Source organism: Psychrobacillus sp. NPDC096623 (genome assembly GCF_044762655.1).
In the GTDB taxonomy this organism is placed as follows: domain Bacteria; phylum Bacillota; class Bacilli; order Bacillales_A; family Planococcaceae; genus Psychrobacillus.
The window spans coordinates 1-56,682 of sequence record NZ_JBIWER010000010.1 but is presented as its reverse complement, the minus strand read 5'-3'; the positions used below and the strand labels follow the sequence as shown (position 1 = coordinate 56,682).

The window sequence follows — 56,682 nt, the reverse complement described above, 5'->3', positions numbered from 1 at the left end:
ACTTAAAAAGCTCATTTTGTTTTGCTGGCATCATCATTAAATGATGTCAAATTTGTTTGCTATCAGACTAACTAAGTTAATCTTTCAAGCTATATGTCTTAACGTTTTGCATGTTCAGTTTTCAATGTTCAATTCGTTATGTCGTTTTGGCGACTTTAATATCATATCAAATCCTGATATCGTTGTCAACAACTTTTTTTAATTTGTTTTTTGTGTAAGTCACTAATGAAAATGACAACTTGATAACTATACCACCTGCAAATCGTTATGGCAAGTGCTTTTCTCAACTTTTTCTAAAAAAACTTGAAAGAACAATACACATACAATATATAGTAGGAATATAAAAAGCGAGCTACTACAAATAGTAATAACTCGCCATCTACATTCGCCTATCTTAATCTTTATGACGCATTGTTGGGAATAATAGTACATCGCGAATAGATGCAGCATTAGTTAATAACATTACTAAGCGGTCTATTCCTATACCAAGACCACCTGTTGGCGGCATTCCATATTCCAACGCTTCTAAGAAGTCTTCGTCCATTTCATGAGCTTCATCGTTACCAGCTTCTTTTTCCGCCATTTGCGCTTCGAAGCGCTGACGTTGATCAATAGGATCATTTAACTCAGTAAATGCATTTGCATGTTCACGACGAACTATGAATAATTCAAAACGATCAGTAAAGCGACCGTCTTCTGGATTTTTCTTCGCAAGTGGTGAAACTTCTACTGGATGACCGAAGATGAATGTTGGTTGAACTAATGTTTCTTCTACTTTTTGTTCGAAGAATTCATTTAATACATGCCCTACTTCCATAGAAGGTTTAACTTCTACTCCATGTTCCTTAGCTAATGCGTGTGCCTCTTCCTTCGTTAGCTCTTTCCAGAAGTCCACACCGGTAGTTTCTTTCACTGCATCCGCCATATGCCAGCGTCTCCAACCTGGAGCAAGATTAATCTGATCTTCGCCATAAGTTACAGTGGTAGACCCTAATACATCTTGCGCTACATGAGCAACTAAATTCTCGGTTAAATTCATAATATCATTGTAATCAGCATACGCTTCATACAGTTCAATCATTGTAAATTCAGGATTATGACGTGTTGAAACTCCCTCATTACGGAATACGCGACCAATTTCATATACTTTCTCTAATCCACCTACTATAAGGCGTTTTAAATGTAATTCAATTGCGATACGCATATATAATTCCATATCCAATGCATTGTGATGAGTAATGAAAGGACGTGCTGCTGCTCCGCCCGCTATTGTATGTAGCATTGGCGTTTCCACCTCTAGATATCCTTCGCCATCCAAATAGCGACGGATAGCACGGATTATACGACTTCTAGTAATAAACGTATTTTTACTTTCTTCACTTGTCATTAAATCTAAGTAACGTTGACGGTAACGTTGCTCTACATCTTTTAAGCCATGGAATTTCTCAGGCATCGGGCGTAGAGATTTTGTTAGGAACGTAAACTCAAGAGCTTTAACAGATAACTCACCAACTTGTGTACGGAAGACATTACCACGGACACCAACGATATCTCCAAGGTCAGCAGTATTAAATAACTCATATGCTTCTTCACCGATTGCATCTTTACGAACGTAAATTTGAATTTGTCCACCAAGATCTTGTATATGAGCAAATCCCGCTTTACCTTTTCCACGTTTAGTCATAATGCGGCCGGCAATAGTCACTTCATGTAATGTTTCTTCTAATTGTTCTTTTGTAAATTGTTCATATTCATTAACTACTTCATTACTTAAATGCGATCGATCGAATTTACTTCCAAAAGGGTCTAATCCTTTTTCCTGTATTGCAGTCATCTTTTGTCTTCTCACCAAAAGTTGATCGTTTAATTCTTCTAAGTTAGACATGTTCGTCACTCCTCCACTACCTATTATCCGTAGTTACTTTTTTCACGTTGCATTTATTGTACACAATTTCTGCATTCTAATCATCTTTTTCTAACAGAAGATATTTTTTATATTATTCTGATTGTTTTTCGAAACGGAAAAAGCTGCCACGTATAGTGACAGCTCTTTGTTTCATCGATGATTAAATGACAATAGATTTTACCTCTTCATACTCATAAGTAGATTCTTTCCCAAAGTCACGTAAATAATCTCTTAAATCTTTTGCCGTTTCTGTTTGGTTAATCACGTTTCTTGCTATACCATTTCCACGAATCCCTTTTAAATACCAAGATGCGTGTTTTCGCATTTCTCTAACTGCTATTTTTTCGCCCTTTAAAGCTACTAAGCGATCAAAGTGTAGTAAGCATACATCCATCTTTTCCTGGACAGTTGGCTCTGGTTTTAAAAGTCCAGTTTCCAGATACTCTACTGTACGGTAAATCATCCATGGATCGCCTAGGGCTGCGCGACCGATCATAACACCATCTACACCAGTTTCATCTAGCATGCGTTTCGCGTCCTCTGGTGTATTGACATCTCCATTTCCGATAACAGGAATATTTACTGCCTCTTTCACTTGACGTATCAAATCCCAGTTTGCATGTCCTTCATACATTTGAACGCGTGTACGACCATGTACAGCTACTGCTGATCCACCAGCACGTTCGATTGCTCGGGCATTTTCCACCATATAAAGATGTTCTTCATCCCAACCAGTGCGCATTTTAACACTCACTGGTTTTTTTACGTTATCTACTACTGCCGCTACCATTTCATAGACCTTGTTAGGGTCTAGAAGCATTCTTGCTCCAGCTTCACATTTAATGATTTTGTTTACAGGGCAACCCATGTTGATATCAATAATATCCGCTGACGTATGTTGGTCAACATATTTAGCTGCTTCGACAAGTGTTTCTTTTTCTCCACCGAAAATTTGAAGTGACAGTGGATTTTCACGCTCGTCAATATAAAGCATACTTAATGTTTTTTCGTTTTTCTGTACAATCCCTTTATCCGAGATCATCTCCGCATATACTAAGCCTGCTCCAAATTCTTTTACTGTCAATCGGAATGCAGAGTTACAAATACCAGCCATTGGTGCTAATACTACTCGATTATCCATCACATGATTACCTATTTTAAACGGTTTTGTTGATGCATTTGTCATTATTATTCACCTACCTTTGTTTCTCCTTTTAATTCTTCTACTTGTATATGAAGGATAGAAGCAATTTTTTCTAGTTGCTCCTTACTCGGAATTCGTTTACCTTGCTCTATTTGACCGAGTATAGACACAGACATATCCATTTCTTTTGCAAGTTCAACTTGCTTCACCATTTTTAACCTGCGAAATGCACGAATGCGTCGACCCCATCGAATGTTTTCCATAAATGGACGCCTTCTTTCTGAACATGCGCAACATCTGCTATTAACTGCTTAGATTGTGGATCTACTAAATTCGCTTGTAATTCCACAAGTGGTATAAGCACGAAGCCTCTTTCCATCATCCGTGGATGCGGAATAATAAGGTCTTCCGTTTTCATATTCTCTTCATTATACAACAAAATGTCAAGGTCTACTGTTCGGGGACCCCAATGAATATCTCTAGTCCGACCTAGTTGCGCTTCTATTTCATTACATCTTTTTAATATTTCATGCGGTGACAATAAAGTTTCGATTTCCACTACCATATTCAAGAACGCAGCCTGGTTCTCATAGCCCACTGGGTCTGTTTCATAAACAGACGACACGTTTATCACATTTACCTGTTCCACCTGTTGCAACAAACGTACCGCCTGCTGAAGATAGTCAAGACGATTTCCTATATTAGATCCTAGCGATATAAAAACAATGTTCTTCATATTGTTCCTCTAGTAATATCGACTGCTACGGAAGCGTAGTGTCCGACAATCGGCGGGTTTGGTTTCACCAATTGGATACGACAGCCACTAACCTTCGTTGCATATGTCTCCAAAATAGACGAAGCAATCTTTTCTGCAACTGCTTCTATTAATAAATATGGCTTACCTTCCACAATTTCTTTGCATAATTCAAAAACCTCTGCGTAATTTACTGTTTCCTCTAAATTATCGGTTTCGCCCGCTTTTTTTAAATCACACGCTAAGGTTATTGTCACTCGAAATATTTGGCCTAGCTTCGTTTCCTCTGGTAACGCCCCGTGAAATCCGTAAAATTCTAACTCATTCAAATGTATATAATCCATTTAGATTATACCTCGCTTTCAACATACTTAACTTTCCCCGTCAAAACATCCATCATTTTGGTCATACGCGTCATTTCTTTTACATCATGTACGCGTACCATATGACATCCAAGCTGAACACCAAAACAAACCGTTGCTCCAGTTCCTTCCATCCGTTCATCGACAGGAAGGTTTAATACATTGCCGATTAATCGTTTACGGGATGTTGCCAATAAAACAGGATAGCCCATCTCGACTAATTCATTTAAATGCTGCATCATCCAGACATTTTGAATGGTTGATTTGGCAAAGCCTATACCTGGATCCAACCAAATATTCTCTTCCGAAACTCCTGCCGACTTTGCTATTTGAATACTTTCTTCTAAGTCATGTTTTGCATCTGACCAGAAATCTGTATACGCTTCGTTATCTCTATTGTGCATCAAAATTATCGGAACCCCGTGCTCTGCTGCAACTTTAGCTATTTCAGGGTCTCTCTTTGCTCCCCAAATATCGTTTATGACATGTGCACCTGCAAGTACCGCAGCTTTTGCAACCGCCGACTTATATGTGTCAATTGAGATTACTGCGTTTACTTCTGCTCTTATCGCTTGAATGATAGGAACAACACGCGTAATTTCCTCTTCATCAGAAATAAGTGTATAGCCAGGTCTAGTGGACTCACCGCCCACGTCTATTATTTTCGCCCCGTCTGCTACCATTTGCTTAGCTCTTGCTACAGCTGCTTCTATTTCATTGAACTTACCGCCATCAGAAAAAGAGTCGGGTGTAACATTCAATATACCCATCACTATTGTTTCTTTATGGAAGTCTAATGTAACTCCACCTGCTTCAAAGCGACCACTATTATTATGTAAATTCATCATTCGATCCTTTCTCGCTGTATGCATCTTGTATAAGCATCATGTAATGCCTTGTAAATAGGTCCCGCATTGCCCAAAAACTGGCTTGACCCTAATTGCTTAATCGGAATGATTTCCTGTACCGCATTTGTAATAAATACCTCTTCCGCTTTTTCTAATACTTCTTTAGTGAAGAGTCCTTCTTCTATTTCAAATAAAGAACATTTCATAACCCACTCACGAGTCGTACCTGCTAAAATACCCGTTTCTAAAGACGGGGTATACATCTTCCCATTAATCGACCAAAAGATATTCGAAGTTATTCCTTCCGCTATATATCCTTCTGAAGTTAAAAAGAACCCTTCACAAGCAGCAAGCGACTGTACCTCGAATCTAGCGTGTACGTTGTTGGCATAGTGGTGGGATTTATGCCGTATTCCGCTTTCCGGAGTATTCCTTACTGTATCTAGCCAGACAGCAGACTTCTCTGTGCCCCTAGGCGCAACTTGTAATACCTTACGATATAAAATTACTGTCGGCTTCTTATAATGTGACGGTTGTAGACCAATATCATGAATACCGGCCGAAACATTCAAACGAAAATAACCATCCTCCCCTTTATTCGCTTCTGTAAGTGCTTCTACTGCCGACAATAGCTCACTTTCTTCATAAGGCATTGATATACGAAAATCGGAAAGTGCCCGACACAAACGATTCCAATGAGCATCCCATAGAAAAACTTTTCCATTGTACGTTCGGAACGTTTCAAAATAGCCCAGTCCATATAAAAAACCATGGTCATATGCAGATACCATTAACTCGTCTGCTCGGTAATACGTTCCATCCTTCCAAGCATCCATTTATCTACTCTCCTTAGCAGTAAAACTATACGCTACAATAAAATTATGGATGATCTTTTTGCCTTCTTCTGTCATAATCGACTCAGGGTGATATTGGACGCCCTCCACAGGATAGTTTTTATGGCGAAGCCCCATTATTTCTCCCTCTTCCGTCCAAGCGGTTATTTCCAGACAATCTGGGAACGATTCTCTTTCCACAAGTAAAGAATGATATCTGGTTGCCCGAAAAGGATTTGGTATATCGGCATTCACACCTTTACTATCATGGAAAACCGGAGAGACTTTTCCATGCATTAACCTATCTGCACGAATAACCTTTCCGCCAAAGGCTTGACCAATCGCCTGATGACCTAAACAAACACCCAAAATCGGGATCTTACCTGCAAAGTGTGTGATTACTTCTAAACTAATGCCTGCTTCATTTGGTGTGCATGGTCCGGGGGACACAACGATAACTTGAGGATTTAACGTTTCAATAGTATCTATCGTTAGCTCGTCATTGCGTGCTACCTTCACTTCGATCCCTAATTCGCCAATATATTGAACGAGATTATACGTAAATGAATCGTAGTTATCAATCATTAAAATCATTTGTGCTCTCCTTCTGCCATAGCCTTCGCTTGCCATACTGCTTTTGCTTTGTTTAAAGACTCTACGTATTCAGCACTCGGTACCGAGTCAATGACGATGCCAGCACCTGCTTGAATATGAGCCATCCCATCTTGAATAAACGCTGTGCGAATCACAATATTGAATTCTAAATCCCCCGAATATCCTAACCAACCAATTGACCCTGTATATAACCCTCTACGAACCGGCTCTAGCTCTTCAACTATTTCCATTGTCCGAATTTTAGGTGCACCTGTAATCGTACCTCCAGGGAACATCGCTCGGATAATCTCTGTATTTGATATTCCAGCTCGAAGTGTTCCCTTTATGTTAGAGACAATATGCATCACATGGGAGTACCTTTCAATAACCATGAACTCATCCACTTCCACTGTTCCATAGGCTGAAACACGCCCAAGGTCATTTCGCTCTAAGTCGACTAGCATAACATGCTCCGCTCGCTCTTTTTCGTTTTCAATCAACTCATTTGCTAGTGTTATATCTTCTGCTTCACTTTTCCCACGTGGTCTTGTCCCGGCTATTGGTCTCGTAGATAACTCAGTTCCTTTTTTCTTCACTAAAAGTTCGGGTGATCCAGAGACAACTGAAAATTCCGGCGCTTGTATGTATGCCATATAAGGAGAGGGATTAAATGCTCGTAACGCCTCATACATCACTATTGGACTGACGCTCAATTGCTTCGATTGCCTAACAGAAAGATTCACCTGGAAGACGTCCCCTTGCCCAATATACTGTTGAATTTTCGTAACTGCGTCCTTAAATTCACTTGAACTTACCGATACATACAATTCAGCAGGATCTTCAGCTATTTCCATTGCAGCTCCAGGGTAAAACATTCTTAAATCCATTCCCTTTTCAGCTGCTTCCTTATATTCTTGCTCTAGTTCCTCTAAATCTACACTACAAGTAGATAGCTTCATTAATGTGACTTCCTCTTTATTTACATCTAAAACCGCCCAACAATCGAATAGTTGGAAATAGATATCAGGAATATGTAAATCATCTTCAGCTAGATTCGGTAAAACTTCGATCTTTCTGGCATAATCATAGCTTATAAAACCAATAGCTCCACCTTGAAAGTCAGGTAAATCTTGCTGATAAGGTAATTTATAATCAGAAACAAGTCTTTCTAATTCCTCTAACGCTTCTCCGAGACGAACTTCTTGCTCTCCACTTCTCCATTGAATATGCAAGCCATCTTCGACTGATTTAGCAACAGCTATTGGATTCCAGGCTGCAACAGACAAGTGACCACCCCTGCCACTCTCTAAAAAGATATTATATAATTCTTCTTTTGTTAGTTTTTTATATGCATAGAAAAAAGCTTCTTTCGACATATGAAATGCATGTGTTTCTAGTTTGATATTCAATTTCTCAAATCCTCCTAAAACGATTTGATTTCATCTTAACTTGAAACTACTACTCTTCGCCACTAGGAAAACAGTAAAGACTATTTATCAAATAATTTATAGAGAAAAAAGAGGAAGCAATTGCTGCTCCCCCTTGATATACTTTATTCTTTTAAATTACTGATTCTGATTATTCTTCGAATTGGTATAAAGGTGTGCTTAAGTAGCGTTCGCCGTTATCCGGAATAATCGCCAATACTTTTTTACCTTTTCCAAGCTCTTTAGCAAGTTTAAGTGCCGCGTAAATTGCAGCTCCTGCAGAAACTCCACCAAGAATACCCTCTTTTTTCGCTACTTCACGGGAAGTTGCATATGCGTCGTCATTTGATACTTGAATAATTGAGTCATATAATTTTGTATCTAAAACGGTTGGTACGAATCCAGCTCCGATACCTTGGATTTTATGAGGTCCTGGTTTACCTCCAGATAACACAGGGGAATCTTGTGGTTCTACTACCGCAAGATGGATGTTTGGGAATTTCTCCTTTAATACGCCACCTGCACCAGTAATTGTTCCCCCAGTGCCGACGCCTGATACAAAACCGTCCAATTGTTCAAACGCCTCTGCAATTTCTGGACCAGTTGTTAAACGATGGACTTCCGGATTAGCTTCGTTGTTAAATTGTTGTGGCATAAACCATCCATTTTCGTTTGCAAGCTCTTCCGCTTTTGCAATCGCACCTTTCATGCCGTCAGCCCCAGGAGTCAATACAAGATCAGCTCCATAAGCACGAAGTAGGTTTCTGCGTTCTAAACTCATAGTATCTGGCATAACTAAGACAGCATTATAGCCTTTTGCTGCTGCGATCATCGCAAGACCGATACCCGTATTACCACTCGTAGGTTCAATAATTGTTCCATTTTCCTTTAACTTGCCTTCTTTTTCAGCTGCTTGAATCATAGCAAGTGCGATACGGTCTTTTACACTACTACCTGGGTTAAAATATTCAAGTTTTACATACACTTCTGCATCCTCAGGGTTACCTACACGGTTTAATTTTACGATTGGTGTTTTACCGATCAAATCCAATACAGACTGAGCTAACTTCGTCATTTTCCCACTCCCAATTCCTACTTGTTTAATAGGCTTTATTTTTTTAATCATACCAATGAATCAGAAGAATTGTCAATAATATTACATTCAATGATTTTAAATATTTAGTTAAATAGTTTGATTCAGAGCTAGTGGCGGATAATCGATATCTAGAAAACCACAAGTAAAGAGTGTATGATTAATAGTTGAATAGCTTATTAATTCAGAGAATTTTTTGGAGATTTATAACTCAAATTTAGTAGAAACCAATATAATATGATCGGAGTTTTTTATGAGTACTGTACTTGTTAGGAATCATGTAAAAGTTTTAGGTGAAGGCGACAAAACAATCATATTTGCACATGGTTTTGGGTGTGATCAAAATATGTGGAGATATATTACACCATTTTTCGAAAAGAATTATCGAGTAGTTTTGTTTGATCATGTAGGGGCAGGAAATTCAGATCTAACTGCGTATGATTTCGAAAAATATAGTACGCTTCAAGGATATGCTCAAGATGTTTTAGATATTATGGAAACACTTAAACTTAACGATGTTATATTTGTTGGACATTCGGTCAGCTCCATGATAGGCATGCTTGCTTCAATTGAACGTCCAGATCGCTTCCACAAATTGGTAATGATTGGTCCTTCTCCTCGCTATCTTAATGATGGAGACATATATCATGGTGGATTCGAAAAAAACGATGTACTAGAATTACTCACTATGATGGAAATGAATTATCTTAGCTGGGCTAGCTTTATGGCGCCTCTTGGCATGAATAATCCTGAAGTACCTGCACTCACTGCAGAACTAGAAAACAGCTTCACTCGGTCCAATCCTTTAATAACTAGACAATTCGCTGAAACTACATTTTTCTCGGATCACCGTGCAGATTTAGGTAAAGCGAAAGTATCTACGTTAATAATGCAATGTTCCGATGATAGTATCGTACCTCTAGTAGTAGGTAACTATTTACATGAGCATATGAAGAATAGTACGCTTTACTTAATGGAGGCAAAAGGACATTACCCTCACCTAAGTCATCCACAAGAAACGATTAGTTGTTTGAACGATTTTCTATTAACGTAAGTAGCTTGAATTGAAAGGATGTAATTTGATGGATAAGAGATGGAAAAACTTGCCGTGTGGTTACGTTTCCATGACTCCACAAGGAGTAATTTTAGATGTAAATGATACATTCCTTGAGATGGGAAACTATACCCGAGACAATTTAATTTCCAATCATATTGAATCTATTATGTCCGTTGCCAATAAATTATTGTTCCACTCATACTTTTATCCTTTTATACAATTAAATGGATATGTTGATGAAATATATCTAAACTTAAAAGGAAGTACTGGTACAGATATTCCTGTACTATTTAACGGGAAATATTACGAGCAAACAGAAGTGGTAGATTGTATTTTTGTACATATGGGGAAACGAATAGATTATGAACAGGAAATACGTAATGCTAAAATACTAGTAGAGGAAGCCTATCGAGAGAAGGATGCTGCTTTGGCAAAAATGCAACAACTTCATCTTGAACTAGAACAAAAGCAATCAGAGTTAATAAAATTAAATCAGAAGCTTGAAACACTTTCCATTACTGACGGTCTTACTGGTTTAAATAACCGCAGATTCTTTATTGAAAAAATGAACGAATATATATTGCAATCTAAACAAACCAATAACCCCATTTCACTTTTAATGCTCGACGTTGATCATTTTAAATTAGTCAATGATACAGGAGGGCATCCGGTTGGGGATAAAGTTTTATTACAATTGGCTAAACTATTAACAGAATTCTTTCCAAAAGGTCATATTATTGCTCGATACGGCGGGGAAGAATTTGTTGTAATTATGCCCTTTTCAAATAAGGAAAAGTCTTTAAACGAAGCAGAGCAATTAAGAAGTACAATCGAATCAGCCAACTGGGAGGTAGGAAAGATTACAGTGAGTATTGGAGTTGCAACTAGCAATCTTTTTGAAACAACAACCTCTATTTTATCAAAGGCAGATAAAGCCCTCTATTCATCGAAGGAAAATGGAAGGAATAAAGTTACACACGCATCTTTAAGTTAATGTTTCTATTCATTAAATCATTTAAATAATGTAAATTAGTAAAGACCATCTTTAGAAACGAAGATGGTCTCTTTAAATATCAATCATTCACTATAAACCCAATCTGCATCAAACTCTTGCCAAAAAGCTTCCTGAGTAACAGATTGGGGCAGCTGATCAAGTGCAAGTTCTCTATAAATACGTTCTTTTACCTCTTCATAGGAGAAGGATTGACCTTCGAATACACTCTTCACCATCGCAACGGCAAATCTGCCATCTGCTAAAGCGATCGGTTTGCTCCATTTACCTTTATCCGTATTCTGTACTGCCCCTACTAAGGCTTTATCGACCGATTCGTTTCCTTCAGATACATAGCCGATATCTCCACCGAGACTTGCCGAACTTGCATCAGCAGATCGTTCTCTCGCCAACCCTTCAAAGGAAGAACCATTTTCTAATTCTTTCACAACTTTGTTTGCCTCATCCTCCGAACTAACATAAATGACGCTAGTTCGATAAGACGTGGAGGTATTGTACAGATTTTTGTTATTATCATAGAATTCTTTAATAGCATCATCATCAATGACTATGTCTTTAGATAATACTTTTTCTAAGATTAAACGAGAGCGAATATCTTTACGTAGTACCTCTTCATCATAGGATTGTAAGGAAGTGCTCTCTTGTGTGGAACGGATTAAAGCGAGCTCTAAGTCCACTTCTGCATCCGATACTTTAATCTTGTACTTTTTAGCAGCAGCTTCCATAACCTCCGCATTCACCATATCTAATAATACTTCTTTGCCATAAATGGATTCCATTGAAGCCATCCACTGTTCTTTTGTGATGACTTTGCCTGCAACGGATGCAACTTCTTCCGAATCATTCTTTTTACTCGTATCATTCGGTATTAACCATGCGATGAACCACAGTAGATTACCTATTAAAAGAATACTCAACACCGCTAGTACCGGTTTAGTTTTTAAACGTCTTTTAGCTGGTGCATTATCGTAATCACGCGTTGATTTCATCGATAAATGACTCCAATTCAGCTACGGAATAATGGTATTTCTCCATACAGAAATGACAGTGGGCTTCTGCTCCGTTATCTTCTTCTATCATTTCACGAATTTCCTTCTCTCCTAGTGTAATAATAGCATTCCCAAATCTTTCTTTGGAGCAATTACATTCAAATGAAACAGGAGCTGAATCTAAAATTCGTACATTCTCTTTACCTAAAATTTCAAATAGTATTTCTTCCGGAGTTAATCCTCTTTCGATTAGTTTAGAAACTGGCTCCATTTTAGATAAATGTTTTTCAATCTCTGTAATCGTTTCATCATCCGTTCCAGGCATTAGTTGGATGATAAACCCACCAGCAGCTAGAATAGAGTTGTCTGGATTTACAAGTACTCCAAGTCCTACAGAAGAAGGAACCTGTTCAGAAACAGCAAAATAATAAGTAAAGTCTTCGGCGATTTCACCTGAAACAATTGGCACTTGACCAGTGAAGAAGTCTCTCATACCCAAATCTTTTACAATCGTTAGTGTACCTTCTGTCCCTACTGCGCGACGAACATCCAATTTTCCATGTTCATTTAAGTCGAAGTGAGTTTGAGGATTAGTAACATAACCACGCACTTCTCCTTTGGCGTTACTATCAATAATCAATGGACCAACCGGACCATTACCTTCTATTTTCACCGTTATCTTATCTTCACCTTTTAGCATTGCACCCATCATAAGTGCAGCTGTCATCGATCTTCCAAGCGCAGCGGATGCAGTCGGCCAAGTACCATGTCGTCTTTGACCTTCTCCCACAGTGTCAGTTGTACGAGCTGCAAACGCACGTACACTCCCTTCAAACGCTATAGCTCTTACTAAATAATCGCTCATTTATCTATTACCTCTTTCATCATTATTTCGTTGATAAATTAAATATAAACCCTTCAACGTTAAGAATGGATCAATAATATCCATTATAGTAGTTTCTTCACCAATTAAGGAAGCCATACCACCTGTAGCTATTATTTTTGGATTTTGTTTCGATACCTTTTTCATACGATTTACGATACCCTCAACTTGTCCTACATATCCGTAAACTATTCCCGCTTGCATAGCAGCAACCGTATTTTTTCCAACGACATTCTCAGGTTTTGTCAGCTCTATACGTGGAAGCTTACTAGCTCTATTAAATAGTGCATCTGTTGAAATACCGATACCCGGGGCAATCGCTCCCCCCATATACTCTCCATGTTCATTGATAAAACAATAGGTCGTGGCAGTTCCGAAATCCACAATGATTAAAGGACTTCCATATTCATGAATGGCAGCTACAGCATTTACTATCCGATCCGCCCCAACCTCACGTGGATTCTCATACTTAATATTTAATCCTGTTTTAACTCCAGGCCCTACTACAATTGGCTTAATACCAAAGTATTTTTTACACATCGCTTCTAATGTAAACATAATAGGTGGAACTACAGAAGAAATAATAATACCTTCTATTTCATCAAAAGAGATAGTAGCATGAGAAAACAACGCCTTAACCTGCATGCCATATTCATCCTCTGTTTTTAAACGATCGGTCTCCATTCTCCAATGGTGGATTAACTTATCATTTTCATAAACCCCTAATACAATATTAGTATTTCCTGTATCTAAGACAAGTATCATCTAGCTTATCCTCACTTTTTTGTTGAGTTTCCCAAACATCATACCATATATAGAGACGAAGAAAAAAGCTGATTGCCTCGAGTTAAAAGGAGGCAATCAGCTTTCAATGTTTATCTATTAATCTCTACGTTCTTCTTGAACTGGGCTCTCTGTCTCAGTTAGTGAGTCTTGTTCTTTTGGCAAATCACCAATAGATGGATCAGCAGGAGCTCCTACTGCATCCGATACTTCTTCTTTTTTAAGCTCAATAGCAGCTTTTTGATCTAACTCATCATATGAGCGTTCAGGAAGTGTACCATGCTCTTCTAAATGTTTTATCTGAGCAGCATCTAGTGTTTCTACCTCTAATAACGTTTTTGCGATTAATGTTAATAATTCACGTTTTTCCGTTAATATTTGTTTCGTACGAGCATATTGATCTTTAATCATTGTTTGCATTTCTTGATCAATTTCATAAGCAATTGCATCTGAATAGTTTTGTTCTGAGTTAAAATCTCGACCCAAGAAGACATTGCCTCCTTGTGCTTGACCGAATTGCATTGGTCCAAGCTTGTCACTCATCCCATATTCTGTAACCATTTTTCTAGCAATGCCCGTTGCACGTTGGAAGTCATTATGAGCCCCGGTTGAAACTTCACCGAAAATAATATCTTCTGCTACACGACCACCGAGTAATCCAGAAATTTTATCTAGTAATTCTGGTTTTGTCATGAAATAGCGATCTTCTTTAGGAAGCATCACTGCGTAACCACCTGCTTGACCACGAGGAACTATCGTTACCTTATGTACGATTTCAGCATCGTCTAAAGTTAATCCAACAACCACATGTCCTGCTTCATGGTACGCAACAATATTTCTCTCTTTTTCAGAGATAACTTTTCCTGATTTAGCCGGGCCTGCAATAACTCTGTCCGTAGCTTCATCAATATCTCGCATATCGACTTTCTTTTTATCACGTCTAGCTGCTACTAAAGCTGCTTCGTTTAATAAGTTTTCTAAGTCCGCTCCAGAGAATCCTGGTGTCCGCTGTGCAATCGCTTTTAAATCCACTGATTCATCAAGTGGTTTATTACGTGCATGTACTTTAAGTACTGCTTCACGACCTTTAACATCTGGACGACCTACTGTAATTTGACGGTCAAAACGACCTGGACGAAGAAGTGCTGGATCTAAAACGTCTGGTCTATTGGTTGCAGCGACGATAATAATACCTTCGTTTGCACCGAAACCATCCATTTCAACAAGTAATTGGTTAAGTGTTTGCTCACGTTCATCGTGACCTCCACCTAGTCCCGCTCCACGTTGACGACCTACCGCATCAATTTCATCTATAAAGATGATACATGGTGCGTTTTTCTTCGCATTTTCAAATAAATCACGTACACGAGAAGCCCCTACTCCGACAAACATTTCTACGAAGTCCGATCCACTAATAGAGAAGAATGGTACGCCAGATTCACCCGCTACTGCACGAGCAAGTAATGTTTTACCAGTACCTGGAGGACCTACTAATAGAATCCCTTTAGGTATACGAGCTCCAATTTCCACGAATTTACGCGGATCTTTTAAGAAATCTACTACTTCTACTAATTCAGCTTTTTCTTCATCTGCACCAGCAACATCATTAAATCTAACCTTTTTCTTATCGTTATCATACAGCTTCGCTTTACTCTTACCGAAGTTCATCACACGGTTACCACCGCCTTGTGATTGACTTAATAAGAAGAAGAATAAAATGATAATAATTAAGAACGGTAATAATCCTGTGAAGAATTGAACCCAGCCACTTGTTTTAGGCGTTTCTTTATATTCCACGGGTACTGAATTGGATGTTGCCAATGTATAAATTTTTGCTTGTACGTCTTCGCTATTATAAGGGAGAATCGCTAAATATTTCTCTCCTTTTTTATAGCCTTTCATTTCACCTTCAGCGTAATAAACTCCCGATTCAGGTTGTAATGTAATACTTGTTATTTCTCCTTTTTCTAAAGAAGTCATAAATTCGTTAAACTTAATGTTTTTTGTCGTTGTATTGCTCGTATTGAAAGTAGCAAAAATCCCAACGATCACAAAAAATATTAATAAGTATAATATGGCGTAGCGCAATGCTCGATTCATTCCCAGCCTCCTCACAAGGTAAACAGAAAAACTAATGATAATCTTATCACACGAAATTTTGGACGTACAATGAAAAGCCTTCTAACTAGGCTTAAAACTAAAAACTGTAAACTTCTTTCTTCAAAACACCTACATAAGGTAGGTTACGATATTTTTCTGCATAATCTAAACCGTATCCAACTACAAATGCATCTGGTACTTCAAAGCCAACAAAATCAGCTTTTAAGTCTACTTTTCTACCGGTTGGTTTGTCTAATAACGTAACAATTTTAATCGATTTTGCTTTACGATATTTGAATAGATCTACTAAGTAACTTAGCGTCATCCCACTATCGATAATGTCTTCAATTATTAAAATATCTCGGCCTTCTACACTTGTGTTTAAATCTTTTACGATTTTAACCTCACCAGAAGAAACCGTTGCATTTCCATAGCTCGATACATCCATATAGTCCATTTCAATGTATGTATCTACACGCTTCATCAAATCGGACATGAAAGGCATTGCACCTTTTAAAATTCCAATTGCAAGTGGGTACTGATCCTTGTACTCTTCTGTTAATAAGGCTCCCAATTCACGTGTTTTTTGGTTGATCTCTTCCTCAGATAACAAAACTTCTAAAATATCCTTTTCCAACATAGTTAATCCTCCTATGGCTTAATAACTCTTACGTATAGTACAAAATTTTGCATATTTCTATTCTTTTCAAATTGCTGTCCGTAACGAAGACCTATTACAGCCATTATATCATTTTTAGCTGATACAAGTATTGGCCAAACTGCTCGTTCTTCAGTCGGAATTTTTTCATCAATAAACAATCGTGAAACTTTTTTTGGAGTAGACATCCCTTTTAAATGGATTCGATCTCCTTCCATCCTAGGTCGTGCAGATAGAGGTATTGAATCATTTTCCAGTTGGACAAACCATTTTTCATCGGAAGGAACCTGCTCGTTTAAGTTTCTAGTCAGGTATATAGAATAACCGGCACCAACTGCACTCCAACAATCCTCTTCAATAAGTTGAGTTTGAATTGGTAGAGATTGTATCGGATAAGAGGAAAACTGAACTTGACTGTAATGACGTTTGAGGAAAAAACCTTTTGGCAAATGAATCACTGTATTACCATCCTGCTCATTACAAGCAGCTAAAATAGATTCAATTAAACGATTATTTAATAGCGTGTTGGAGCTATCGTACAGATACTTTAATAGTATTAGAATCACTCTTCTTTGTAAAGCAACTGGAATTCCACTAAACTCTTTTGTATCCATAAAAAAACTCGATTTACTTTTAATTGTCACAAGCTGGTCAAATTTTTCTTTAGCAAGCTTTTGTAAAAAAATATCATCCTGTTGCTGTTTCTCCACGAACGTCCGGATACTATCTGCTACATGCTCATTTTCTTGGCGAAGAAGTGGCACTACGGTGTGACGTAAACGATTTCTAGTATATGTATGTTTGTCGTTACTAGGATCATGTCTATAGGATTGCTCCTGGACCTGAATGAAGTCCAAAATCTCTTCCTTTGTTACACATAAAAATGGACGAATGATGCTCCCGTCGGAAAAAGGTCTTGTTATTGGTATTCCCGTAAGAGAGGATGCCAAAGATCCTCTTACTAATGACATAACTATTGTTTCTATCTGATCATCTGCATGATGTCCAAGTACCAACTTATCGAAATGCTCTTGTTGCATAATAGTATCGAAGTAAGCATATCGTTCTTCACGGCATATCACCTGAACATTTCCACCTTCAGCTTCCATTCTTGCAGGTACTGCAAGTGTAGCTCCATAAAAAGGTATATCTAATCTATTAGCCAATTGTTCAACGAAGTCCATATCTTCAGCAGACTCATCTCCTCGAAGCTGGTGATCCGTGTGAACGATCCCTAATTTAATGTTATAAAACTCTTTAAGTTCATAAAAGGTAAGTACTGCAGCAACAGAATCCGCTCCACCAGAACAAGCGAGAAGAAGACGATCCCCATTTTGAATGAGCTGATGGTGTTCTATATATTTTTTTACTTTTAAAATGAACGGATGCATTTTTCCACCTCTATTATTGATCACAATAGTAATTCGTCCGCCTGTCTGAGGACTTGGCGGACATTTACTTTTTAGGCACCTTCCGCTTTTCTCGACTGTCCAGCTACAGCGCCTTGCCCCTCGGGTCGTTTCAGAATTTCGAGAAAGGCAAAGGACGCCTTTCCGCGAAATTCTTCCAACGCCTGTCTGGGCAAACATAGGCGCTTCCGCTTTTCTTCTCTGTCCAGACTCCAGGTGCCAGCCTCTCGAGTCGCTTCAGACATACGGTTAAGGCAAAGGGCGCCTTTACCGTTTGCCTTCCAGCGCTTGTCGTGGCTAACGGGCACCTTCCGCTTTTCTATTAGTGTACCATTTTTTCTTGGTATTTGGCTGCTTGGCGTGGTGTGAAGAGGGACCATTCTGGTACTACATGCTCTACTTGCATGAAAATAACAGTTCGGTCGTCTCCTGGTAGTGAGTATGTTTCTTCTAACTTTTTTACAAAACGTTCTGCATTCATTGTAGGGTCCTGTAGTATTTTTTGATAATATTGCTCTTGTTTTTCGACAGTGGTGTTTCCTGAGAATACTCCATCTGATAACATGACCAATACATCACCGTCTTTTAGTTCCATTTTTCTTGCCTCGATCGTGAGGGTTGGCAAGAAACCAAATGGAACATGCTTACTTTCAATTTTTCTCATTTCATTGCCTCGTATTAAATAGGTCGACATACTTCCGGCTTTCCAAGACCAAAGCTCTCCTTTTTGCAAATCTATCAACGCTAGGTCAACTGTTGCATAGCTGTCATTGTCGTTTTGTAGGCTCATCAAATAATGGAGTGTATGCATCGTTGTTTCTGGATCCATTTTTTTATTTAGACATTCCCTCATAAACTGCATGACACGTCTACTTTCTCTGTGTGCCTCAACATCATTACCCATGCCATCCGATAAAATAACCGCCATCAGCCCTGGATGTAATGGGAACACTGCATGTGCGTCACCTGAGTAAATGGTATTTTTACTAGAGGATGTATATACGTCATGTGTTATTTGAAAACGAACGGACGATTTACAGGTCAATTGAATATGTTCATACGGATGATGAATTTCTTTCATTGCTGTAATTTCAAACGGTTCGTTCCAAAGTTCATAAAATAGCGGAACGATTAAACGTTCTCCTACCATTTTAGCTCTTGCTTCAATAGGTAAGCAGCAAACAATTTCCATTTGCCCGATCTCTATATTCAATACATCTATTTGAAAGAAAGGTATATTTGCTTGCTGGAATTTTTGTTTAATGACCTCTTCATGAGATGAGTACGTAGTTATATTGTTTTCTAAATTGCTCATCAGTTCGCTCATATGATTTCCCATATCCTTCAATTTGAGTGCGAACATCTTTTTTCCATGCTGCAATTCATAGGTAAGCTGTTGTTTAGCCTCTTTTTCCTTCAACTCATGCATAACTTGAATTGGTTTTACACACTTATATTGAATTCTAGTCTCTGTTTGCATTCTGGATTTTTTAGGCTGCTCCTCCCATTCCTTTATCAATACAGGCATGCCATTGGATTTCTCTCCCCAACACTTTTCATACTGAAAACAAGCACGACAAATTGGCAGTGGCTCTGTCTTTTGGTCTTTTCTTAACGCTTTCGAATCAAACCTCTCGGATATAAACCGTGTAATAAAGTCTACAAAATGCTGGAATTCTTGAAGCTGATGATTTACTTTTTCCGTCATCCATTTTTGTCTTCTTAACAGGACACTCGTTGTATCAGGATATAATTGATCTTTCAATTCTTTAATCCATGAAGATGGAACGATAAAAAATAATAAGGAAGCAATAACAAGGGAACCTATATACACAGAATCTAGAGGTAAAGTTCTATCATATAATATAAAGAAAAAGGTTGCCCCTAGCATACTAAACGCTTGCCATAGTCTTCCAAAAGGCTTGTGCAATCCTGCCAAGAAGCCTGTTACGGCATATACTGCAATCATTCCACTAAAGCTAAGTTTAGAAATACTTAAAATTGTTCCCGAAAGAACTGCAACGACCGTGGCAAGCTGAACACCACCAATGGCAGCTGACACGGCAATTACGAGATGCGCTGCCATAAGCGGAATCGAAACGTATCCAACTATATAAGAGGACATCCCAGTTAATACAAGTGCTCCTATAAGTAGTGCAGCACCCATCCTTTCTCCCGTCCATCTTTTATGCAATAAGTCTGGAAATGGTAGGAATAACTGAAATAAAAATATAGTCATAAACAAACTTAAGACCCCTTCATATGCGATGGCTAGCAAAATGGAAACTGGAATCTCCCCGCCATATGAAACAAACTGCCATACAATCTGTATACATACAACATCGATCAGTACAAATATAGGTAAAGGAATTTTATTGATAAATCTATTCTGATAGAACGGAAATAATAATGCTTGTAATGCATGAATAATAACTTGTCCAAACCCTAGCGTAAAGCTTCCGCATATAGCCCCTACCACTGCCCAAGGGGCAAAGCGTTGAAACCGCAGATTAACCAGCGCCCAAAGAGGAAGAAAAAACGGAACCGAGGCCTCGAACAATACAACCTGTGCTAGAAAAAATGACAAAAGCAGAAAAATGAATGAAAAGAAAATAGTAATTCTTTTGGCCTTAAAACCTTCTCCGAGCTTTCTCAAAGATATACTACGTTTTTGTTCCTGTTCATAAACCGTCTTCAAAACGAATACCTCCTATTCAACTATTGATGGAAGTATACCTAGTATTGCTACAAAAAGTATGTCTGTTTCTGACATATACTTCAAATAACTTTTCGACGGCATCAGCTAATAAACTAAATAATATGAATTTTTCAAACAAACTTTCTTTTAATATTTTTAAAATTTCTCTAAAGAATTATTGACACTTTAGTAAAACGCTTGTAATATATAATTTGTTCGTAAAAAACGGCGGCCTAGCTCAGCTGGCTAGAGCGTACGGTTCATACCCGTGAGGTCGGGGGTTCGATCCCCTCGGCCGCCATATTTACGGCCCCTTGGTCAAGCGGTTAAGACACCGCCCTTTCACGGCGGTAACACGGGTTCGAATCCCGTAGGGGTCATCTAATAAAAAGCAGTTCCTAAACCATTTAGGAACTGCTTTTTTATGTCAAAAAATACACTATTTGTCGAAGTGTTTAAAGAATATTACTCAAAGAAGTCTGGAATATAAATTATACGGATGATACTTGTTTTCTATGATGATCATCATGCTCTAAAAAATCTGTGAAATAGCTACGAATAGAGGATTCACTATTTCCAATGAGGAAAATCTTGTCCCATTCTATTTCATCTGTTTGCTGAAGCTTTTCAATAATATATTGTCGCTGTTTTTTTGCATACGAAAGGGTTTCTTTAAATGTTTGTTCATGAGCAAGGGCTGCGGCTTTTGCATTAAACGTTTCGAAATCTGGAAACCTTTCAAGCTTTTCACCTTCCTTCATATTAGGCAAACGTTGTTTTAAAGTAAAGTGATCCCATTCACCAAGATGCATTATTATTTCATTTGGTGACCATTTCCCTTCAGCATAAGGAGCTTTCGCTTTTGCTTCGTCTAATGAAGCTAAAGAATCCAACCAATTAATATATTCACTATGTGCTTTCAATAGTTCTTCTTTCGTCACTAGTTAACCCTCCATTTACTTATCTAAATATATTATGTTTAAACAAGTAGTCATAAGAAATATCAATAAACAAATACTCCCGATCATTTAGTGGAATAGAGAATGTACGCATCATTTCTCCTGTAACAATATCGCTATACATATCCGAAAACTCTCCACTCTGGTCATTACGCATTTTGATAATCGTTTTTAAAAAGTACGGACGCCAACTCCAGTTTTTATTGATCGCATCTTCTTGCACATTCCATTTTTTATCGACACGCATTATATTAGGAGATAGTTGGAATCCATCTTCATCACAAATATATATACGGAATGAACAATCATCTAATTCCTCAGAAAGCAATAATAATCGCTCTACGCTGTCGCTTGTTGGATTTACATGTCCAATTGCTTTTTCTAACATATTCTGCAGTTTTTTAAACTCATTATATTTTTCTTCAAGTAACCGCTTTTCTGTGGTAATAAACTGCTGGCACTTTTCTTTGAAATGATCTTTTAACAAATCTTTTGAAATTGTATCTCTCTGAGCGTCTGCCAAATACTTCCCTTGATAATATCGACCGCCGTTTTTCCAAGCAAATTGAAGTTGGTGCACACTATCAATTCCTTCAAATAACATATTAGCACCTATTTTATGTGCTAGCGATCCTAAGGATGTAAATAAATCATTTTTGGCACTCCACGACTCATAGCTCAGTTTTTCAATATTTACCTTTAATATATGTGGTGACAGCATTTTTATATAATCTATATGACTTTCCGAACCTACTTGATTTATAGCTATTTTTATCCCATACGTTCCATAATATCTAAGTATGTTACTAAGTTGACTTAAATCCCCTTTAAAATCATGTTCTGAAAGGACTAGTACAATTCGCGAAAGCAAATCTTCGGGGACATATTCGTTGATAATATCGAAGTAACTCTCCCCATAATCTAATATGAGTAAATTTGCATTGCACGGTAAGTAGATATCGTAATCTTTCCCCTTTTCCATTAGCTCTGAGAGGGCCAAACGAAGAATTTTATGTTCGACTTCTAAACGATACTCTACTGGAATATCCTCATCATATGCAAAAGTGTTTAAATTAATAAGCTTTTCTTCAGCAACAAGTTTCCCTAAAACTTCGTAAGCTACTACAATATGTTCGTCCGCACTAAAAATCGGCTGATAATATGCTTTTACATGTTCTATATTCGTTAGTACATCCATTGCATCCATCAAAAAACCTCCTCAAAAGTTCAAAACATACCAATATTAGTATTAAAAATTAGTTTACCTTATTTTAAGGATATGCTTAATCTCTTATTTTGTGTACAAAAAAAAGGTGTTAGCAAAACCCAACACCTTTTTATCTATATGACATTTTTTCTACTGATAAAACAGACAGCAAATTATCCTCTTTTGGCGCCTCTGCCACCGCGCTTAGATTCTGTAGCACGCTTTAACGTAGACAAACGATCTTCACTATCTTTCAAGAATCTAGCCATTTTTTGCTCAAAATTCTCTTTGCTAGGACGATCGCGATCATTTGGGCGATTGTTATTTCTAGGACGCTGAGGACGTTCCGGTCTCTCTGGTCTTTCCGCTTGAGGCTTTGCTTTTCGAATAGATAATCCGATTTTGCCATCCGCTTCAACATTCATCACCTTAACTTCAACAACATCTCCAACCTTCAGATGCTCATTAATATCTTTTACATAATTGTCCGCCACTTCACTAATGTGAACAAGTCCTGTTGAGCCTCCCGGTAGTTCGACGAATGCTCCGAAATTTGTGATTCCTGTTACTTTACCTTCTACCTTGCTGCCTACTTCAATTGACATAAAAAAAATGCTCCTCCTTAAAATTTAAGCGACTCTTTAAAGAATTTGTCTGATTTTATCTTTCAAACCCTTACCCTTATTATAGCTAACAAAAAAAGAGTGTCAATAAGACTACTCTTTTACTCTTAGTTTTTTTTAATTATTTTTCTTCTTTTCCAGGTAAAGTGAAAATAATTTCACCCTCTTCGGAAAGGAAATATTGTTTTCTTAATAGTTTGCCAATGTACTCATCATCGTTCAGCTTTGAAATTTGTACTTTAAGGATTTCTTGCTCTTCTTTCACTTGTTCAAGCTGTTGTGCCACTTGTTCTTTTTCAAGCTGTTTTTCTTCATATGCACTTTTACTGTTTAGTAAAGTTGTTACTAAAAATCCAACTAGCGCTACAGATAAAATAGCAAACAAAACTAACCTTCTCGCTAAACGAACCTTTTTTGCTTTGTTTCGATTTTCTTGGCGTTCGATAGAGCGAACATAATCAGTATTAATCGATGCAATTTGTTTCCTTACTGGTACGTTTCTTTGCTTCTCTCCCATTTTGCTCTCTCCTATCAAACTATTTCATTTTTTCGTGTATTTTCTATTATAACGGAAGTTCGGCTTTTTCTGAAGTGCCAAATGCCACGTTTTTAGAAATAAAAAATGAAATGGTTTAAAAACAAAGGAGATAAGCTTCCAGATAAGATAAATAATTTTATTTACCACTAGCCAGATGAAGCGAATCATCCACCAAATTGGTTGGATAATCAAACGTAAAAAGATTCTACCAATTAGACGAAACACCGGCTGAAATAATTGATCGTATAAGAGGATACCTACTATTTGTGCTAGCGGGTCGTAAATTCTCCATATGCCATCTCGTACTTCAAAAAGTATATAAAACGTACCTATTCCAAGGGTGATCCATACAATGATTTCAAGAATAACCCGATATTTATAAACGAGGGAACGCTTTGGGAAACTTCCCGTAACAAAGCGCGTCCCTTCGATTATCGCTCCTACCAATACCCCACTAAAGACCATTAGTAACAGACTAAAGAATTGTAATGAGAGTGTCATCCGAATAATTTATGAAGTAATCCTCTAGCTCCGTCTAAACTTTGCTCTTCATCATATTGCATCGCTCGAACGATTCCTTCCAAAGTTAATAACCCTTTATCAACATCCAGATGGACAATTTTTAAGTCTTCTCCTTTGATGTGAAGTATACCCTGAGAAGTTCTCACATAAAATTCTTGTTGATCAAATTTTTCAATAGATTTTACTGATGTCAGGTCCATACGCTTACGATTTCTAAGCGAAATTAAATGGTCCCCCGATGGAATTGTAATAGTTTGGTTTTCTGCTTGATATTGCATATATACTCTCTCCTCTCCTTGTCCTAGTTTATTGTATGCGCATAAAAAAAAAGCATGACAACTCCCATGCTTTTTTTCATAATTTATAAGAAACTATTTAATTTCTAATTTGTATTCATCTAGATTCCAGTGTTCATGAATTTTAAAGAACTAGAACTATCGGATAATACTACTGATTTCCGTTTCAGGTGTACGCTTTCCTCGGGCGGTCCGTTAGCCTCCGCGGAGACGGACAGATAAAGTGAAACTTCAATCAGTGGGGCTTCATCCCCCACTGATTGTTAGTTGAACCATTCGGGCTTTTACGGTCAGTTATGTACTGCCCGTTAATGCGGGACAAACGCCATAAAATTACAGATAAAAGAAGAGACTGGTCGTGACGTCTGTCACGACCAGTCTCTTTAAAAATTCTCTCGTAAATAATGTAGCGGCCTGTCTGTCCAAAGCCCTACGAAAACGATATAAACAGGTTTGAAACTAAAGGACCGAGCGTCTTTATGAACGATTTTTTTAATTAATCTTCGTCATCAATAAATTCTGGATCTACTTTTTCTAATCTCTCTTCTTTAGTAATCGTGAACATTAATGAAGCCTCTTCTTTTTTCGCAGAGTCTCTAACCGCATCAACCGTTGCTGTTACTACTTTTTGTCCGAATCTGATTGACAGTTCATCTCCGGCTTTCACGTCAGAGCTCGCCTTTGCTACTTTGCCATTTATCGTTATTCTACCTTGGTCAGCTACTTCTTTTGCTAATGTTCTACGCTTTATAAGTCTGGAAACCTTTAAATATTTGTCTAATCTCATTTTGCCACTACCCCTCTAATTTTTTTGCATCTTTCCAAAATTGGTCTAGCTCTTCTAGTGTGTAATGAGAAAAGTCTCCTTTATCGCTCTTTACACTATGTTCTATAAATTGAAACCTTCTTTTAAATTTTTTATTGGCCTGAATCATTGCCTGCTCCGGAGATAAATGATAAAAACGCGCTAAATTTACAATGGTAAATAACACATCACCTAATTCATCTACTTGAGATTCCTTTGTGCCTTCTGCTAATTCTGTCTTCCATTCAGCCAGTTCTTCTTCGAACTTCTCCCAAGCTCCAGATACGTCTGGCCAATCAAAACCAACTTTCGCTACTGACTTTTGATAGTTATAGGAAGTAAGTAGGGATGAATCTGCTCGCGTTTCCCCATCTAATAAGGAATCCTTGGAATCTCCATTCTCTTCGGACTTTATTTGCTGCCAATTTCGTAGAACATCTTCCGTACTTTCTGCTTTTACGTTTCCAAATACATGCGGGTGTCTACGAATCATTTTGTCAGCAATAGAGCTTAATACATCTTCTATACTAAAATATCCGTTATCTTCCCCTATTTGAGCATGTAAAAATACTTGTAACAGGACGTCTCCTAACTCTTCTACGATATGATCATCATCTTCTTCATCAATTGCTTGCAGAAGCTCATAAACCTCTTCTACGGCATATTTCTTTAAGGTTGTATGTGTTTGTTCCTTATCCCACGGACACCCGTTAGGACCACGTAATTCAGCCACTATTTGACGAAGTGTTTGCCACTCTTTTAAGCGATTTTCTTTTTCAGGAATTGGAGGAACGTATAACGTAGTCAAATTATCTAATTTCATTACTCGGTCCAACTCGAATAATGGAACCTTCGTTAAACTTTCTGCGGACGAGCCTGCAGCTGTAACAATTGTTACTTCATAATCATCTGGATATTTTTCCATGAGAGTAAGTTTTACTTCGGATGCACTAAATGCATCATATACTTGTCCAATAAGCACATGCGCATTCATCCGAACTTCATCCCGCGTAAAGCTAGTTCCGTCTAGTAATTGAAAGCCTTCAATTGGATCAATCCGTAAAGCCCCAAAAATGGGATCTAGGAAACTTTGTCCACCTTCTATGCGGATTTTAATCTTCCCTTGTTTTTCTGCTTCGATTAAAAGCTGAACTGTTTGTTCTGCTACTAGTGGATGCCCTGGTACTGCATACATAATTGAATGTTCCTTTGCCAACTCAAGGAGCTGTCGTACAATCTCTTCATAAACACCCTCGAATTGATCATTTTGTTCATATACAGAATCGAAACTTGTAAAGGATAGCCCCTCTGTTCTTAATTCCTCCAAAACTGGGTGCTGCTCCGTTCGAACATATAAATACTCAGCTGTTTTTAACTTTTTATATATACCTAATGGCAGCTGATCTAAATCACTTGCTCCTAAACCTATTATCGTGATTTCATTCATACTACTCACAACCTTACTTTTCTTTATTTAGCCAAAGCTGAAATGTAGCCATCCTTCTACCAAACGGCAATAAAAACCACTCTTTTTCTGCAATGACACGGTTTTTTGCTATACTTACTAAAAAAATAGTTGCACCGAGCGTTACTGCAGTTAACGAGATGACAATTGATTGTATTCTACTAGTGAGATAATCAAATAACAGAGCATCTCCTAATACTACATAAGCAACCACACACACTATCATCAAAATGGATGCCTTGGTAATTCCTTTATAGAAAACTGCAGGTGCAAATTGGATATTCCAAGTCTTTTTAAAATAATAACACATCAATACGTAGATAATCGCTAAACTAACATTTCCTGAGATAGCTGCTCCTAATACTCCATACATAGGGACTAGTAAACTATTTAATAACCACTTACAGATTACCCCCATAAACAAGAATAGCGTAGGCACTTTTACCATTCCACTGCCCTGGAGCATCGCCATTAATGTCAGAATTAAAGACATCCATACAATTTGAAAGGAAAATACCATTAAAGTCGTGGATTCTTCTTTTGTTTGAAATAGCATTTCATTGACGTAGGGAAGTACAACGATCAGCCCCATCGCCGCAGCCACACCGAAAGTAAATGCCACGCGATATGTTAACTGCATGAACGGGACTGCTGTTCTTCCTGATCCTTTACTCATTCGATGAGCTACTAGCGGAACGATCGCTAAAGAAAGTGTAGAGGCTATGACAATCCCTAATTGAACAAGCGGCTGCCCTCGATCATACACTCCTTTTTTCTCCATAGCCTGATGTTTTTCCATGCCACTTTCTAGAAGGGTCTGGAAAACCGTAAACGAATCTACCAGTTGAAACAGTAGGAACAATAGTGCACTTATACTAGCACTTATACTTATCAGTGTTAAGCTCTTTACTATTGGCCACACAGCTATATCCTGTTGAATTTCCCCTGTCTTTGATTGCTTCATGGATTTCCAATAAATAAAGGATAGCAGTAGGACGCCAGCAAGTTCACCCGCCACTGCTCCATACATAGCCATACTTCCTGCCTTATACAGATCAAAACTAGTAGAAACGATAAGCCATGTACCAAGTAGTATCACAAAAACTCGGACTGCCTGCTCCACGACCTGCGCATAGGCGACTGGCTGCATACGACCATCCGATTGAAAGTCTCCCTTTAATACAGCAAGCATCGGCATCAATAATATGACGAATGAACCAGCTTTTAATAGCTGAGCAAGATTTGCATCTCCCATTGCTTTCGCTAAGAATCCAGCACCCATAAACAATAAAATAAAAAATACTATAGAAATAAATCCAATATAATAAAAAGCAATTTGCTTTATCCTTGGAATAGCATAATCTTTTCCAAGCGCTTTATAATCCGATAAAACTTTAGACAATGCTACGGCAAAACCAAACGAAGTCCAAGTAGTAATAATACCAATGAACGGATATACCTGTTGGTAAATATAAAATCCTTCATCTCCGACCAAATTTTGAAATGGCACACGGTACACAGCACTAAGTAGCTTAACGATAATAGCGGCAACCGTCAGCATAGCTGCACCTTTCATATAAGTTTTCATATTCCACTCATTCGCCATAACCAATCCTACTCCCATCATACGATAGGAATATTATAACCTAGAAAAGCAGAAGCGCCTATGATAGCCCCGACTAGCGCTGGAAGAATTTCACGTAAAGGCGTAACTGTGCCTTTACTGAAATATTCTGAAGCGACTCGAGGGCTAGGCTCTGGAGTCTCGACAACCGAAGAAATGCGCAAGGCACCCGTTTAGTTGTGAAAAGCGCTAGAAGGATTTCGGGGAAAGGCGTATTTTGCCTTTCTCGAAATCCTGAAGCGACTCGAACAACTGGCGCCTGAAGTCTGGACCATACTAGAAAAGCGCAAGCGCCTATGTTTGCATCGAAAAGCGTTGGAAGAATGGATAAGAAATATAGAACGGGACCAATTAATAATTTTTACTTCTCTCATCTAACTTGCGAACCCAATAATTTTGTAATATTAAAATCTACCGATAACCAAGCTAAAGCCGCTCCAACAAAATTATCTTTGTTGAAGCGGCTAGTATTATGTTTTCCTGATTTTAATACGATAGGATAGACATTCATCTATTGTTGTATTTTCTTGAAATACCCATTTATCATAGTCCATTGCTCCACCAGGATATATCTCCAATACTTTGAGATTAGCTCTTTGGCATAACGCTATAACCTCTTCCGGTGTGTAACAAGCTAATGACTGAACAACCTTATCGTTACTGTTCTCTGCCCACCAGGTATCAATCATTCGATTAGTTTGAACATCATAACCATATTCTCTAAGTACACCCAGATTGGGAGACATTTTAATGCCATTTACTTTTTGCCAATACTTTGGCTGATAGATATCGATTAATCCGATGCCATCCTCTGATAACCAATTATAAATTCTTTCTAACAGCATAATCTGATCATTATCTGTACCTATCCCAAAGCCATCCATATAAAGTATTACTTCGAATGTTTCTTCCAGCTCAATTGTATAAAAGCTACCACATAGTGAATTAACCTTGTCATCGTTAGACTGCTTAGTGAATTCAACAATTTCCGGTACTAATTCAATCGTAGTTACTTCTTTATCGAATGACGCAAGTGCTCTTGCTAATCTACCGTTCCCAGCACCTAGTTCCAATATTGTTCGAAAAGGCTTTCCAACCTGTTCCATGATTTCAGCTGATAAAGACATGTCGTATTCACTTACTTTATGAGATGGAGAATATAACTCGAATTGTCTTTTATAGAATGGCTTTACCCAATTTGATTTCATTTTCATTCCTCCTGTAATTTTATTAAATTACAGAGAAATCAATAAGTTACGGATTCCCATTTAGGAAACACCTCCTGGATATAACTATCTTAGCACAAAGTAGAATGAATAGTTAGTTAACTTCAGGCGAGCTTTTAAATCACTTACTATATATCATTTGTTTGCACTATTTTTAAAAACTCCTACATTTCGGTTGTTTGAAGTAAAGGTGGAATGTCATAGGGGAACTTATTGAGCGAGAGACCACGGGAAAGCGGCCGCAGTAGTAGAAAAGTAGGAATCTCATAGAAAGCCCCGAAAACTTTACTATTCGTAAAATTCTCGGGGTTATCGTTTTGGAAGAATGTTTTGTTCTAATCTCTTTTCAACTTTCCATTTGTTTTGCCAGAAAATTTGCTGCAGTTTCAATTGCCTTTAGTTCAGATTCTCCAATAAAGTGTACCTTCGAAATGATGAATACAGCTCCGATTGGATCCCCTGAAGCAATAATAGGTGCTATGCAATAGGATTTAACTGTTTCAACTACTCCTGGAATCCATTCAACCGAATTTTCATGTTTTTCCATTACGATGGAGCGCTGACCAATTATGTCTTCAACACCTGGGCTTAGTCTACGATTTAAGTAATCCTTCTTTGAAAGTCCTGCTGCTGCAATCATTTCATCACGGTCACTTATTAACACTGGGGTTCCTAAAGTCTCATACAAAGTGTCCGCATATTCCTTTGCAAAATCTCCAAGCTCACTAATAGGCGAATATTTTTTTAAGATTACTTCTCCTTCTCTATCCGTAAAAATTTCCAATGGATCTCCTTCTCGGATTCGAAGGGTTCGACGTATTTCTTTCGGAATAACCACTCTACCTAAATCATCAATACGACGTACGATGCCTGTTGCTTTCATGTAATATGCCTCACTTTCGACAGATTGGAAATTAAATTTCATTTCTGCCATAGTATGCATCATATTACCAAAAAATATGCAAAGAGCTATTTGACGTCTGCTATTTCTTTTTTAGATTCGGGCAATAATTTCATCATCTCTTCTAATACATCGAATGGATCAAATTTTCCTGTTTTACGTTCATCAATTGTCAGTACCAGACTGCCGTTGTCCATATTAAAGCCAACTGCACGTCCGTATTTCATAGATTCTTCTACAAGCTTTGCTCCATTAATAGCCTTTGTACCTTCTGCACTTAAAGTAATCGAAATTATTTTATTTGTTTCCTTAATAGACACTACGCCTACCGCAATTCCCCAAATTTTCATACGTGCAATACGCAGCAATTTTTCTGCTTCGAGAGGTATATCTCCAAACCGGTCCTGTAATTCATCTATGAGATCGAAGTACTCCTCTTCTTTATCCATCGCTTTGACACGTTTATACATTTGAATCTTTTGATAGCCATCGGGAATATATTCATCTGAAATATAGGCATCCGTGGATAACGCAATCTCTATTTCTGGCAAATCCTCTTTTTTTATACCAGTACGTTTTTCCGCAATTGCATCTTCCAGCATTTGCGTATAAAGATCAAATCCGACTGAGTCTATAAATCCATGCTGCTGTGAGCCTAATAAGTTACCAGCACCTCGAATAGACAGGTCGCGCATTGCAATTTTGAAACCCGAACCAAGCTCTGTAAATTCTTTTACCGCCTGCAATCGTTTTTCTGCCACATCTGTTAACACCTTGTCTCGTTGATGCATTAAGTACGCATAAGCAACACGATTGGATCGCCCTACACGACCTCGTAATTGATACAATTGTGAAAGTCCCATTTTATCAGCATCTTGAATAATAAGTGTATTAACGTTAGGAATATCAATACCTGTTTCAATAATAGTCGTAGTAACTAAAACGTCATATTCTCCTTCTATAAAGCTGATAATAATTGACTCTAGCTCTGTTTCAGTCATTTGCCCATGCGCAAATCCAACTCTTGCAGTTGGAACTAGCATTTGAATCTCATCCACTTTCCTCGTAATATCTTCTACTCGATTGTATAGATAAAATGCCTGTCCTCCACGTGCTAACTCCCTTTCAATTGCTTCTCGGACAAGTGCACCATTTTGTTCCATCACATAGGTCTGAACTGGAAAACGGTTTTTAGGAGGAGTCTCAATAACAGATAGATCACGTACCCCAATCATCGACATATGTAATGTTCGTGGTATAGGTGTAGCGGTTAACGTCATAACATCCACATTTGTCTTCAACTGCTTGATCCGTTCTTTATGTTTTACTCCAAATCGTTGTTCCTCATCTACAACTAAAAGACCTAAATCGTGGTACTCCACATCTTTAGATAGAATTCGATGTGTACCTACTACTACATCAACTAATCCTTTTTTCAGCCCATTAATTGTTTCCGCCTGTTGTTTTTTGTTGCGGAAACGACTTAGGAGACCCACTTCAATTGGAAAGTCTTGAAAGCGGTCTAGCATAGTTTCATAATGCTGTTGCGCCAATATAGTTGTCGGACAGAGAAAGGCAACTTGCTTCCCTTCCATAACAGCTTTGAATGCTGCTCGTATTGCTACTTCTGTTTTACCGTAGCCTACATCCCCACAGACAAGACGATCCATTGGTCGAGGTTTTTCCATATCTTTTTTCACTTCTAGAATAGTACGTAGTTGATCCTCGGTTTCCTCATAAGGAAATGCTGCTTCAAAGGATTGCTGCATATCACTATCAGGTTCAAATGCATACCCGACTTCTGCTTCTCGTTTGGCGTATAGCTTTATTAACTCATCTGCAATATCTTGAACTGCAGCTGAAACCTTTGTTTTGGTTTTCTTCCAATCTGCTCCGCCCAACTTGTGAAGCTTTGGATCTTTTTCCCCAGACGCAACATATTTTTGAATGAGATCTATTTGATCGACAGGAACGAATAATTTATCCTCCCCACGATAACGAATATGGAGATAGTCTTTATGAATTCCATTAACAAGCAATGTTTCAATGCCAATATATTTCCCAATACCATGATGTATATGTACAACATTATCTCCAGGTTTTATCTCGGAGTAACTTTTAATACGCTCAGCATTCGTTACCTTTTGAGCTCTTGCTTTTTTCTTATGCTTTTGTTTAAACAACTCAGAGTCGTTAATTACTGCAATTCTTTGTAATGGAAGTTCAAAACCAGCTTCTAAATCTCCTTCTATGATATAAACTCCAGGTGATTTCATATCTTCTTCGGAAGCACCAATTTGTGTAGAAATCTCGTAGTCTTCTAGCACTGTGTGTATTTTTTGCACACGGTCTTTGCCGTCAGCAAGTATAAATAAGCGGAATTTCCCTTGGGTAAATCGCTCTATTTCATTTTTCAATAAATGCATTTGTCCATGGAAGTTTTGCATTGGTTTACAAGAAAAACTAATATTTTTTTTAATCGTAATTCCAGAAAAAGTTCTAGAAAACAGAGAAAAGTATAACTTTTCGTTAGAAAACATTTGAATTATCTCTTTTAGATTAAAAGATGGTTTTACCCGGTGTACCGTTTTTCCTTCCTCTAACAAAGAAAGAATCCAATCATTTTCTTCTCTCTCTAACGTCTCTGTCACTTCTTGAATTCTTCCAAGCTCGTCAAATAAAACCATTCCGTTTTCGTTGAAATAGTTACCTAAAAAACTATTACTCTCTTCCAATAATGATACATACTTCATATATTCTGTAGGTTGCTCACCTTGCTTTAACAATTCAATGTCCTGTTGGATATTTTGATAAAAAAGATCTCTTATTTCTGGGATTTTAACTTTTTCCAAGCTTTCCGCTAATGCCTCTTCTAGTTTATGAGCTAGCAGAAGTTTCTTTTCCTCCGTTAGCACATATTCAGTAGCCGGTAAAATTCGAATCTCTTTTCGTTTTTCCAATGAACGCTGATCTTCTGCAGAAAAAGTTCGGATAGAATCAACTTCTGTATCAAATAATTCGATACGAATAGGATTTTCTAAATAAAGTGGATAGATATCGATAATTCCACCTCGTAAAGCAAACTCTCCTGGAGCAGTAACCATAGGCTGACGAACATATCCCATATTCACTAATCTTTGCAGAAAGGAATCTAAACTAATTTCTTCCCCTTCCGAAATAGACATACTACTAGCCTGCCAATCACTCTTGGTTGGCATATGCTTTTTAAGACCCGCAATAGGAACAATATAAACGCCATTATCATGCGTTAACATATGATCTAGCGCTTCTAGTCTTTGCGCCCGAAGTTCTGGACTAGTAATAGATATATCGGCAGCGATTAGCTCATCAGCAGGATATAAACGCACGAGGTCCTCACCGATTAGTTTTACTAAATCCTCTGTAAGTTTTTGAGCATGTAATAGGTTAGGCGTTACGATTAATATAGCTCCCTGTCGATTTTTATATAGCATATTGGTGAATACTGCTCTAGCACTAGAAGTAAGTCCAGTTATTAATTGTTGGTCCTTCCCACTCTCTAACTCTTTTACTAACTTTTGTATTTGTATATCTTCGATTAATAAATTATTTAAAGGTTCCATCTGTGTACCCCCAATCTAAACAGAAAAAGGCTTTGTGCACGAAATCGTGCCAAAGCATCTACTGTATCCATTTTTTTAACGCATAGTAATTAGGAAACGTTTGAAGGGAATTCTGACATTCTTCACAAATACACTGCACCGTGTAATCTCCCTCTGCTCCATTTACAATATATATATGTTGTTCTTCTTGCGTGAGCTCATGTTTTTGTAGAAATTGGTCATCTATGCTATCAAATGGCAACTGCCCAATTTCTGTTTCACAATGGCGACATTTATAACGAATCGGCATGGCCATTAAAACCTCCTTTTTAGGAAGTATAGACCTTTTGTTCACTTTTTATGCACCGTTGTATGTATTCATTACATCTAGAAATTTTTTGGTTAACCAATCTTCGCAAGCGTTTGCACTATTCTTAACGGCTTGAATTATATCTATTTTTTCATCTTCACTAAATTTAGAGAGCACGTAATCCGGTACCTTCATGCCGTTTTTAGGACGATCCACACCAATTCGGATTCGATTAAATTCCTGTGAACCCAAGTGTTGGATAATGGATTTAATGCCATTATGCCCACCTGCACTACCTTTTTGGCGTAGCCGTAATTTGCCAACCTGTAAGTCTAAATCATCATAAATAACGACTATTTCATCGTCATTTACTTCGTAGTAATCCATTATAGGTATAACACATTCACCCGAAAGATTCATATAGGTTAAGGGCTTCAAAAGCATAACTTTTTCAGTGCCAACAAGTCCAATGCCATACATTCCATTAAATTTAGACTGAGTAAGCGGTATATTTAATCGCTTAGAGAGTTCATCGATGACATGGAACCCAATATTATGGCGTGTAGCTTCATATTGTTTTCCAGGATTTCCGAGACCAACAATAATTTTCATCATATTCCATTCCTTTAAACCATGTTTTTATTAATTTTACCATATTAAAACAAAAGAGGTTGCCTTGGGACGACAACCTCTTTTGTTTTGTTATTCTTCTGTTTTTGTTTCTTCAGATTCAGTCTCTGAGCCTGATTCAGTCTCCTCAGTTTCTTCTTCCACTCGAGGTGCTGATACAGTAACCAAAGTAAAGTCATCTTCATTCGTTATTGGATAATCTACTTTATCTCTAACATCTGCAACAGTCAATGTATCTCCAATAGCCATGCTAGATACATCAATATCAATACTTTCCGGAATATTTGAAGGTTTCACTGTAATAGTAACTTCACGATTTGGCTGTTGAAGCATACCACCCTCTGAAACACCAACCGAATCTCCTGTTACATTAATTGCAACACTTACTTCTAACTCTTCTTTCATATTGATCGCTAAAAAGTCTGCATGAATCATTTGGCCTTTTAGAATATTCATCTGGTAATCACTTAACACGACGTTTACGGATTTACCATCAACATCAAGCTTCATAACACCATTACGACCAACTTCTCGAAGTGTTTTTGTAAAATCCTTTTCGTTGATAGCAATAGATTGTGATTCTGTTTCAAAACCATATACAACCGCAGGGATAAACCCGCTATTTCTAAGTTTTGCGTTCTCTTTTTTATTACGTTTTTGTGTTTTTACTACTGTACTCATAATATTCTCCATCCTCCCGAAGTGCGTTCTATAACTAGAATTACCCATCTTCAGCAGGATTCAAACATTTTAAAGATCAGTCAAATAATGTACTTACCGATTTCTCTTCGAAAACTCGTACAATTGCATCGCCTAGTAATTTTGCAACAGACAATTCTTTAATCTTAGGCGACATTTTATCATCTGCTAATTGAATAGAGTTTGTAATTACTAACTCTTTAATAACAGAATTATCAATACGCTCAATTGCCGGACCCGATAATACTGGGTGCGTACAGCAAGCATACACTTCTTTTGCTCCACTTTCCACCAATGCCGCTGCTGCGATAGAGATCGTTCCAGCTGTATCAATAATATCATCGATTAAAATAGCTGTTTTTCCTTCTACATTCCCTACAATATTCATAACCTCAGCCACATTTGGACGTGGACGGCGTTTATCAATAATAGCGATTGGTGCTTTTAAGCGATCTGCCATTTTACGAGCACGAGTTACCCCACCATGGTCAGGAGACACAATTACCAATTCTGCTGGATCAAAGTTTTTACCTAAGAAGTAGTCAGATAAAATTGGAGCTGCAACTAAGTGATCTATCGGAATATTAAAGAATCCTTGAATTTGTGGAGCATGTAGATCAAGTACAATCGCACGAGTTGCGCCTGCAGTTGTTAATAGATCTGCTACAAGTTTAGCTGTGATTGGCTCACGAGCACGTGCTTTTCTGTCTTGACGTGCATATCCGTAATAAGGGATTACAACACTAATTGTACGAGCTGAGGCACGTTTTAGTGCATCAAGCATTATTAATAATTCCATAATATGTTCGTTTACAGGACCTGAAGTAGATTGAACGATGAATACATCGCAGCCACGAATACTTTCTTCGATATTGATCTGTACTTCACCATCACTAAATCTAGTAACTGTACTTTTACCTAGAGGAACTCCTACTTCTTTTGCGATTTCTTCAGCTAATTCCTTATTTGAATTTAGCGTGAAAATTTTCAACTTCGAATTTGCATATTGTTCTGGCATGATAATCCTCCTGGATATTGGGTTATTTTAAATTTAATTTGTTCACGTAGCCATCTTTGTTCTCTTGTCGTGCTCTTCCAATTGCAAGTGCTTCATCGGGTACATCCTTTGTAATGGTTGATCCAGCAGCCACATAAGCTTTTTTGCCAATGGTTACTGGTGCTATTAAGTTAGAATTACAACCAACAAACGCATCATCTTCAATCGTTGTAACAAATTTGTTTTTTCCATCATAATTCACTGTAATTGTTCCACAACCAACATTGACGTTTGTTCCAATTGAAGCGTCACCCATATAGCTTAAATGAGAGATTTTACTACCATTGCCTACTGTGGATTTTTTCACTTCTACAAAGTTACCAATTTTCACATCGTTTCCTACATCGGATTGAGGTCGAATATGTGCAAATGGACCAATAGACGTATGGTCTCCAACTTCACTGGACAATACAACAGACGAGTGTATAGTTGTTTCATCACCAATAACACTAGATACAATGTGACTATTCGGTCCAATTGTACAATTCATGCCAATAGTTGTTTTTCCTTCAATGATTACTCCAGGTTGAATTACTGTATCTGCTCCAATAACAGCTTCACTGCTGATGTATGTATTTCTAGGATCGATGATCGTGACGCCTTCACGCATATGATGATAAGCAATACGTAAACGCATAGTCTCTTCTGCTTGTGATAGAGCAATGCGATCGTTCACACCTAAAATCTCTTCGAAATCCCTTGCAGCATAAGCTGAAATAATCTCATTTTCTTTTTGTAAAATTTCAATGACATCTGGCAAATAATACTCACCTTGTGCATTATCATTATTCACTAACTTCAATGATCTAAATAGAGCTTCGTTATCGAAGCAATATGTCCCGGAGTTAATCTCACGCACAAGTTGCTCCTCTGTAGAAGCATCTTTTTGTTCTACAATACTTTGAACACTACCATCTTCAGAACGAATGACTCTACCGTAACCAGTCGGATCTTCTGCAATTGCAGTTAAAATAGTCGCCTTTGCTCCCGTTGCGTTATGGTGTTCTAACAAATCATTCATTGTTTTTGGAGTTATAAGTGGCGTGTCTCCACAGATAACAATAGTTATTCCAGTTAAATCTTTTAGTACTTCCTCAGCCTGTAAAACTGCATGAGCTGTTCCTAACTGTTCTTCCTGAAGGGCATATTCACTTCTCGTCCCTAGTCCACGCTGTACTTCTTCGGCACCATGTCCTACGATTGTAACTATTTTTTCTACGCCAAGCTGTTCCATGTTTGTTATAACATGTTCTACCATCGGCTTGCCACATACAGGATGTAATACTTTATATAAACTAGACTTCATACGTGTACCTTTACCGGCTGCTAATACGACAGCATATGTATTTGTCATTTTTCAAGTTCCCTCCAGTGGGCTAATTTACTCTTTTGACTATAGCCGAAATGAAGCAAGATTTCAAGGAAATATCTCTTGACAAATACATGACAAACCAAGTAATATAGTTGAATTTCTTAAAGAATGGGCTAATTTATTAAAGTTCAAGGAAAATAACAAAAAACCATCTCCTATAAAGAAATGGTTTTTACTTTTTTTATGCAGTTGGTTCTCCGATTTTATCTTCAAGCTCACTACTTAAATGATAAGCGTAAAGGATTGCATCCTGAATCTTTGTTCGCGTTCCAACGTTAATCGGATGAGCAATATCTCTAAATTCACCTTCTGTCGTTCTCTTGCTAGGCATCGCTACAAACAAACCATTATTTCCGTCTATTACTCGAATATCATGCACAACAAACTCGTTGTCCAACGTTATAGAAGCGATTGCTCGCATACGCCCATCAGTAACTACTTTTCGTAACCTTACGTCTGTTACTTCCATTCTATTAACACCCCTTTTCATAGCTGCATTATCTCTATCTATTTGTTATTCCACAAAAACTTCTAAAATCCTTCTCTTAAACAAGAATATTTTCAATATTTTAAACAATTTTCATAACTTTTAAAAATTATATGCGATTATTGAACAAAAAAAAGGAGTTCTCCGAAGAAAACACCCTTCTATCTATTTTACACTACTGCAATTACTTCGATTTCTACCTTTACATCCTTTGGTAATCTAGCAACTTCTACCGCAGAGCGAGCCGGTTTGTGACCACCAAAATGCTTATCGTAGGCTTCGTTAAATTCAGCAAAATCGTTCATATCTTTTAAAAAGACTAATGTTTTTACAACTTGCGATAAAGACGATCCTGCTTCTTCCAGTACTGCCTCTAGGTTAGCAAAAACCTGTGCAGTCTGTTCTGTAATGGAGCCTTCCACTACTTCTCCTGTAGGAGTTAAGGGGATTTGACCTGAACTGTAAAACATTCCATTTACAATCATACCTTGCACATATGGACCGATTGCTGCTGGTGCATTAGTTGTTGATACTGCTTTCATCTAATTTGCCACCTTTCTCAAAGTAATTTCCTTGTGTTAAAGCAATTGTACCATCTTTTTCATTGACCTCGTGAAGCTTTACTAGAGATAAATAATCTTTCACCAATTGCTCCCCTTGATGCTCTGCCTCTACTAGCACAGCAATTCCAGCTAACTCACAATTGAATTCCTCTAATAGACTCTTCATCCCATTAATAGTTCCTCCGACTTTCATGAAGTCATCCGTAATTAAAACACGCTGTCCTTTTTCCATACTTCTTTTCGAAAGAACCATCGTCTGAATACGTCGTGCCGAACCCGATACATAGTTTATACTTACTGTCGGGCCTTCCGTTACTTTACTGTCTCTCCGTACAATGACCACCGGAACATTTAAATGTCTCGCTATTGCATGTGCGATCGGTATACCTTTAGTAGCAACCGTCATTATGGCATCAATTTTTGCATCTGCAAATGCAGATGCGAATACTTTACCAATTTTGTTCATTAATGATGGATTTCCTAGTAGGTCGGTCATATACAAATACCCACCAGGTAATAATCGTTCTACTTTAGAGAGCTGTGCCATCAGTTCTTCTGCTATTACTAAGACATCCTCTTGTGTCATGGTCGGGATGAACTTGACCCCTCCCGCTGCTCCTGGAACAGTTACAAGTAAACCCTTGCCTCTTGCTTCAAATGTTTCTTTTACAATGGTTAAATCCTCACTTATGGAAGATTTAGCAGATTGATATAAAGAAGCAAAGAATGTCAAAGGGATTAATTTATGTGGATGCTCCATAAGATATTGTGTCATATCTACAAGCCGTTCACTTCTTTTCCATTTCATACTTTCACCTCCAAAGACGAATGTTTTATAGAAAACTTAACACAAACATCCGGATTTAAGCAAGTGGTTCCCGATCCCCCATTAAACGAACTGCATAAACCTCGTCGCAGAATCCACGTAAACCATTGTATATTCTTTGGACTCTTGTCTCGTGATCGACTATTCCAAACACAGTTGGACCACTTCCGCTCATCAATACAGCGTCCGCTCCGAATTTTTTCATCTGATCTTTTAAACCAGCAACCTCAGGATACAATTTGAGTGTTACATCCTCCAACACATTACCAACAGAAGCGCACATTAGATCAAAGTCTTTCTGTTGAATAGATTCGATCATTTGTGCAGTATTTGGATGCTTTATTTCATTTACTTTTAGGTTACCGTATATATCGGCAGTAGATACGCCGAGTGTTGGCTTTGCAAGGATGATCCAACAATTAGCCGGAGAAGGAAGTTCTTGTATCTTCTCTCCTCTACCTGTTGCCAAAGCGGTTCCTCCATATACACAAAACGCCACGTCGGAACCAATTTTCGTACCTATTTCAGCAAGTTCATCCAAGGTAAGTCCTAACTCCCAGATAATATTTAATCCTTTTAATGTGGCCGCTGCGTCACTACTACCACCAGCAAGTCCAGCGGCTACGGGAATATTCTTTTCGATAGTAATAGAAACTCCCTTTTCCACTCGATAGGTATCTTTTAGAATCTTTGCAGCTTGGTATGCTAAATTCCGATGATCATTTGGAACAAAGCGGTCCACAGATAATATATGTATTGCTCCATCTTCTCTTACCTCTAATCCAATACGGTCCGCTAAATCTACTGTTGTCATGATCATTTCGACTTCGTGGTAACCGTCTGGACGCTTATGTAGGACATCTAGTGTCAGGTTTATCTTAGCAGGTGCTTTTACGTAATACATTGATCTGCTCCTTTCCTCCAATATGTTGTCCCCTATTTTACCACAGTGCACAAGGAATGAGGAAGTGTGATTCAGCTTCCCTATTTAGTAAAAAATCAAAGCTTATTTCCAGTCTATGTTACTATTCTTTGAGACTACTTCTTCTATCATCCCTAGCATCACAATAGATAATTAGAAAAGCGCAAGTACTCTTGAAGGTCAAAAATGTTTTCGGTTGGCTTCGGACAGACTTGTCGATATATCATTACTTACTGATTTTTTAAAGAGGATAACTGTGACTGACGTCACGGTCATCCTCTTTTTTCTCAGTAATCTTAGTGCGTTACCTGTCCTTTGCTCTCCTTCAACCATACGAACCAGGTTAATACTGTTTTGGGAAGAAGAGAAGAAGCACTTTCCTAGACATAGAAGAAGCACCCGACGATACAATTTCGGTTGCGCCTCTCCTTTTTTATTGAATAAACAATTACTATTTCTTTATATTCCACTTCTATAACTAGAATAAAGAAAACCGAGCAAAAGATATGCCCGGTCCTTTTTATCCCAGTGTTCACGAGGTATTTTATCTTTTAAAAAAAAGACGGATTGCTCCGCCTTTTCTATTTGCTAGTTGTTCTTTAGTTTTGTCTCTCGTGAGCATTACTACTTTGACTATTATGGTACAAGCTCAGCTTATTTACTTTGGTGATTTCATTTGCTGTTCAGCCATTTCAATTGCTCGTTTTACCATATTACCTGCATCACGTGATTTAATTCCTCCCCAGCCCTCGGTTTTGACTACATCATAAAATCCAAGATCTTTGGCTATCTCTTCTTTTAATTCTTTAGACATTATCCCTTTTCTAGACATAGGTGAATCCTCCTTTGGAACAACTAGCCTTTATAGTATGTCCGCAAAACAAAAGAAAACCCCTTTTCCATTTAATAAAATAGAAAGAGGTTTTTAAAAAGTAAAAATAAAAAAATAAAAGTTCTAAAAAATCATTTTACAACTATTAAATTATTTGCTTCGTCAAAAATAGTGATTTCTACTGCTTCGGTCAAAACATCTGCATAACTATAAGATACACGTTCAAAAGAGTTTTCATCTTGATCCAAATCGATAACAAATACTGCATGATATGTCTCTCTAAGTACACCAGCACGCTCAATTGTTTTCTTACGTCCTCCGTTTGCTTTTAATTGCAAACGTTTGCCTAAATGATGATCTAATGACTTCTTAATATCAGCTAAAGTTTTTGGCATTTCGCATACACCTCACTGATTACTATCATACCATCGTTTTAAAATTTTGTCAAACAAAATATTTTAACAATCATCCTATATAGTTGTCAACGTTTTTATTTTCCAGCCATACTGAATTTTTTATAAATATTACTTATTTTGTAACAAGTATGATTAATGAAATTCCTCGTATAGTTCATTAGATAATTTACCGAACTCTTCTATGCTCAAAGTTTCCCCACGTCTAGTTGGATCTACACCTATTTTTTCTAAAGCTTGAATGATAAGATCCTTCTTTGCTTTTCCGTTCGGTAGTGATGATTGTAGATTATTAATAATCGTTTTTCTTCGTTGAACAAAAGAGCCACGAGAAACTTTAAATAAGAATTCCTCATCAATTACTTCAATTGGTGGTACTTCACGACGAGTAAGCTTAATAACTGCTGAATCTACATTTGGTTGTGGCATAAATACCGCTTTAGGGACGATCATAGCTATTTCCGCCTCCATATAGTACTGAATAGCTATAGATAAAGACCCATACGCTTTCGTTCCTGGTATTGCAGTGATTCGATCAGCAACCTCTTTTTGCATCATGACAACCATCCCACGAATAGGAAGACGATCCATTAATAGTTTCAACAATATTGGAGTCGTTACGTAGTAAGGTAAATTAGCAACCACCATAACATCTTTGTAGTTCTGCAACTGATTAGCAAATATTTGTTGCACATTCGCTTCTAAAATATCAGCATGAATAATTTCTACATTATCATATGGTGATAACGTATCCGCTAATACCGGCAACAGTCTTTGGTCAATTTCAAAGGCAACAACTTTACCAGCAGTTCTTGCTAAATGCTCCGTTAATGCCCCAATACCCGGTCCAATTTCAATTGCAGCAGAATCCTTCGTGAGATCCGCGTGACTTACAATATTACGTAAGATATTCGGGTCAATTAAAAAATTTTGACCTAAGCTTTTTTTGAATGAGAACCCATACTTCTTTAATATCTCTTGTGTTCTAATTGGTGTTGCTATATCTTTTTGCATATATTATTTTTCCTCCATATTGAGTTGTGCAATCGCTTCTTCGACCTGCTGTTGGCTAATTTGAAAAATGGATAGTCTTTTTTGTAGCTGTTTTCCATTAGTGTATCCAATTTTCAATATTTCACCTAATCGGCTTCTTCTTGCTTTCGAATCGGGATGACCTATTAATTGTCCATCCACTAATATTGATAGTGGTATTTCAGAAAACGTTTCTTTGTCCAATTTTGGGGTATAAACATTAGAAAGAGCAGCGCGAATATCTTCGTCCTTTGCGTGCTCAATCCCTAAGCCTTTTCCGTTTTTGGCAATTGTTTTTTCTTTTGACAAAAATGCGTGTTTTACACCTGGAACCTGTTCTTCGATAATAGCACGGATACGTCTTCCGGGATAATCTGGATCAGTAAAAACAATAACTCCACGTTTATCCTGCGCATGCTGAATTTTCATCAGTGTTTCTTTAGATATGGCTGAACCATTCGTTTCAATAGTATCTGCTTCTACAGAACGTTTTATGGCTGTTGTATCATCTTTTCCTTCAACAACTATTATTTCTTTTATTTGCAACCGTTTTTCCTCTTTTCTGTCTATCTGCTATTTCTATCATAACGCAAAAAAGCTCTCCCAATCAACGAAAGGGAAAGCTATATAATTAGTTCAGTACTTTCACACGGACTTTTTTGCGACCAAAGTCATATGCCTGCGATTTAGAAGGCACGAATAAATCAATTTTGTTCCCCTTGATAGCACCACCAGTATCGCCAGCTACTGCATAACCATAGCCCTCTACCCATACTTTTGAGCCCAGTGGAATAACACTAGGGTCTACCGCTATAACTTTCAAATTAGGATTAGATTTTAAGTCTATGCCAGTCGCAGTTACGCCAGAACATCCATTACAGTAAGCAGTGTATGCAGTTGCCGTAACGTAAAATTCTTTTCCGCCTGTTGGAGCTGCTGAAGAATTTGTTCCGCGCGAAACACTAGCAGTCACGACTTTCGTTCCAACTGCCACAATTTTTTCGGTTGGTTTTTTTACTGTCTTCTCGCTCACCATATTACGAGATACTTCTTTACCATTTTCTTTAATTACTTCATAAGTACGTGAAACTGTACCATTTTCACCTTTTTGTACTACTTTTTCTTTCCCTTTTAGTAGCGAGTCATCTTTTTTCGTTTCAACAGCAAATTTTGTTTCTTCCTCAACTACATCGGTGACCTTTTCTACTCGCACTACTTGTATTTCAGAATCCGGGATTACTAACCCATCCATTTTCTGTTCTACTCGGTCGAATTCACTCAATTGAATGTTATATTGTTTTAAAAAGTCAGCGACCGTAGTCGAAGTGGACCATAGCTTCTTCTCTTCACCACCATCTAAAAGCGTTACTTCAAATGCTTTTTCAATAGTAATTTGGTTTTCGGGTCCAACCTCTGCATCTGCAGCAGGTGTTATAGCATCATGTTCAGTAACTGATACATTTGCCTTTGCGAGTATTTCTGAAACTAATTCATCAGTAGTTGAAAGTGTTTGAACTTCTCCATCTACTGTGATTTCTATTTGTCTTGCCTGCTCCCACTCAATCGTTAAATTATTTTCGATAGAAGTGTTCACTGAGGGATGTAAAAAGTCTTCATTAGCTACTACTATTTGATGATCATCTAATAATTCGCCAACTGTATTTGCATGCGTTAATATTTCTTGTTGTTCACCGTTAACTGTTAAAGCAACAGTTTTCTTTGTTCCTTCGAATAAAACGAAAGAAACCACTGCAAGAAACAATAGTAAAGAAACAACATTTACTAAGGTTTGCTTGCTCCTCAATGAATGAAAGAACAGGTTTTTCATGGAATTATTTGACATGAAAAACGCCTCCTTGTTCACTGAAGTGATTATATAGAGTCCTCAAGAGCTTGTCAACCGTTTAGGTTTTTCCTAAGTCTTTTTAATCCGTTATTTTAAAGAATTTTTCTGCGTTTTTAGTTGTTGCTTCTGCAACTTCTTCTATTGTAATTCCTTTAAGTCGTGCTATTTCTTCCGCAACAAGCGGCACAAGTGCTGGCTCATTTCTCTTACCTCGATGTGGGTGTGGCGCTAAATAAGGTGCATCAGTTTCAATTAGTAAATACTCTAATGGAATCTCTGTCGCTACTTCTTTTGGTTTCCTAGCATTTTTAAATGTTACAGGTCCTCCAAGGGAAATCATAAAATTCATTTCTATACATTGTTTTGCTGTTTCCACACTTCCTCCATAGCAATGCATGATACCACCTGTAAGATGCGCCTCTTCCTCTTGTAAAATACGAATTACGTCTTCTGTCGCGTCTCGATTATGGATAATAATTGGTAAATTAACCTTTTGAGCTAAACGTATTTGTTTTCTAAACAATACCTGTTGAACATCTTTAGGAGATTTATCCCAATGATAATCAAGACCCATTTCACCTATACCAACTACCTTTTCGTGCTTAGCAAGTTCCTCAATCCATTTCAAGTCCTCTTCCGTACAATCAATCGCATCCACTGGATGCCAACCAACTACAGCATAGAGAAAAGAATACTCCTCCACTAGTTTCATTGCTCTTTCAATTGTAATTCGATCGAATCCAATAACCACCATTTTTTTTACATTTGCTTCTAGGGCACGATTAATAACTTCCTGCAAATCTTCCTCATACTGATCTGCATTTAAATGCACATGTGTATCGATAAACATTTTAAATCCTCCTTACCTTTTGATAGTTATACTGCATTATTTTACAATACTATTTAAGAAATATTTAGTTCAAATTTATTCAATAATAATAATGTTTCAGATAAAAAATAATCAGTAAAATAGTATCTAAAAATACTATTGAAATAAAAAGACCTGTCCATAATTTGACAGGTCTTTTTGCAATTTTATTTCACTTGCGCACCATTTTCAAGTTTTTCATCTACAGTAGCAAGTGTTAAATATCCGTCTTTTTCACCTGCAAGAATCATTCCTTGAGACAACTCTCCTCTTAGTTTCACAGGTTTCAGATTTGCTACTACAATTACTTTCTTACCAATAACGTCTTCTGGTTTATAATATTGTGCTATACCAGAAATCACTTGACGTTTTTCATAACCCATATCTAATTGAAGCTTTAATAACTTATCTGCTTTTGGCACTGCTTCACAAGATAATACAGTAGCTACACGTAAGTCTACCTTGAAAAAGTCATCAATCGAAATTTCTTCCGCTTGAGGCTCTTCTTCTTTTTCATCTTCCTGTGGTGTTTGGACTGATCCTTGCATTTGCTCACGTATATAAGCAACTTCAATATCTACATCTAATCGTGGGAAAATCGGAACTCCGGTTTTTATTACAGCTGTTCCGTCTTTAATCACTGTAAATGAACCTAAATGATTCCACTGCAAATAATCCTCTGTAAAACCAAGCTGCTCCGCGATTTGCTTAGGACTATTCGTCATAAACGGCTGAGCAAGGGTTGCAATTTGGCGAAGGCTTTCTGCTAAATGAGTCATAACGGAAGCTAACTGTCCCTTAGTAGCTTCGTCTTTTGCAAGTACCCAAGGCTGTGTTTCATCAATATACTTATTTGTGCGCGATACTAAAGCCCATAAATCTCCAAGTACTAAGCTAAATTGCATTTTCTCCATATTTGCTTCATATTTTTCAATTGTTTCTATTGCAAAATCCTCTAAGGTTGCATCAAATTCTGTTGCTTTACTTTGACTTACTGGAATTTTCCCATCAAAGTATTTATTGATCATAGAAACAGTTCTATTCAATAGATTTCCTAAATCATTCGCAAGATCAAAGTTTGTTCTCTCTACAAACGACTCTGGAGAGAATACCCCATCTTGACCAAAAGGTAACTCACGCAATAGGAAATAACGGGTTGCATCTAATCCATAACGTTCTACTAACATTTCTGGATATACAACATTTCCTTTTGACTTAGACATTTTGCCGTCTTTCATCATAATAAATCCATGAGCAAATACCTTTTTAGGAAGTGGTAAATCTAAAGCCATTAAAAATATCGGCCAATAGATAGTATGGAAACGAACTATGTCTTTTCCTACTACATGAACATCTGCTGGCCAAAACTTTTGGAATAGAGAATCATCATCTGATAAATAACCGAGTGAAGTAATATAGTTCGTTAAGGCATCTACCCATACATAAATTACATGTTTAGGATCTCCAGGTACTTTAATACCCCAATCAAAGGATGTTCTGGATACCGATAAATCTTCTAGTCCTGGTTTAATGAAGTTATTGACCATTTCATTTTTTCTAGATTCTGGCTCTATAAATTCTACATTTTGTTCGTAATATGCTAATAAACGATCGGCATACTTTTTCATATTAAAGAAGTATGATTCTTCTTTCACCTTTTGAACTGGGCGTCCACAGTCTGGACAGTTTCCTTCTATTAACTGTGTCTCAGTAAAAAAGGATTCACAAGGTGTACAATACCACCCTTCATATTCTCCCTTATAAATGTCTCCATTATCCAAGAACTTTTGGAATATTTTCTCCACTATTTTTGTATGACGTTCCTCTGTTGTCTGAATAAAATCATCATAAGAGATATCCATTAACGCCCATACTTTTTTTGCCGCTTCTGCAATTTCATTTACATAAATTTGAGGCTCTTTTCCTGCTTCTTGTGCTTTTTCTTGAATTTTTTGCCCATGCTCATCCATTCCTGTTAAGAAACGAACTTCATATCCTCTAAGTCTTTTATATCTGGCCATTGCATCGGAAGCAACGGTTGTATAAGCTGTTCCAATGTGAAACTTTCCACTCGGATAATAAATGGGCGTTGTTAAATAAAATGTTTTCTGTTGATCTTTCAATGTAAAGATGCCTCCAATGTTGATTCTCTTTATTCTTTATTCTAACGAAATGGAGAGTTTGTTTCAATCAATTCATTTAGGCTAGATTGTCGAATGAAATTTTCCAAACCATAAATTTGAAAAAACTAGATAATATATCAAAATAATTCCTATTTTCTATAAAAATAGTCAAACTTTTAATAAATCACTATATTATTATCAAAATATTATTATTTTACTCTCTTATACTAAAGCATTAATTATTGACGAAAATGGTAGTACTTGGTATGATATATTACATAAAAGAGGTTTATGTCGAATCTTGGCGAAAAATATGCACTCTTGAGAGGAGAAAAATTTTTATGAAGTCTACAGGTATTGTACGTAAGGTTGATGAATTAGGTCGTGTAGTTATTCCAATAGAATTACGTCGCACACTAGGTATTGCAGAAAAAGATGCTTTAGAGATTTATGTTGATGATGACAAAATCATTCTAAAAAAATATATGCCAAATATGACTTGTGCTGTAACTGGTGAAGTTTCAGATGACAACCTTCGTCTAGTTGGTGGAAAACTGATTCTAAGTCCAGAAGGTGCAGAATTACTAATCAAAGAGATTCAAACTAACCTAAAATAATTAAATAAAGAACCGTAAACTAATAAAGTTTACGGTTCTTTTTATAGAAATAATAAATTAAATCTTTACTCATTCTATGTCTAGCTCCAGCACCTAGCCCCTCGAGTCACTTCAAGATTTCAGCGCTTACTCCTGCGCAATGCTCGTCGCAGAATAACGTTGTCGGGGCTGACATAGGCGATTGCGCTTTTCTAATCTACATGATAATTTTGATAGACTTCTCTTTTAGAAAGACCTCTTTGGATTGCTACTTCTTTAATAGCTTCCTTTGAAGTGTACTGTTTTTCTGCTATTAGTTGATCCACATGCTCCTCTATTGTTACTTCTGCCCACCATTGTGTTTCTTCCACTGTTTCAGACGCAGTTTCGTTTCCTTCTAAAACAATACAGAATTCTCCTCGAATCTCTGCCTGTTCCACCCATACAACTGCTTCGTCAATCGTACCTCTTAAAAACTCTTCAAACTTCTTAGTTATTTCTCGTGCCAATACGATCTTTCGACTTCCTTCTATAATAGATTGCATGTCTCGTAATGATTCCTTCAAGCGATGTGGGGACTCATATAGAATTACGGACTCTTGTCTTTTTTGAAGCTTTTCAATTTCTACTTTTCTTTCTTTTTTATTGCGACTTAAAAACCCATAAAAGAAAAAGGGCTGTGTCGTAAGTCCCGATGCAATTAGTGCACTCAGTGCTGCGTTTGCTCCAGGGATTGGTACAACCGCAAAGCCTTCTTTTACTGCCTTTGCAGCAATATCTGCACCGGGATCAGAAATACATGGAAGCCCCGCATCACTAACTAGTGCTATGCGTTTTCCTTCTCTCAATAATTCTAATAGTTTTTCTCCGCCAGCCTGTAGATTATGGTCATGATAGCTGATAAGTGGGGTAGAAATATCAAAGTAGTTACATAACTTTTTCGTATTTCTGGTGTCCTCTGCTGCAATAATATCTACTTCTTTTAATATGCGAATAGCTCTCATGGTCATATCTTCTAAGTTACCAATGGGAGTTGCAACTAAATACAAGCAGCTACTTTGTTCATGCTCGGTCGATTTTTGAGATTTCATCATTTACTTGCCCCCATATAATCTATTTTTTGTTTTCTCGTCAGCTGTTTAAAAGCATACTCTGCCTGCATGGCCTCTTTCTTTGTTTCGAAACATTCACTATATATACAACTGACAGGCCCTTTTGCCCGTGTATACTTAGCACCTTTTCCCTCATTATGTACCCTGACTCTTTTCACCAAATCATTCGTATAACCAGCATAATAGGATCCGTCACTACATTCTAACACGTAAAAAGTATGCTGTTTTTCATTCTTTTCCATACAGCATCTCTTTTACTTCTAGTGTATATTTTCCATCATCTCCATACACATATAATGGAGGTAGTATTTTCAAATCAGGCTTTCCATCTTTTATCCCTTCGATTAGCAATGTATTTGCCTCTTTTCCTTCTTTCGGATAAACGAAACGAATTCTCTTTGGCTCTAATCGATTGGCTCTCATCGCAGTTATGATATCGAGAAGTCTCCCGGGACGATGAACAAAAGCTGCTTTTCCACCTTGTTTTAATAGTTCGCTAGCAGATTGAACAGCCTCGTCCAATGTTAGGTGAATCTCATGACGGGCAATTGCTAAATGCTCTTTTAAGTTTTTCTCACTTGCTTCATGAGCGGGAAAATAAGGTGGGTTACAAGTAACAACTTCAAATTTTTCAGAACCAAGCTCTTTAGCAATTCCCTTTACATCTGCCTGCCTAATTGTAATTTGGTCGGTGAGATTATTAAACTGAACACTTCTTGTAGCCATATCAGCAAGTCTTTCTTGTAATTCTACTCCTATAATTTCTGCCTTTGTTCGAGCACTTAGGAATAATGGGATCGCCCCGTTTCCTGAACAAATATCTACAATTCTTCCTTTTTTAATCGGTACATATGTAAATCTTGCTAGCAAAACTGCATCCAAAGAAAAAGAGAAAACAGAAGGACTTTGAATAATGCGTAGATCCTCTGCCAATAAATAATCGAGTCGTTCGTCATCCTTTAACCATTGTTCCATAATTATTACCCCCAAGCAAAATAAAAGACTGACACCCACTTATGGAGTGGCATCAGTCAATTGTTTATGTGTTTTGTTTGTTTAAAAATGAAAGACAAAATAGACAATCTTCTTCTTTTCGGGAACTTCCAAAGTGAACATGACACACATGGTAGCCTTCTTGATAGAGTCGGGCTAAATTATCATGACCCTCTCCCACATCAAACTTGTTTAATTTCTCATCTCTCATTTTTTCAAGCATTGCTTCTTTTTCATGGATTTCATCGAGTCGTTGTCTTAAATGATTATTTTCTTGTTGTAGCGCTTCCCGTTCTTCAACCATTATCGCCACAAATTCTTTTAAAGCGCGAAATTGCAGCTGCGTGGACTCTAATTGTTTTTCAAAATCTATAATTGTATCAAAAAAATTGCGGTCCATCACACATTCACCTCATTGCCCCGACCATTGCACCTGATTTGTTGCATGGTTTGTAATTTCTTCTAACGTATAATCTAGAACACGTTGTGGATCAGGTAATTCTATACGTAAAACTCGCTCCAAAATATTCATACTCACTACTCTACCTAGTCCATCAGGTGTTTCGACTTTGTCCCCAATATCCGGCATTTGCTCTCTAGCAGTTTCGTATTCATCGTTTTCATACTTCAAGCAACACATAAGTCTGCCACAAAGCCCAGAAATTTTAGATGGATTCAATGATAGGTTTTGATCTTTCGCCATTTTTATAGAAACTGGTTCAAAATCTCCTAAAAATGTAGAACAGCAAAGCATGCGACCACAAGGACCAATACCACCTAACATTTTTGCTTCATCACGAACTCCTATTTGTCTAAGCTCAATACGAGTTCTAAATACTGATGCTAAATCTTTTACCAAATCTCGGAAGTCTACGCGACCTTCTGCAGTAAAATAGAAAATAATTTTGTTTCGGTCGAATGTATATTCAACGTCAACTAACTTCATTTCAAGATTTCTTTCGATAATCTTCTCAGTCCCTAATGCAAGAGCTTGAGCTGATTCTAGTCTATTTTCTTCTACTTGGATACGATCTTTATCCGTAGAAGGTCTTACTACTTGTTTTAAAGGAAGTACCACATCATGTTCTCCCACTTGCTTAATCGGAACTACAACCTTACCGTATTCTACTCCTCTAGCTGTTTCGACGATTACATAATCATCTTTCTCTAAAGTAAAATCTACTGGATCAAAATAATATATTTTACCCGCTTTTTTAAAGCGGACTCCTACAACATTATACAAAAGTAAATCCCTCCTGCAGGTTAAGCATCAACTGCTCCATCATCAGAGTCCGATTCATATTTTTATGCAAATTTTGTTTTGCATGTAAAATCATTTCTAATTGCTTCGATAATTGCTCATACGTTGTTTGCAGAGCAATCTGCTTCCAATAAGAAATCATATCGGGAAAAGTACAATCTGCGATGGGACTTGCTTTTATAGCTACTATATCACGATATGCGAATAGTAGTAAATCTAACGCTTGTTCTGCCTGCTCTTTTTCTTTGAGCAATGGACCGAAATCTTCATGAATACACATCAATGCATCCTGAACACTTCTTCCATTCGCTTCAACCAATTTTAACACTGATTTCCTTACAAGTCCAAACTGCTCGTCTTTCGCTAAATTAATTGCTTGTTCTACTTGATTCGTCATTTTGCAAACAGTAGAAGCCATGGAATCCGTGATTCCCTCTTCGATTAACTTTTGCTTTAAGATCCCAGCTGACATTGGAGATAAGCTAAAATGCTGACATCTAGAGCGAATAGTTGGAAGTAAAGCATGCATTCGATCCGTTAATAGAATGGCCGTTATTTCACTTTGAGGCTCTTCTAAGAATTTCAATAGCGTATTTGCTGCACTTGTATTTAATTGGTCTGCATGATGTATGGCATATATTTTTCTTTGTTTTTCTATAGTTGTTTTACTTAATGCATGTACCAATTCATCGACTTGTCCCTTTTTTATAAACTGACCATCAGGTTCCAACTGCATAAAGTTAAGATGATTGGAGGATTTTAACCTTTTACAAGATCGACATGTTTCACATGGAACATTATTTGTCGGATTTTCGCAATAAATGAGCTGAACAAAAAATTGCATGACTTTTTCTTTCCCAGTTCCTTTTGCCCCTTCTAGAATATAAGCATGTCCTATTCGATTTTTGGATACGATTGTTTGTATTTGTTTCACTACGGTTGGTTGCATTCTTTCTACGTCCTCAATCGACCAGTTTTCCATCACTTCCACCTCTTTCTAAGAAAAGCGTAAGTTCCCGCCTACTTTCTTCTACAACGAGCTTTGCCCTGGAGCTAAATATGTACTTAGTTATAAATAAATAATTTCTTGTGAAAAATCCCGCGTTTCGCATTGAGCGAAAACACGGGAAACTTACGTGTATAAATTGATAAGTAAGCCTTTTATTTCTCCAATTTTATCTAACAAGTCTATAGAGCTTTTTTCTTGGTTTAAAATTTCTTCCGCTAATTCTACTAGTTTTTCATCAATAGTTTCCACAAGTTTTAACTTTCTTCCTTCACCAAAACGATTCCACGTATGAGACTGTTTTAATCCCATTCCGAAATCGACAGCTTCGTGCAAAAACTTTCGGATAAGCATTTTAAACTTTGCCATATCACGTAAGTTTCGTGAACGTGCTAGACGATCTCCTGCCGTGGAAATATCTCCTAGAAGTCTTGTCATCGTCTCCGTTTGCATACGCTGCTCTTGTTTTGTAATCATTTGACCAAATTTAACAGACTGATTTCCATTCTGTATTGCATCTTTTCGAATATTATCTATACCAACACGCATATCTTGGTTAATCTTCACTTTTTACTACTCCTTCCCTCATTATCAAAAATGATGGAATTGTTCAATTGGAAGTACAAATACAGTAGCCCCTCCAACCTCAACTTCGACTGGATAAGGAATATAAGAGTCTGCATTTCCTCCCATAGGAGATACAGGTGCTACCATTTGCTCTCGTGCTCTACAGTTATCTCTTATTAGCTCTAAAGCTGAAGCTACTAGAGCATCATCAGTACCGATTAGAAATGTAGTGTTACCGGAACGTAGAAAACCACCTGTACTTGCTAGTTTTGTTGCTCTAAACTTTGCCTTTGTTAATGCATTAGACAACCGATTACTATCCTGATCCTGAACTACCGCTACTATCAATTTCATCGATACTCACCCCTATTATTATTTTTCTTTTAATTATACCATGAATTATCTAATAATTTCTAATTCCCGTTTGATAACTGTATATGTTTCCTCTAATACTTTCTCTATCGATTGAGAGGCATCTATTACTTGTATTCGTTCTGGGTATTTTTCAACTAACGATAAATAACCAGCACGTACTTTCTGATGAAATGCTAAATTTTCAACATCTAATCGATTTATTTCTCGATCCTTATGTGCATTAATTCTAGATAATCCTACTTCTGGATCAATATCAAAAAGAAGCGTTTTTTCTGGCATCGTGTCTCCGATAGCAAACTTATTAATCGCCCATATTTCCTCTACACCAATACCACGAGCAAATCCTTGATATGCTAAAGAACTATCTATAAATCTATCACAAATTACAATTTTTCCAGCTTCTAACGCAGGAAGAATCTTCTCTACTAGATGTTGTCTTCTTGCAGCAGCATACAATAATGCTTCGGTACGGCTTTCCATCATTGTATGCTCATTATTTAAAATTATGTTACGAATCTTTTCAGAAATCATAATTCCTCCAGGCTCTCTTGTCATCACGACATCGTAGCCTTCATCCGTTAATCGTTTTCCTAATAAATTCATAACAGTAGTTTTCCCTGCACCCTCTGGACCCTCACTTGTTATAAAATACCCTTTTTTTTGCACAGTTACTCCTCCACCACATATATTAACTTTTCTTCTAATCGATGCTCTCCTTGAAACAAAGCACCTTTTTCAATCCACTCTTCTAATTCAGTAAGAATAGGAACTGTTATCTTTTCCCCCGGTAAGATTAATGGGATCCCTGGTGGGTATGGAACAACCATCCCCTTTGCTATCCTTCCAATTGACCTTACATAAGGTATCCATTCCCCTTGTTTCTCACTCAATAATTCTATACTCATCTGTAAAGTAGAAATAGACTTTTGATGCAAATAATCTATATTGTTCATACGGTCTGGGATTTCTTTTTTTAAGTTATCTATTGCATATTTTATTCGCTTTCTAATCTCTGCAAATGCATATTCATGCTCCACTTTTAGTAACGGAAGAATGAACAAAACTTGGTATGGATCCGCTAGCTCCGCATATATATTTTGTTTCTCAAAAGCTTGCTGTACCTGAAAACCAGAATACTTTCCAACACGTATTAATAGTTTTAATGGGTCGTCTACTTTAACCACTTCTATTAATGGAATACTTTCTAAAGCTTCTATAAACACTTCTCTTCTATCCATCAACTGTTTAAAATCCATTGAACTATATCTTTCCACATAACTTCTTGCATCATCTAGAGAGGCTAGAATTAAATAGGAAGGACTACTAGATTGCAACATTCTTAAGTATTTGTTTATTTTTTTGCTATCAATCAATTGAGAACGAATATGTAAAAAAGACCCCATCGTTAATGCTGGTAATGTTTTATGTGCTGAATGCACAACAACATCAGCTCCATGTAATAATGCTGATGTTGGAAACCCCTTATGCGTTTGAAAATGCGCTCCATGAGCCTCATCTACTAACACAGGCATCTGTAGACTATGGCAAAGGCTAATAATGTTCTCCAAGTCCGGTGAGGAAACCCCATAATAGTTTGGGTAGGTTAAGACAACCGCTTTAGCAAATGGATATTGTTGAATTGCTTCTTCCATTACCGTTAATGATACGTAGGATGCCGTTTTAGATTGTTCGTCCCATTCCGGAGATACGAAAATTGGCTCTGCCCCAACTAATTCAATAGCATGAAAAATAGATTTATGTGCATTTCGTTGTACAATAATTTGTTCTCCATACTGACAAGCTGCGTATATCATAGCTAGATTTCCAACAGTAGTACCATTCACCAAAAAGAGACTTTCATCTGTATTATATAATTTAGTTAACAATTGCTCTGCTTCTTTAATAGCTTCCTCTGGATGGTGATAATCATCCAATCCATTTAATTCAGTCAAGTCATATTGCATCGAATCCCTAATAGGTAGTGGCAAATTGGATAAAAGTCCATGTTTATGTCCAGGCACATGAAAAGAAATGGGCTTTTTCTTATAGAACTGCTCCAATGCTTCAACCAATGGTCTTTTCTCCTGCATGATATTACCTCACGATACTTTCTAATTTCTTTCTTCTATTATACATGAATACAGGGATAGAAATCAGTTATAGCTCTTCAAGGGATAAAGTTAAATTTCAAATATACTATTGATTTTGTTGCAGGTGGAATCATAGAAGCCTCTATGGATCACTTATCTGAATTTAGATTAGATAACAAAAGAATAACTGCAGAGCACCTCTATTTTTTCTCACACTTTTCTAATATGAGATGACTGACGTTCCTTGTTAGTAAGATAGCCCATAAAATTGTAGATATAGCCTGTCACTTATAATTCCAATCATTTCCACAACAAAAAAGTCGCTACCGATAAACTCGGTAACGACTTTTTCTTTGTGCCCAGCGACGTCCTACTCTCACAGGGGGAGACCCCCAACTACCATCG

At 37.4% G+C, this 56,682-nt stretch carries 58 protein-coding genes and 2 tRNA genes; 5 read left to right on the top strand and 55 right to left on the bottom strand.

The features are described from left to right. Window positions 1–394: 394 nt before the first annotated feature. The 10 genes from lysS to cysK all read right to left on the bottom strand — a co-directional run bounded on the left by lysS (window position 395) and on the right by cysK (window position 8,943). The gene (lysS, locus tag ACIQX2_RS18940; RefSeq protein ID WP_402854122.1) at window positions 395–1,885 is read right to left on the bottom strand and encodes a lysine--tRNA ligase; all 1,491 of its coding nucleotides are present in this window, start codon (window positions 1,883–1,885) and stop codon (window positions 395–397) included. 181 nt (window positions 1,886–2,066) lie between these two features. Next, the gene (dusB, locus tag ACIQX2_RS18935) at window positions 2,067–3,092 is read right to left on the bottom strand and encodes a tRNA dihydrouridine synthase DusB (protein WP_402854120.1); all 1,026 of its coding nucleotides are present in this window, start codon (window positions 3,090–3,092) and stop codon (window positions 2,067–2,069) included. 2 nt (window positions 3,093–3,094) lie between these two features. Then, window positions 3,095–3,262: a helix-turn-helix domain-containing protein gene (locus tag ACIQX2_RS18930; RefSeq protein ID WP_402854117.1), complete on the bottom strand. Its 168-nt coding sequence runs from the start codon at window positions 3,260–3,262 to the stop codon at window positions 3,095–3,097. Window positions 3,263–3,264: 2 nt separating this feature from the next. Continuing rightward, on the bottom strand, window positions 3,265–3,786 hold the full coding sequence (folK, locus tag ACIQX2_RS18925) for a 2-amino-4-hydroxy-6-hydroxymethyldihydropteridine diphosphokinase (protein WP_402854114.1): 522 nt from the start codon (window positions 3,784–3,786) through the stop codon (window positions 3,265–3,267). Further along, window positions 3,783–4,148 (bottom strand): dihydroneopterin aldolase, encoded by a 366-nt coding sequence (gene folB / locus ACIQX2_RS18920; RefSeq protein WP_402854111.1) that lies wholly within the window; start codon window positions 4,146–4,148, stop codon window positions 3,783–3,785. Before folB ends, folK begins: the two co-directional genes overlap by 4 nt. 5 nt (window positions 4,149–4,153) lie before the next feature. Further along, entirely contained in the window at window positions 4,154–5,011 is an 858-nt protein-coding gene (gene folP / locus ACIQX2_RS18915; RefSeq protein ID WP_402854135.1) for a dihydropteroate synthase, read from the bottom strand. After that, window positions 5,011–5,850, bottom strand: a complete 840-nt coding sequence (pabC, locus tag ACIQX2_RS18910; RefSeq protein ID WP_402854109.1) for an aminodeoxychorismate lyase — start codon at window positions 5,848–5,850, stop codon at window positions 5,011–5,013. The genes folP and pabC overlap by 1 nt, the downstream gene beginning before the upstream one ends. Further along, window positions 5,851–6,441, bottom strand: coding sequence for an aminodeoxychorismate/anthranilate synthase component II (gene pabA / locus ACIQX2_RS18905; protein WP_402854106.1), 591 nt, complete (start codon window positions 6,439–6,441; stop codon window positions 5,851–5,853). Then, complete coding sequence (locus ACIQX2_RS18900) at window positions 6,438–7,817, bottom strand: anthranilate synthase component I family protein (RefSeq protein WP_402854132.1); 1,380 nt, start codon at window positions 7,815–7,817, stop codon at window positions 6,438–6,440. Before ACIQX2_RS18900 ends, pabA begins: the two co-directional genes overlap by 4 nt. Before the next feature lie 202 nt (window positions 7,818–8,019). Continuing rightward, window positions 8,020–8,943 (bottom strand): cysteine synthase A, encoded by a 924-nt coding sequence (cysK, locus tag ACIQX2_RS18895; RefSeq protein WP_402854103.1) that lies wholly within the window; start codon window positions 8,941–8,943, stop codon window positions 8,020–8,022. Window positions 8,944–9,214: 271 nt separating this feature from the next. Between cysK and ACIQX2_RS18890 the strand changes: the two genes are divergently transcribed. Together ACIQX2_RS18890 and ACIQX2_RS18885 are read left to right on the top strand one after the other, a co-directional pair. After that, complete coding sequence (locus ACIQX2_RS18890; RefSeq protein WP_402854100.1) at window positions 9,215–10,015, top strand: alpha/beta fold hydrolase; 801 nt, start codon at window positions 9,215–9,217, stop codon at window positions 10,013–10,015. 28 nt (window positions 10,016–10,043) lie between these two features. Beyond that, entirely contained in the window at window positions 10,044–11,012 is a 969-nt protein-coding gene (locus tag ACIQX2_RS18885; RefSeq protein WP_402854096.1) for a sensor domain-containing diguanylate cyclase, read from the top strand. 83 nt (window positions 11,013–11,095) lie between these two features. Here the strand turns inward: ACIQX2_RS18885 and ACIQX2_RS18880 are convergent, their stop codons facing one another. The 7 genes from ACIQX2_RS18880 to ACIQX2_RS18850 all read right to left on the bottom strand — a co-directional run bounded on the left by ACIQX2_RS18880 (window position 11,096) and on the right by ACIQX2_RS18850 (window position 20,550). Continuing rightward, window positions 11,096–12,019 (bottom strand): peptidyl-prolyl cis-trans isomerase, encoded by a 924-nt coding sequence (locus ACIQX2_RS18880; RefSeq protein ID WP_402854094.1) that lies wholly within the window; start codon window positions 12,017–12,019, stop codon window positions 11,096–11,098. Further along, complete coding sequence (hslO, locus tag ACIQX2_RS18875) at window positions 12,003–12,884, bottom strand: Hsp33 family molecular chaperone HslO (protein ID WP_402854091.1); 882 nt, start codon at window positions 12,882–12,884, stop codon at window positions 12,003–12,005. The genes ACIQX2_RS18880 and hslO overlap by 17 nt, the downstream gene beginning before the upstream one ends. Further along, window positions 12,885–13,667 carry a type III pantothenate kinase gene (locus tag ACIQX2_RS18870; protein WP_402854087.1) on the bottom strand — a complete coding sequence of 261 codons (783 nt, stop codon included), beginning with the start codon at window positions 13,665–13,667 and terminating at the stop codon, window positions 12,885–12,887. 117 nt (window positions 13,668–13,784) lie between these two features. Next, entirely contained in the window at window positions 13,785–15,785 is a 2,001-nt protein-coding gene (ftsH, locus tag ACIQX2_RS18865) for an ATP-dependent zinc metalloprotease FtsH (RefSeq protein WP_402854084.1), read from the bottom strand. Window positions 15,786–15,882: 97 nt separating this feature from the next. Beyond that, complete coding sequence (gene hpt / locus ACIQX2_RS18860; RefSeq protein ID WP_402854080.1) at window positions 15,883–16,425, bottom strand: hypoxanthine phosphoribosyltransferase; 543 nt, start codon at window positions 16,423–16,425, stop codon at window positions 15,883–15,885. 11 nt (window positions 16,426–16,436) lie between these two features. Next, window positions 16,437–17,834: a tRNA lysidine(34) synthetase TilS gene (gene tilS, locus ACIQX2_RS18855; protein WP_402854077.1), complete on the bottom strand. Its 1,398-nt coding sequence runs from the start codon at window positions 17,832–17,834 to the stop codon at window positions 16,437–16,439. Window positions 17,835–18,174: 340 nt separating this feature from the next. After that, a complete protein-coding gene (locus ACIQX2_RS18850) occupies window positions 18,175–20,550 on the bottom strand; it encodes a SpoIIE family protein phosphatase (protein ID WP_402854074.1) in 2,376 nt (791 codons plus the stop codon). Window positions 20,551–20,777: 227 nt separating this feature from the next. Between ACIQX2_RS18850 and ACIQX2_RS18845 the strand changes: the two genes are divergently transcribed. Then, a tRNA-Met gene (locus ACIQX2_RS18845) sits at window positions 20,778–20,851 on the top strand. A gap of 7 nt (window positions 20,852–20,858) precedes the next feature. After that, window positions 20,859–20,930 (top strand) — tRNA-Glu (locus ACIQX2_RS18840). A gap of 111 nt (window positions 20,931–21,041) precedes the next feature. Here ACIQX2_RS18840 and ACIQX2_RS18835 read toward each other — a convergent pair. From ACIQX2_RS18835 to metG, 28 genes are all read right to left on the bottom strand, one after another. Then, entirely contained in the window at window positions 21,042–21,491 is a 450-nt protein-coding gene (locus ACIQX2_RS18835; protein ID WP_402854071.1) for a DinB family protein, read from the bottom strand. Between the two features lie 19 nt (window positions 21,492–21,510). Then, on the bottom strand, window positions 21,511–22,716 hold the full coding sequence (locus tag ACIQX2_RS18830) for an EAL-associated domain-containing protein (protein WP_402854067.1): 1,206 nt from the start codon (window positions 22,714–22,716) through the stop codon (window positions 21,511–21,513). Window positions 22,717–22,889: 173 nt separating this feature from the next. Continuing rightward, complete coding sequence (locus ACIQX2_RS18825; protein ID WP_090570830.1) at window positions 22,890–23,321, bottom strand: S1 domain-containing RNA-binding protein; 432 nt, start codon at window positions 23,319–23,321, stop codon at window positions 22,890–22,892. A 139-nt stretch (window positions 23,322–23,460) separates the two neighbouring features. Continuing rightward, a complete protein-coding gene (locus tag ACIQX2_RS18820) occupies window positions 23,461–23,856 on the bottom strand; it encodes an FtsB family cell division protein (RefSeq protein ID WP_402854064.1) in 396 nt (131 codons plus the stop codon). Between the two features lie 24 nt (window positions 23,857–23,880). Further along, window positions 23,881–24,378 (bottom strand): spore cortex biosynthesis protein YabQ, encoded by a 498-nt coding sequence (gene yabQ / locus ACIQX2_RS18815; protein ID WP_402854061.1) that lies wholly within the window; start codon window positions 24,376–24,378, stop codon window positions 23,881–23,883. Continuing rightward, window positions 24,375–24,677, bottom strand: coding sequence for a sporulation protein YabP (gene yabP / locus ACIQX2_RS18810; RefSeq protein ID WP_093063095.1), 303 nt, complete (start codon window positions 24,675–24,677; stop codon window positions 24,375–24,377). Before yabP ends, yabQ begins: the two co-directional genes overlap by 4 nt. Window positions 24,678–25,191: 514 nt before the next feature. Beyond that, window positions 25,192–25,482 carry an RNA-binding S4 domain-containing protein gene (locus tag ACIQX2_RS18805; protein ID WP_093063096.1) on the bottom strand — a complete coding sequence of 97 codons (291 nt, stop codon included), beginning with the start codon at window positions 25,480–25,482 and terminating at the stop codon, window positions 25,192–25,194. A gap of 7 nt (window positions 25,483–25,489) precedes the next feature. Further along, window positions 25,490–26,947, bottom strand: coding sequence for a bifunctional methyltransferase/pyrophosphohydrolase YabN (gene yabN / locus ACIQX2_RS18800; RefSeq protein ID WP_402854057.1), 1,458 nt, complete (start codon window positions 26,945–26,947; stop codon window positions 25,490–25,492). A 13-nt stretch (window positions 26,948–26,960) separates the two neighbouring features. Beyond that, the gene (locus tag ACIQX2_RS18795; protein ID WP_402854054.1) at window positions 26,961–28,571 is read right to left on the bottom strand and encodes a putative polysaccharide biosynthesis protein; all 1,611 of its coding nucleotides are present in this window, start codon (window positions 28,569–28,571) and stop codon (window positions 26,961–26,963) included. 488 nt (window positions 28,572–29,059) lie between these two features. Continuing rightward, window positions 29,060–29,797, bottom strand: a complete 738-nt coding sequence (locus tag ACIQX2_RS18790) for a class I SAM-dependent methyltransferase (protein ID WP_402854051.1) — start codon at window positions 29,795–29,797, stop codon at window positions 29,060–29,062. A gap of 364 nt (window positions 29,798–30,161) precedes the next feature. Next, entirely contained in the window at window positions 30,162–30,698 is a 537-nt protein-coding gene (gene spoVT / locus ACIQX2_RS18785) for a stage V sporulation protein T (RefSeq protein WP_402854130.1), read from the bottom strand. Between the two features lie 86 nt (window positions 30,699–30,784). After that, window positions 30,785–34,318, bottom strand: a complete 3,534-nt coding sequence (gene mfd / locus ACIQX2_RS18780) for a transcription-repair coupling factor (protein WP_402854048.1) — start codon at window positions 34,316–34,318, stop codon at window positions 30,785–30,787. 58 nt (window positions 34,319–34,376) lie between these two features. Beyond that, a complete protein-coding gene (locus tag ACIQX2_RS18775) occupies window positions 34,377–34,613 on the bottom strand; it encodes an anti-sigma-F factor Fin (RefSeq protein WP_254771449.1) in 237 nt (78 codons plus the stop codon). Between the two features lie 42 nt (window positions 34,614–34,655). Continuing rightward, the gene (gene pth, locus ACIQX2_RS18770) at window positions 34,656–35,219 is read right to left on the bottom strand and encodes an aminoacyl-tRNA hydrolase (RefSeq protein WP_402854042.1); all 564 of its coding nucleotides are present in this window, start codon (window positions 35,217–35,219) and stop codon (window positions 34,656–34,658) included. A gap of 90 nt (window positions 35,220–35,309) precedes the next feature. Beyond that, window positions 35,310–35,918, bottom strand: coding sequence for a 50S ribosomal protein L25/general stress protein Ctc (locus ACIQX2_RS18765; protein WP_402854039.1), 609 nt, complete (start codon window positions 35,916–35,918; stop codon window positions 35,310–35,312). Between the two features lie 76 nt (window positions 35,919–35,994). Continuing rightward, a complete protein-coding gene (locus ACIQX2_RS18760) occupies window positions 35,995–36,954 on the bottom strand; it encodes a ribose-phosphate diphosphokinase (RefSeq protein WP_402854036.1) in 960 nt (319 codons plus the stop codon). Between the two features lie 22 nt (window positions 36,955–36,976). Then, complete coding sequence (gene glmU, locus ACIQX2_RS18755) at window positions 36,977–38,347, bottom strand: bifunctional UDP-N-acetylglucosamine diphosphorylase/glucosamine-1-phosphate N-acetyltransferase GlmU (RefSeq protein ID WP_402854033.1); 1,371 nt, start codon at window positions 38,345–38,347, stop codon at window positions 36,977–36,979. A 199-nt stretch (window positions 38,348–38,546) separates the two neighbouring features. After that, window positions 38,547–38,834 (bottom strand): septation regulator SpoVG, encoded by a 288-nt coding sequence (gene spoVG / locus ACIQX2_RS18750; RefSeq protein WP_402854030.1) that lies wholly within the window; start codon window positions 38,832–38,834, stop codon window positions 38,547–38,549. A gap of 188 nt (window positions 38,835–39,022) precedes the next feature. Continuing rightward, window positions 39,023–39,394 carry a RidA family protein gene (locus ACIQX2_RS18745; RefSeq protein ID WP_402854026.1) on the bottom strand — a complete coding sequence of 124 codons (372 nt, stop codon included), beginning with the start codon at window positions 39,392–39,394 and terminating at the stop codon, window positions 39,023–39,025. Then, entirely contained in the window at window positions 39,372–40,223 is an 852-nt protein-coding gene (purR, locus tag ACIQX2_RS18740) for a pur operon repressor (RefSeq protein ID WP_093063106.1), read from the bottom strand. The genes ACIQX2_RS18745 and purR overlap by 23 nt, the downstream gene beginning before the upstream one ends. Window positions 40,224–40,278: 55 nt before the next feature. Continuing rightward, window positions 40,279–41,145 (bottom strand): 4-(cytidine 5'-diphospho)-2-C-methyl-D-erythritol kinase, encoded by an 867-nt coding sequence (gene ispE, locus ACIQX2_RS18735; RefSeq protein WP_402854022.1) that lies wholly within the window; start codon window positions 41,143–41,145, stop codon window positions 40,279–40,281. Between the two features lie 676 nt (window positions 41,146–41,821). After that, window positions 41,822–41,995, bottom strand: a complete 174-nt coding sequence (locus ACIQX2_RS18730) for a small, acid-soluble spore protein, alpha/beta type (protein ID WP_093063108.1) — start codon at window positions 41,993–41,995, stop codon at window positions 41,822–41,824. 131 nt (window positions 41,996–42,126) lie between these two features. Continuing rightward, window positions 42,127–42,390, bottom strand: a complete 264-nt coding sequence (veg, locus tag ACIQX2_RS18725) for a biofilm formation stimulator Veg (RefSeq protein WP_090570777.1) — start codon at window positions 42,388–42,390, stop codon at window positions 42,127–42,129. A 153-nt stretch (window positions 42,391–42,543) separates the two neighbouring features. After that, the gene (gene rsmA, locus ACIQX2_RS18720; protein WP_093063109.1) at window positions 42,544–43,422 is read right to left on the bottom strand and encodes a 16S rRNA (adenine(1518)-N(6)/adenine(1519)-N(6))-dimethyltransferase RsmA; all 879 of its coding nucleotides are present in this window, start codon (window positions 43,420–43,422) and stop codon (window positions 42,544–42,546) included. A 3-nt stretch (window positions 43,423–43,425) separates the two neighbouring features. After that, window positions 43,426–43,986 (bottom strand): ribonuclease M5, encoded by a 561-nt coding sequence (gene rnmV, locus ACIQX2_RS18715; RefSeq protein WP_402854015.1) that lies wholly within the window; start codon window positions 43,984–43,986, stop codon window positions 43,426–43,428. An 85-nt stretch (window positions 43,987–44,071) separates the two neighbouring features. Continuing rightward, the gene (locus tag ACIQX2_RS18710; protein ID WP_402854012.1) at window positions 44,072–45,283 is read right to left on the bottom strand and encodes a resuscitation-promoting factor; all 1,212 of its coding nucleotides are present in this window, start codon (window positions 45,281–45,283) and stop codon (window positions 44,072–44,074) included. An 82-nt stretch (window positions 45,284–45,365) separates the two neighbouring features. Further along, window positions 45,366–46,136 carry a TatD family hydrolase gene (locus ACIQX2_RS18705; protein WP_402854009.1) on the bottom strand — a complete coding sequence of 257 codons (771 nt, stop codon included), beginning with the start codon at window positions 46,134–46,136 and terminating at the stop codon, window positions 45,366–45,368. Between the two features lie 185 nt (window positions 46,137–46,321). Then, on the bottom strand, window positions 46,322–48,277 hold the full coding sequence (gene metG / locus ACIQX2_RS18700) for a methionine--tRNA ligase (protein WP_402854004.1): 1,956 nt from the start codon (window positions 48,275–48,277) through the stop codon (window positions 46,322–46,324). 335 nt (window positions 48,278–48,612) lie between these two features. Between metG and ACIQX2_RS18695 the strand changes: the two genes are divergently transcribed. Continuing rightward, a complete protein-coding gene (locus tag ACIQX2_RS18695) occupies window positions 48,613–48,894 on the top strand; it encodes a transition state genes transcriptional regulator AbrB (protein WP_175454122.1) in 282 nt (93 codons plus the stop codon). 191 nt (window positions 48,895–49,085) lie between these two features. Here the strand turns inward: ACIQX2_RS18695 and rsmI are convergent, their stop codons facing one another. The 10 genes from rsmI to ACIQX2_RS18645 form a co-directional block, all read right to left on the bottom strand. Beyond that, window positions 49,086–49,964, bottom strand: coding sequence for a 16S rRNA (cytidine(1402)-2'-O)-methyltransferase (gene rsmI / locus ACIQX2_RS18690; protein ID WP_402854125.1), 879 nt, complete (start codon window positions 49,962–49,964; stop codon window positions 49,086–49,088). Beyond that, window positions 49,964–50,227 carry a GIY-YIG nuclease family protein gene (locus tag ACIQX2_RS18685; RefSeq protein WP_093063115.1) on the bottom strand — a complete coding sequence of 88 codons (264 nt, stop codon included), beginning with the start codon at window positions 50,225–50,227 and terminating at the stop codon, window positions 49,964–49,966. Before ACIQX2_RS18685 ends, rsmI begins: the two co-directional genes overlap by 1 nt. Then, window positions 50,214–50,960, bottom strand: a complete 747-nt coding sequence (locus ACIQX2_RS18680) for a tRNA1(Val) (adenine(37)-N6)-methyltransferase (RefSeq protein ID WP_402854000.1) — start codon at window positions 50,958–50,960, stop codon at window positions 50,214–50,216. The genes ACIQX2_RS18685 and ACIQX2_RS18680 overlap by 14 nt, the downstream gene beginning before the upstream one ends. Window positions 50,961–51,024: 64 nt before the next feature. Further along, complete coding sequence (gene yabA / locus ACIQX2_RS18675; protein WP_402853997.1) at window positions 51,025–51,378, bottom strand: DNA replication initiation control protein YabA; 354 nt, start codon at window positions 51,376–51,378, stop codon at window positions 51,025–51,027. A 12-nt stretch (window positions 51,379–51,390) separates the two neighbouring features. Continuing rightward, complete coding sequence (locus ACIQX2_RS18670; protein ID WP_093063118.1) at window positions 51,391–52,221, bottom strand: PSP1 domain-containing protein; 831 nt, start codon at window positions 52,219–52,221, stop codon at window positions 51,391–51,393. Continuing rightward, window positions 52,214–53,221: a DNA polymerase III subunit delta' gene (gene holB, locus ACIQX2_RS18665; RefSeq protein ID WP_402853992.1), complete on the bottom strand. Its 1,008-nt coding sequence runs from the start codon at window positions 53,219–53,221 to the stop codon at window positions 52,214–52,216. The genes ACIQX2_RS18670 and holB overlap by 8 nt, the downstream gene beginning before the upstream one ends. Before the next feature lie 150 nt (window positions 53,222–53,371). Then, window positions 53,372–53,812: a YaaR family protein gene (locus ACIQX2_RS18660; RefSeq protein WP_402853989.1), complete on the bottom strand. Its 441-nt coding sequence runs from the start codon at window positions 53,810–53,812 to the stop codon at window positions 53,372–53,374. 24 nt (window positions 53,813–53,836) lie between these two features. Continuing rightward, window positions 53,837–54,166: a cyclic-di-AMP receptor gene (locus ACIQX2_RS18655; RefSeq protein WP_090570738.1), complete on the bottom strand. Its 330-nt coding sequence runs from the start codon at window positions 54,164–54,166 to the stop codon at window positions 53,837–53,839. Between the two features lie 45 nt (window positions 54,167–54,211). Then, a complete protein-coding gene (gene tmk / locus ACIQX2_RS18650; protein ID WP_402853984.1) occupies window positions 54,212–54,853 on the bottom strand; it encodes a dTMP kinase in 642 nt (213 codons plus the stop codon). A gap of 2 nt (window positions 54,854–54,855) precedes the next feature. After that, on the bottom strand, window positions 54,856–56,259 hold the full coding sequence (locus tag ACIQX2_RS18645; protein ID WP_483880204.1) for an aminotransferase class I/II-fold pyridoxal phosphate-dependent enzyme: 1,404 nt from the start codon (window positions 56,257–56,259) through the stop codon (window positions 54,856–54,858). Window positions 56,260–56,682: the final 423 nt, after the last annotated feature.

Coding starts and splice junctions, on each gene's coding strand:
- lysS (WP_402854122.1), bottom strand. CDS start 1,885: ATGTCTAACTTAGAAGAATTAAACGATCAACTTTTGGTGAGAAGACAA.
- dusB (WP_402854120.1), bottom strand. CDS start 3,092: ATGACAAATGCATCAACAAAACCGTTTAAAATAGGTAATCATGTGATG.
- ACIQX2_RS18930 (WP_402854117.1), bottom strand. CDS start 3,262: ATGGTGAAGCAAGTTGAACTTGCAAAAGAAATGGATATGTCTGTGTCT.
- folK (WP_402854114.1), bottom strand. CDS start 3,786: ATGAAGAACATTGTTTTTATATCGCTAGGATCTAATATAGGAAATCGT.
- folB (WP_402854111.1), bottom strand. CDS start 4,148: ATGGATTATATACATTTGAATGAGTTAGAATTTTACGGATTTCACGGG.
- folP (WP_402854135.1), bottom strand. CDS start 5,011: ATGAATTTACATAATAATAGTGGTCGCTTTGAAGCAGGTGGAGTTACA.
- pabC (WP_402854109.1), bottom strand. CDS start 5,850: ATGGATGCTTGGAAGGATGGAACGTATTACCGAGCAGACGAGTTAATG.
- pabA (WP_402854106.1), bottom strand. CDS start 6,441: ATGATTTTAATGATTGATAACTACGATTCATTTACGTATAATCTCGTT.
- ACIQX2_RS18900 (WP_402854132.1), bottom strand. CDS start 7,817: ATGTCGAAAGAAGCTTTTTTCTATGCATATAAAAAACTAACAAAAGAA.
- cysK (WP_402854103.1), bottom strand. CDS start 8,943: ATGACGAAGTTAGCTCAGTCTGTATTGGATTTGATCGGTAAAACACCA.
- ACIQX2_RS18890 (WP_402854100.1), top strand. CDS start 9,215: ATGAGTACTGTACTTGTTAGGAATCATGTAAAAGTTTTAGGTGAAGGC.
- ACIQX2_RS18885 (WP_402854096.1), top strand. CDS start 10,044: ATGGATAAGAGATGGAAAAACTTGCCGTGTGGTTACGTTTCCATGACT.
- ACIQX2_RS18880 (WP_402854094.1), bottom strand. CDS start 12,019: ATGAAATCAACGCGTGATTACGATAATGCACCAGCTAAAAGACGTTTA.
- hslO (WP_402854091.1), bottom strand. CDS start 12,884: ATGAGCGATTATTTAGTAAGAGCTATAGCGTTTGAAGGGAGTGTACGT.
- ACIQX2_RS18870 (WP_402854087.1), bottom strand. CDS start 13,667: ATGATACTTGTCTTAGATACAGGAAATACTAATATTGTATTAGGGGTT.
- ftsH (WP_402854084.1), bottom strand. CDS start 15,785: ATGAATCGAGCATTGCGCTACGCCATATTATACTTATTAATATTTTTT.
- hpt (WP_402854080.1), bottom strand. CDS start 16,425: ATGTTGGAAAAGGATATTTTAGAAGTTTTGTTATCTGAGGAAGAGATC.
- tilS (WP_402854077.1), bottom strand. CDS start 17,834: ATGCATCCGTTCATTTTAAAAGTAAAAAAATATATAGAACACCATCAG.
- ACIQX2_RS18830 (WP_402854067.1), bottom strand. CDS start 22,716: ATGGATGCAATGGATGTACTAACGAATATAGAACATGTAAAAGCATAT.
- ACIQX2_RS18825 (WP_090570830.1), bottom strand. CDS start 23,321: ATGTCAATTGAAGTAGGCAGCAAGGTAGAAGGTAAAGTAACAGGAATC.
- ACIQX2_RS18820 (WP_402854064.1), bottom strand. CDS start 23,856: ATGGGAGAGAAGCAAAGAAACGTACCAGTAAGGAAACAAATTGCATCG.
- yabQ (WP_402854061.1), bottom strand. CDS start 24,378: ATGACACTCTCATTACAATTCTTTAGTCTGTTACTAATGGTCTTTAGT.
- yabP (WP_093063095.1), bottom strand. CDS start 24,677: ATGCAATATCAAGCAGAAAACCAAACTATTACAATTCCATCGGGGGAC.
- ACIQX2_RS18805 (WP_093063096.1), bottom strand. CDS start 25,482: ATGAGATTAGACAAATATTTAAAGGTTTCCAGACTTATAAAGCGTAGA.
- yabN (WP_402854057.1), bottom strand. CDS start 26,947: ATGAATGAAATCACGATAATAGGTTTAGGAGCAAGTGATTTAGATCAG.
- ACIQX2_RS18795 (WP_402854054.1), bottom strand. CDS start 28,571: ATGGCGAATGAGTGGAATATGAAAACTTATATGAAAGGTGCAGCTATG.
- ACIQX2_RS18790 (WP_402854051.1), bottom strand. CDS start 29,797: ATGAAATCAAATTGGGTAAAGCCATTCTATAAAAGACAATTCGAGTTA.
- spoVT (WP_402854130.1), bottom strand. CDS start 30,698: ATGAAAGCAACAGGCATCGTACGTCGTATTGATGATTTAGGTAGAGTG.
- mfd (WP_402854048.1), bottom strand. CDS start 34,318: ATGGAACCTTTAAATAATTTATTAATCGAAGATATACAAATACAAAAG.
- ACIQX2_RS18775 (WP_254771449.1), bottom strand. CDS start 34,613: ATGGCCATGCCGATTCGTTATAAATGTCGCCATTGTGAAACAGAAATT.
- pth (WP_402854042.1), bottom strand. CDS start 35,219: ATGAAAATTATTGTTGGTCTCGGAAATCCTGGAAAACAATATGAAGCT.
- ACIQX2_RS18765 (WP_402854039.1), bottom strand. CDS start 35,918: ATGAGTACAGTAGTAAAAACACAAAAACGTAATAAAAAAGAGAACGCA.
- ACIQX2_RS18760 (WP_402854036.1), bottom strand. CDS start 36,954: ATGCCAGAACAATATGCAAATTCGAAGTTGAAAATTTTCACGCTAAAT.
- glmU (WP_402854033.1), bottom strand. CDS start 38,347: ATGACAAATACATATGCTGTCGTATTAGCAGCCGGTAAAGGTACACGT.
- spoVG (WP_402854030.1), bottom strand. CDS start 38,834: ATGGAAGTAACAGACGTAAGGTTACGAAAAGTAGTTACTGATGGGCGT.
- ACIQX2_RS18745 (WP_402854026.1), bottom strand. CDS start 39,394: ATGAAAGCAGTATCAACAACTAATGCACCAGCAGCAATCGGTCCATAT.
- purR (WP_093063106.1), bottom strand. CDS start 40,223: ATGAAATGGAAAAGAAGTGAACGGCTTGTAGATATGACACAATATCTT.
- ispE (WP_402854022.1), bottom strand. CDS start 41,145: ATGTATTACGTAAAAGCACCTGCTAAGATAAACCTGACACTAGATGTC.
- ACIQX2_RS18730 (WP_093063108.1), bottom strand. CDS start 41,995: ATGTCTAGAAAAGGGATAATGTCTAAAGAATTAAAAGAAGAGATAGCC.
- veg (WP_090570777.1), bottom strand. CDS start 42,390: ATGCCAAAAACTTTAGCTGATATTAAGAAGTCATTAGATCATCATTTA.
- rsmA (WP_093063109.1), bottom strand. CDS start 43,422: ATGCAAAAAGATATAGCAACACCAATTAGAACACAAGAGATATTAAAG.
- ACIQX2_RS18710 (WP_402854012.1), bottom strand. CDS start 45,283: ATGTCAAATAATTCCATGAAAAACCTGTTCTTTCATTCATTGAGGAGC.
- ACIQX2_RS18705 (WP_402854009.1), bottom strand. CDS start 46,136: ATGTTTATCGATACACATGTGCATTTAAATGCAGATCAGTATGAGGAA.
- rsmI (WP_402854125.1), bottom strand. CDS start 49,964: ATGAAATCTCAAAAATCGACCGAGCATGAACAAAGTAGCTGCTTGTAT.
- ACIQX2_RS18685 (WP_093063115.1), bottom strand. CDS start 50,227: ATGGAAAAGAATGAAAAACAGCATACTTTTTACGTGTTAGAATGTAGT.
- ACIQX2_RS18680 (WP_402854000.1), bottom strand. CDS start 50,960: ATGGAACAATGGTTAAAGGATGACGAACGACTCGATTATTTATTGGCA.
- yabA (WP_402853997.1), bottom strand. CDS start 51,378: ATGGACCGCAATTTTTTTGATACAATTATAGATTTTGAAAAACAATTA.
- holB (WP_402853992.1), bottom strand. CDS start 53,221: ATGGAAAACTGGTCGATTGAGGACGTAGAAAGAATGCAACCAACCGTA.
- ACIQX2_RS18655 (WP_090570738.1), bottom strand. CDS start 54,166: ATGAAATTGATAGTAGCGGTAGTTCAGGATCAGGATAGTAATCGGTTG.